This window comes from Chryseobacterium populi, from assembly GCF_000282115.1.
GTDB classification, from domain to species: Bacteria; Bacteroidota; Bacteroidia; order Flavobacteriales; family Weeksellaceae; genus Chryseobacterium; species Chryseobacterium populi.
Map to the genome: position 1 here is coordinate 115344 of NZ_AKJY01000002.1, position 57671 is coordinate 173014.

Sequence of the window (57671 nt, forward strand, 5' to 3'; positions counted from 1 at the left end):
CCACGTAGTAAAAAACCAGTCATTCATCATACCTAATTACACTTGGTGGGGCGGTATCTATTATAAAATAGGATTATCTATCTATGATTTTCTGGCAGGGAAGCTAAGTCTCGGAAGAACACAATATATCAGCAAATCCAAGACAATCGGTAAACTTCCCACGATAGAACAGAAAAACCTGATGAGTGGTGTAGTGTATCAGGACGGACAGTTTGATGACGCCCGCCTAGCGATCAACCTGGCACAAACAATTATTGAAAAAGGAGGTAGTGCCATTAATTATCTGAAAGTAATAAACCTGATTAAAAATGATTCAAATAAAATAACAGGCGTCATTGCTGAAGATCAGTTCACCCATAAGCAATACGAAATACATACGAAGGTAGTAATCAACGCAACCGGGGTTTTCACCAATGACATTCTGAATATGAATAATCCCAAGCATGGCAAATTCGTTGTTCCAAGCCAGGGGATCCACCTGGTACTAGATAAATCTTTTCTGAAAAGTGACGATGCCATCATGATTCCAAAAACGTCAGACGGAAGGGTTTTGTTTGTGGTTCCGTGGCATGACAGGGCTTTAGTGGGGACAACTGATACTTTATTGGAAAACGAAAGCTTTGAACCGAGGGCTTTAGAACAGGAAATTAATTTTGTTCTGAATACGGCAAGGCAATATCTCTCAAAAAAACCGACCCGGGAAGATGTAAAATCTGTATTTGCAGGGCTCAGGCCCCTCGCTGCACCAAAAGGAGAAGGTAAAAACACAAAAGAGGTTTCCAGAAGCCACAAAGTGATTACATCAGACACCGGGTTAGTTTCAATTATTGGCGGAAAATGGACAACCTACCGTAAAATGGCGGAGGACACCATCAATAAAGCCATGGAAATTCATAAAATGAAAACTGTACCGTCATCTACCGAACATCTGTCCATCCATGGTAATGTAAAAGCAGAACAGGTGGACAGAAGCAGTCATTTATATGTTTACGGATCTGATATTCCCGCTATACAGTCTTTACAAAACGAAAATCAAAAGTATGCAGAAAGAATTCACCCGGATCATCCGTTTACAGTAGCCGAAATCATATGGGCCGTACGGAACGAAATGGCTGAAACAATAGAAGATGTTTTGGCCAGAAGAGTCCGTATGCTGTTTCTGGATGCCAGAGCAGCAATAGACTGTGCTCATCATGTCGCAGCAATCATAGCTGAGGAAAGAGGGCTTAGTCCGGAATGGGCACATCAACAGGAAAAAGAATTCATTGAATTGGCAAAGGGTTATTTACTGACTCCATATTCTCCTAAAACAATCAATCTAAATTAATATGCACGATATGAGTGGAAAATTAATTCTTGCTTTAGATCAGGGCACGACTTCCTCTAGAGCTATTTTATTTAATCACAGCGGAGAAATAGAATATATTTCTCAAAAGAGTTTTGAACAGATATTTCCTACTCCGGGTTGGGTAGAGCATGACCCTAATGAAATATGGTCTTCCCAGATTTCCGTAGCGGCAGAGATTATTGCAAAAGCAGGCATTTCCGGATTGGAGGTTGCTGCAATCGGCATCACCAATCAACGGGAAACTACTGTAGTATGGGATAGAGAAACCGGAGAGCCCGTGTACAATGCAATAGTCTGGCAAGACAGAAGGACTGCCAAATATTGTGACTCATTGAAAGAAGAAGGCCATGCCGATATGATCAAAGAAAAAACAGGTCTCGTTTTGGATGCATATTTTTCAGCAACAAAACTGAAATGGATTCTTGATCATGTAGAAGGAGCAAGGGAAAAAGCAGAAGCAGGAAAATTATGTTTTGGCACCGTTGATACATGGTTGGTTTGGAAACTTACCCGCGGAAAAATGTTTATCACCGATGTTTCCAATGCCAGCAGAACCATGCTTCTGAATATTCATACTTTGGATTGGGATAATGATCTGTTACAGTTATTCAATATTCCGAGAGCAATCTTACCAGAAGTGAAACAAAGCAGTGAAATTTACGGAGAAACAGCCACGACCCTCTTTTCCACCAAAATTCCGATCGCCGGCATTGCAGGAGACCAGCAGGCAGCATTGTTCGGGCAGATGTGTACTACACCGGGAATGGTAAAAAACACATACGGAACGGGTTGCTTCCTGTTAATGAACACAGGAAAAGAAGCTGTAGCCTCTAAAAATAACCTGCTTACAACTGTTGCATGGAAAATCAACGGAGAAATTAATTACGCGTTAGAAGGAAGTGTATTTGTAGGCGGTGCCGCTATACAATGGCTGCGAGACGGCTTGAAATTAATTAATACTGCTGAAGAAATAAATGACCTCGCTCAAACTGTAGAAGATAATGGCGGAGTATATTTTGTTCCGGCTTTGACAGGTTTAGGAGCCCCTTATTGGGATCAGTATGCAAGAGGAACGATTGTAGGAGTTACCCGCGGAACTACAAATGGGCACATCGCCAGAGCTACTCTGGAAGGAATCGCATTTCAAGTATATGATATTGTAAAAGCCATGGAAGCAGATTCCGGGAGAGCCAGCCTTGAGCTGAGAGTTGATGGTGGAGCTTCCGCAAGTGATCTTTTAATGCAGATACAATCGGATCTATTCGGGTTTAAAATTACAAGACCGAAGACACTGGAAACAACTGCATTAGGAGCGGCGTATCTTGCTGGCCTTGCCGTAGGGTACTGGAAAAATATTGATGAGATCCAGTCCCAATGGATCATAGACAAAGATTTCCATCCTAAGCTGGAAAAAGAGAAGACAGACCGCATGATCCATTTATGGAAGAAAGCAGTTACACGTTCTCAAAACTGGATCGAAGATTAACCATTTTACACAAAATACATATGACTCCATTTATAGCAGAAATAATCGGCACAATGCTTATGATATTATTAGGCAACGGTGTTGTAGCCAATGTCGTTTTAAAAGGTACAAAAGGAAATAATTCCGGATGGATCGTGATTACCACAGCCTGGGCATTAGCCGTTTTCGTGGGCGTTACCGTTGCAGGGCCAATAAGCGGGGCCCATCTGAACCCCGCTGTGACACTCGGTCTGGCCATTGCAGGAAAATTTTCCTGGGAGCTCGTTCCATCATATATTGCCGCCCAAATGATCGGGGCTTTATCAGGGGCATTTTTAGTATGGCTGTTTAATAAAGATCATTTTGCCATTACAGAAGATGAAGGGGCAAAGTTAGCCTGCTTCAGTACCGGTCCGGCCATCAGAAAAACATCTTCCAACCTGATCAGTGAAATTATAGGAACTTTCGTTCTGGTATTCGTGATCTTTCATTTTGCAGATCCCAGTATTTCTTTACATACTGATTCTACAGCAAAAGTAGGCCTGGGTTCTGTGGGTGCACTTCCGGTAACCTTATTGGTTTGGGCAATCGGTTTATCCCTGGGAGGAACTACCGGATATGCAATTAACCCGGCACGTGATCTGGGACCGAGAATTATGCACGCCCTTCTTCCGGTAAAAGGAAGCAGCGACTGGAGCTATGCATGGATTCCTGTCGCAGGCCCTGTTCTTGGAGCAACTTTAGCAGCACTACTCTATGGTGTTTTAAATTAATCACAAAAAAAATCAATGAAAAAATTTTCGATAATAATATGCCTGGCAATGCTGGGCACAGGAGATCTTTTTGCCCAGGACAGCATAAAAACCAAAGAAGGGAGATTAGATTTTACCGCCAACATCCAGAATAATCACCTGTGGAGAGGATTGATTATTACAGACAAACCGGTGGTTATGGGAAACCTTTCTTATGCCCTTGATGCAGAAAAGAAATGGAAAGTCGGATTGTGGGGAGCCTCTTCCCTCACCGATGATAAAGACGGTACCCACTACAAAGAGATCAATTATTATGTTCAATATTCGGACGGGCGTTTGTATATCGGGTTATGGGATTTATTTAATTCCAGGAATATTAATACTGAAGTTGCTTCTGATGATATTTTCAACTATTCAAACAGAAAGACAGCCCATATTATTGATTTAAGAACCAACTATACTTTCGGGCCTTCATTTCCGGTCAATATCGAAGCTGATATTATGCTTTATGGCGGGGCAAATGCAGGAGAAGTGGTTTTAGAACCTGACGGAAGCTACAAAAAGAATAAATATTCAACTTATGTACAGGCCAGCTATCCTGTGATAAAAGATGAAAAAGTGAATTTAGATGCCTTTGTCGGCGGCGGGTTTGCATTGAATGACAGAAACTTCCTTTATGGCAGCGGGAAAAACAGTTTTGAAATTGTCAATGTAGGTCTGAAAGCCAGTAAAGCCATTAAATTTTCCGAACATTACAGCCTTCCTGTATTCATGACGGCCATGTGGAATCCGGCTAACAAATATGCCAGGATACAGCTTGGAGCGACTGTATTTTAAAAATATAATTTAAAAAAATTCAATTAACCATTCCGTTCCGGGATGGTTTTATTCTGTTGATGACCCAGGCTTAAGTTCTATCCTTTCCAAAAAGTTTCCTGAAAAAAAAACACCGGGTTTTTACGGTTTAATTTTTGCTGGGATATTTTTAATTTTGAATAAAAAATATGAAAAAGATTTTCAGCCTCCTTATTCTATGCATCAGTCTTTTGTCTTTTGCCCAGTCTAAAGCTCCTTTTACAGGAAAAAGAACTTTCAATATCATTGAAGGATACAGTGGTACCGGAACTCCGGCTTATTATCTTGAAGTAAAGAAAAACGATGATGTCTATTTCGGATTTGTACAGGTAAACCAGGCAAGCGGTGAGGAAACTTCTGAGGAAATCAATGCCGGAAAATACAATCCTAAAGTGATGAAAGTATATTTCAAAACCTATAATGAAACTCTCTACGTAAAATTCGATAAGGAAAAAATCTACCTTACCGACGAAAAAGGCAATATTCAAAAATCGGAAGACTGCTGTTCTGTTTCGGAGATGGATAAAGGAGACTGTACCTGTGAAAGTGCATTTTACCAATAATGAAAATCCTACGATTTTTATTTCTCTTCCTTTTGGTTATTTCATGTAAGAAAGAAGATCATCCGTACACATTTTATTACTGGAAAACCCATCTTGCCTTAAATCAGGAGGAGAAAAAAACCTTAGATCAGTCTACAACGCCTTATTTATATACCCGGTTTTTTGATGTGAGTAAAGCCGGTGGGAAATTTCAGCCGGTTGCAGTCATTACCAAAGATCAAAGCTTTACTACAGATAAAAAGATTGTTCCCACGGTTTTCATTACCAACCAGACTTTCCTCAATATTTCTGCTGATGAAATCAGGTTTCTGGCCGAAAGCATTGACCGTTTAATCCGGAAGAAAACAGCAGAATATCATCTGAAAACAAATAATGAAATTCAAATTGATTGTGACTGGACTGCCGGAACCCATCATGATTATTTTAAATTTTTAAAGGAACTGCAGAAAGTTTCGGGAAAAGAAATCACCTGCACTCTTCGTCTTCATCAGGTAAAGGATAAAAACCTTACCGGAATCCCACCCGTTAAAAAAGTATACCTGATGTGCTACTCCACTTCTTCACCTTTGGAAAGCTCTGATGAAAACTCAATTTTAGAAGTCAATACATTGAAAAGTTATCTTTCAAAGCTGGAAGAGTATCCTATTCAGCAAATCGAAGTCGCTTTACCAATTTACTCATGGGGAATTGTCACCAACCATCTGGGAAAGCATAAGCTGATCAATGCATTATCTGAAAAAGACCTGAAAAATCCTGATTTTAAAAGAATTTCTAAAAATGAAATTGAAATTCTGAAAGATGGATTCTATTTCGGGAATTATTTGAATAAAGGCTTTACCATAAAAGTTGAAGAGATTTCTGATCAGCAGCTGGAAGATATTGTTCATTTTTTAGAGAAAAAAATACCTCATTTTAATATCATTTATTACCAATTAGATAGTAAATTTGTTGTAGATCAGAAGTTTAATTTTTAATTGAAACACAAATAATATAAATTCCTATACGAATTACAATTCTACATATCTGTTGAATTTTGATTAATTATTAAAACTAAAAACTCAAATAAACACCAAAAATAATATGAAAAAGTATATTCTTTCATTAGCAGTGCTGTCACTTTTCTATACAAAGTCTGATGCATGTGCCTGGTCTGATCCGGATTATGAATACTTCAATTTATTTACCCAGAGCATCATAAAGGACAAATCTTACCTTCCCTTTCTTCACAGTTATTCGACAAGATTTTATACTGAATTCAAAGCAGGTCAGATTTCGGATGAAAATATTGAATCATGGCGAAAATTTTTCAATAATCAGCTCAGCTATTCAGAGACAGATTATCTCGTAAATAAAATGGGAATAAATGATCTTAATGAATTAAAAAAAGGAAATCCCAACAACCAGCTGCTAAAAAAACTGGGCTCCGGCTTTTATCAAAAATACCGCGAAGGAATTGATTATTTAATCGAAGCCAAATATCTCGAGCCTTATATGAGAATTAACTTCATTGAAAATGCAGATTCATTCTATTATGGCGGAACCGGAAATGATAAAAATGCAACCAACCTTGATTACCATAAGACCATTTCTGCTTTAACCTCACTTTACAATGCAGCAAAAAATCCTGAGATCAAACAGCGATACGGTTATCAGCTTGTCCGTTTCAATCATTACACCAGAAATTACGATACCGCGCTTCAATCCTTTAAAACTTATGTGGAGCCTATTAAATTAAAGGGAGCCGCTTATTTCATGGCTCTTGACCAGCTTGCTGGAGCACAGAGAGGCTTAAAAATGAACAGTGATGCCAACTGGAATTTTTTCCAGGTTTTTATGAACAGTAAAAGCCGTAAGGAATCTGCATTTGTTTCGATGAAGCTTTCAGATACTGCATCTTTTAATAATATCCTGAAACGGGCAGGGAACAATGATGAAAAAAACATGGCTTACTTTCTTTTAGGTTATGAAGATTTCACAAACCCGATTCCTATCATGGAAAAAATGTACGACATCAATCCTGATTCTGAGATTCTGAAGGTAATGGCAGTGAGAAGTATCAATGAGCTGGAGAGAAACTACCTTCCGATTTATTATTATAACTCTGATGATGGAACTCACACAGTAGTTCAAAAAGACGGGGCAAAAACAACTGCGGATAAAACCAAAACCGAAACCAAAGAAGTAAAGAAAAAGGAACTTTCTCTCTGGCAGAAAATTATAAGATTCTTTAAAAACCTTTTTGGAGGATCAAAATCAGATAAAAAAGGAAACGAAGATAAAACAGATCAGAGTGATGATGAATTACTGGAAAATCCGAACAGAATTCCTGTTTACACCAATAACAATTACTGGTATGATAACAAGTCAAAAGACTTCTTAGATGAGCTGGAAAAGTTCACGGAAAAAACCAAAGAGAAATCAAAAGACGAATACTGGCAGATTGCAGATGCTTATCTACAGTTCCTGAAAAAAGACTATAAGGCAAGTACTGAGATTTTAGAAGATATCAAAACCACCAATCCCGAATATCTTGAAGAGATCAAAAGAATGAAAGTATTGAATGATATTGTTTCCCAGCCAAAAATTACAGCAGAATATGAAGACCATCTGATGAAGGATTATTCAGAATATTTTGTTGAGCAGGAAGCCAAAAAGGACAGTGCCACTACAGATTATGATTATTATGGCCCCGTTCCGTCAACTGCATCTTTCCTTAAAGATGTTCTGGCCAACCGTTATTTCCTTCAGGGCGAAGATGGAAAATCTTTCTTAATGAGTAATAAGCTTTCCGACCTGCAGTATAACCCGAATTCAAGTTTGGTAAAAAGTGTTGAGGATTTTTACAGAAAACCTAACAAGACCCAGTTTGAGCAGCAGATCATTGCTAAAAACATGGATGATGTGGGAAATATTGATGCATTCTTCAGTGTAATCTATGGTGACAGGGCTATGAGACAGGCTGATTTTGAAAAAGCCAGGTCTTATTATCAGAAGGCACAGAATTTTGTAGGGATCCCAAGGATTAATTATGACTGGGTATCTACTGAGCTGCCAAAAGTTCCCCATCAATATGCAGCGAATGAATATAATGGTTTCAGAAATATTCCTGATTATATTTTCGGGCATAATGTTTGGGAAAGCTACGAAAGTGATGCACAAACAAGCATGGAAAATGAGGACTATACCCAGTTTCCTTTTATCAAACCGGAAATGAACAAACTGGAACTGGCCGATGCTTTGATCCAGCTTAAAAAGATTGGTTCAGGGAAAGATGAAAAAGCTGCCAGGGCAAATCAGCTGATAGGAAATCTACTGTACAACACTTCAATTCTGGGCTACTACAGACACATATTTGTAATGGATGTAGATAATACGAATGGCGGAAAATATGACTTCTGGAATACGGATAAGAAAACACCTTACCAGTATTATTACAAAAATTTCCTCGACACATCTTATATTGAACCGGACAACTTTGATTTAGCGATCAATTATTACAGAAAAGCGTTAGATGCCTCTACCAATAAAGAACAAAAGGCGAGAATCATTTTCCAGATGGCAAGTGCCGAACAAGGAAAATATTATCAGTATGAAGCAAAAAACCATGCTAACATCAGCTATTCAGATCCTAAATGGTCTGAAAAGACCGATGCTTATCAGAAACAGCTGGATCAGATTAAAAATCAGAAATACCGTACCTATTTTGCATTGCTGAAAACACAATATGCAGATACCGAAGCCGCGAAAGGCCTGATGGGAAGCTGTTCTTACTTCAGTTATTTCATGAAATAACTTTCAAATATCTATAACAAAAAAAGGAATCAGTTTGATTCCTTTTTTTGTTGTTTTTCCAGCCATTCTTCATGTTTCTTTTTGAAAAACTCGTGTTTATAATCCTGGTTTCTTTGTGCAGCATCGATAGAGTGTGAAGTATGAATGTCTGCATCTTCTTTGGCAAAGCTCGAAAGTTTTTCATAATAGCAATGAAGCTGGTCAAGTTCTTTTTCTGTCAGATCTTCTATATCTACGATTCTGTTACTTGCTTTTTCATTGGCAGCAAGAAGCTCATTAAGTTTGATCTGAATCGCTTTTGAGTCTTTATTCTGGGCTTTCTGAATCAGGAATACCATTAAAAAAGTAATGATTGTTGTTCCGGTATTGATCACCAGTTGCCAGGTTTCTGAGTAATCAAACAACGGCCCTGAAAATGCCCAACCCACGACAATAAGTGTCGCACCAATAAATGCATAAAAACTTCCTGTAAATTTCGTTGCCCAATCTGAAAACTTTTCAAATATACTTTTGTCCGGTTTACTCATTGTAATAGTTTTAAAGGGATCCAGCAAAAACTCCGCCGAAACCGGCGGAGCTTAAAAGGAAATGAATCGGTTAATATTTTATAGCTTTATCCCTTTCGATTGGATTGTTGATTTTCCTGAGTTTTTCCTGCAGTTTTTTAGTGAGGTCATTAAACTGCTCCAGGCTGGTAACTTTCGCTCCCATCACATACATTTCGCTATGTGAACCTTCATTGAAATCTTTTCTCATATCTGCCAAAGGATCATTAAACACTTCCTGTTTTTTCTTGATCCGCATTTTCTCCGAAATTTCCAATGGTTTTCTTCCGTAAAATGTTTCGATGAATCCTAAGGTATCATAAGTTTCCTTCAGATTTTTACTTTTAATTAAGGTAAATATAAAATTCGACTGAGCATCTTCCAGCTGAAAAATCATTCCGGGCAGTCCACGAAATTTATGGGGACCTTCTGAAATTGCCATATCTTTATTAAACCATGCAGTCCAGCTTCTTCCTCCAAACTGGGTTGTTGCTTTCTGAAGGGTGTAATCGCCCATTTTCTTTGTTTCATCTGTAAGCTTCCAGATCATTTTATCTTCAGTCGGAAAACTGAACATATCAAAGCCAATCAGCTCATAGTTCTGATTTTTAAATGAATTTCTTTCGTGCTTTATTGATTCAAAACGGCCACCATACTGATGTTCATAGTTCCCTTTTACACGATTGATAGAATCGGATTCGAGATAGTAGTATTCATAATATTTAACGTCTTTTGGATTAACATCCAGCACGAAATTCATTTTCTCAAAAACTTTACTTGTAGAATCACTTCTGTATTGCATTTCATAAATAAAGCGATGTGTCTGAGCATTTACTCCAAAGCTGATGAATAACAGCAACAATAAAACTCTTTTCATAGTATTTTTTTTACAAATATATAAAATAAATAGAACCTTGCAATGCATAATAGTGATAATTAAAAAAATGCTGAACAAATTCTCAGAAAATCAGATCAGCAACAACAGCATATTTTAAATAATTACAATTAATTTAAATTAAATCTCGATTATTTGATTTAATTTTAAACAAAACTCAATCATAAAAACAAAATATAATGAAAACCACAATTAAAGACGAAGAGTTTTACGCAGGTATAACAGAACTGCCGAGACCAAAGTACCCATTTCCTGATTTTATACACTCTGATTTTCAATTACAAAGACAGGAATATTATGACTGGATTGATAAAGAATATACTTTCCACAGCCATGCTGCCCGTGAGAAACATAAGCAACACAATCTTACTGATATTGCAGCGCGTGGCTGTCCATTTTTAAAGACCATTGCAGAACTTCGACCATTGGCTAATTATACGGGTAACGGAGCCATGCTGGATGATTATTTTGACCGTTGCACACGCAGCGAAATGTATGAAATAACTAATCGGATCAAAGCATTGTTAACCGGTGATGATCCCAATGAACCTGCAGACAATGGTATATTTCATCAATTCTGGGTATTGAGACAGGATGCTATTCAGTGCGGAATCCCTGAGAACTTATACAAAAGATTTATACAATCAATACACGAAGTATTGATCGGTTATTCGGAAGAAAAGGTTTATTACAGGGCAAATACCATTCCGCCACTCCCTGTTTACCTGATTATCCGGGAAGCAACAAGCGGAGTACAACCCTTCTGTAATTATGTGGCACTGCAAAAGAATTATCGTAATTTACCGGATGAGATTTTTGATCATCCTTATATAAAGCGTATTTATACGCTCTGCGCTCTGATGATCGGAATCCATAATGATATTATTTCTTTACCAAAAGAACTCCACCGCGAAGAAGACACTATGAATCTTGTAAAGGTATTCCGGCAAGAAAATAAGATTTCCCTGAAAAAGGCTTATATGAAAGCGCTGGAGCTTCATGACTGTTACCTGGAAGAATTTCTCTTATTGCAAAAACATCTTCCTCCCTTCGGCCATTTTGGGGAAACTGTTTATAATTATGTGGAAGATCTTGGAATTATGGTGGCCGGAGTTTATGCATGGCATGCCAATGATAGCACCCGTTATGTAAACGGCGGATATGTAGAAGGAGAATATATAAGTCCGGAAAAATCAGAATTCTGATTTAAATTTATCTTTAAAATATAAAAATCCGCTCCTTTAAAAGGAACGGATTTTAATTATAATCATTGCAAAGTATGCAATTATCACACTTTAATTTCAACGTCTACACCGCTTGGTAACTCCAATTTCATTAGAGCATCCACAGTTTTAGAAGAAGAAGAATAGATATCCATCAATCTCTTGTGAGCAGAAAGCTGGAACTGTTCTCTTGCTTTTTTGTTAACGTGCGGAGATCTCAACACAGTGAAGATTCTCTTATTTGTTGGTAATGGAATAGGACCGTTTACAACAGCACCAGTAGCCTTTACCGTTTTTACGATTTTCTCAGCAGACTTGTCTACTAAATTATAATCGTAAGATTTTAGTTTTATTCTGATTCTTTGTGACATTTTAATCTAATTTAAATATTAACCTTTAGCCTTAGCGATTACTTCTTCAGCAACGTTTGATGGTGCTGCTTCATATTTTTCAAACTCCATAGAAGATGTAGCTCTACCAGAAGACAATGTTCTAAGTGAAGTTACATAACCAAACATTTCAGAAAGTGGAACGAAAGCTTTGATTACTTTTGCATTATTTCTGTCATCCATACCGTTTACAGTACCTCTTCTTCTGTTAAGGTCACCTACGATATCCCCCATATATTCTTCCGGAGTTACAACTTCCAGTTTCATAATAGGTTCCATGATCACAGCTTTTGCAGCTCTACCAGCTTCTTTGAATCCCATTTTTGCAGCTAATTCGAAAGATAGCTGATCCGAGTCAACCTGGTGGTAAGATCCGTCTTTCAATACAATCTTCATAGCTTCAACTTCAAATCCGGCTAAAGGACCATTCTTCATAGATTCCTTGAAACCTTTTTCTACTGAAGGGATAAATTCTTTAGGAATGTTACCACCTTTGATTTCGTTGATGAATTCAAGACCGGTTTTACCTTCGTCAGCAGGTCCGATAGTAAATACGATATCCGCGAACTTACCTCTACCCCCAGATTGCTTTTTGTAAACTTCTCTGTGGTTAGCAGTTTGTGTAAGAGCTTCTTTGTATTCTACCTGAGGCTGCCCCTGGTTAACTTCAACTTTGAATTCTCTTCTCATACGATCTACAAGGATGTCAAGGTGAAGCTCACCCATCCCAGAGATAATCGTTTGTCCTGAAGCTTCATCAGTTTTAACCTGGAAAGTAGGATCTTCTTCAGCTAATTTAGCCAGAGCATTACCCATTTTATCCTGGTCAGCTTTAGTTTTAGGCTCAACAGCGATACCAATTACCGGATCAGGGAAAATCATCGATTCAAGAACGATTGGATTTTTCTCGTCTGATAAAGTATCTCCTGTTTTAATATCTTTAAATCCCACAGCTGCACCAATATCTCCTGCTTCAATATATTCTACAGGATTTTGCTTGTTAGCGTGCATCTGATAGATTCTTGAGATTCTTTCTTTGTTTCCGGATCTTGTGTTAAGAACATAAGAACCAGCATCAAGTCTTCCAGAGTAAGCTCTGAAGAATGCTAATCTTCCCACGAACGGGTCAGTAGCAATCTTAAATGCTAATGCAGAAAAAGGCTCTTTTACATCCGGCTTTCTTGTGATCTCAGCATCTGTATCAGGGTTTGTACCTGTAATATCATCTTTATCCATTGGAGAAGGAAGATATTTACAAACTGCATCAAGCATAAACTGTACTCCTTTGTTTTTGAAAGAAGAACCACAAGTCATTGGAATGATAGAAAGATCAATTGTAGCTTTTCTTAATGCTTCGTTGATTTCTTCTTCAGAAATTGAATCCGGATCTTCGAAGAATTTCTCCATCAAAGTCTCATCATAGTCAGCTACAGCTTCTACTAATTTCTCTCTGTATTCTAAAACTTCATCTTTCATGTCTTCAGGAATCGGCACTACTTCGAAAGTAGCTCCTTGTCCTGCTTCATCCCAGATGATAGCTCTGTTTTTAATTAAGTCTACAACACCTTTAAAATCTTCTTCAGCACCGATTGGTAAAACGATTGGAACTGCATTAGATCCTAACATTTCTTTAACCTGTTTTACCACGTTAAGGAAGTCAGCACCTTGTCTGTCCATTTTGTTTACGAATCCCATTCTCGCAACTTTATAGTTGTCAGCAAGCCTCCAGTTTGTTTCAGACTGAGGCTCTACTCCATCTACTGCAGAGAATAAGAATACCAAACCATCTAATACTCTTAAAGATCTGTTTACTTCTACTGTAAAGTCAACGTGTCCCGGTGTATCGATGATGTTGAAGTGGTAAGGTTTAGTTTCAGGAAGAGCTTTTCCCTGATCAGTAGGGAAATTCCAGCTACAAGTAGTGGCAGCAGAAGTAATGGTAATACCTCTTTCTGCTTCTTGCTCCATCCAGTCCATTGTAGCGGCACCTTCGTGAACCTCACCAATCTTGTGGGTTTTTCCTGTATAGAATAAAATTCTTTCTGTTGTGGTAGTTTTACCGGCATCAATGTGAGCAGCAATACCAATATTTCTTGTAAATTTAAGATCTCTTGCCATTTCAGATTAGAATTTAAAGTGTGAAAACGCTTTGTTAGCTTCCGCCATTTTGTGAGTATCACTCTTTTTCTTGTAAGCAGCACCTTCTTCTCTGGAAGCAGCTACCACTTCATTAGCTAATTTCAAAGCCATAGACTTATCATTTCTAGCTTTTGAATATTTGATTAACCATTTCATTGCCATAGAAATTTTTCTGTCAGCTCTGATTGGCATTGGGATCTGGAAGTTAGCTCCACCTACTCTTCTGGAACGTACTTCTACGTGAGGCATTACATTTGTTAATGCATCTTTCCAGATTTCAAGGGCTGTTTTCTCGTTATCTCCTTTTTTAGTTTCTACGATATCTAATGCATCATAGAAAATTTTGAATGCGATAGACTTTTTACCGTCAAGCATTAAGTTGTTTACGAATCTTGTTACCAACTGATCATTAAACTTTGGATCTGGTAACAACGGTCTTTTTTTCGCTTTTGTCTTTCTCATTGTTTCTGTACCTTATTTAATGATTATTTTTTCTTTCCTTTTGCTGGTGCAGCAGCTGCCTGACCTGGTTTAGGTCTCTTAGCTCCATACTTCGATCTTCTCTGTGTTCTTCCATTTACACCTGCAGTGTCTAAAGCACCTCTTACGATGTGGTAACGTACTCCCGGTAGGTCTTTCACCCTTCCGCCTCTCACCAATACTATCGAGTGCTCCTGAAGATTATGTCCTTCGCCCGGGATGTAGGCGTTAACTTCTTTTCCGTTAGAAAGTCTTACCCTTGCTACTTTTCTAAGTGCAGAGTTAGGTTTCTTAGGAGTGGTAGTATATACTCTCGTACATACACCTCGTCTTTGTGGACAAGAATCAAGGGCAGCCGATTTGCTCTTCTTGGCAAGCGTGGCTCTTCCTTTTCTTACTAATTGTTGAATAGTAGGCATTTAATTGCTTTTTATTTTAGGCTGCAAATTTAATAATAATTTTTTAATTGACAAGCTGTTATATATAAATTCTCTTTTTTATTAAAAATTAATTAACAGATACTTAGCCTTAATCAAAGATTGTCACCTTTACATTTTTATTCCAGTTAAAATTTCTGATGTTTTGTTTTAGCGCTTGAATATCCCGCCCACCTATAGAATAAACCGATACTTCATCTCTGGCAACCATCGTTTTATTCCGGATCTTTAAAACGGCCGCTTTCTTCCAGGTTTCCGGAACATACCCCTGAAGCCATTCTTCATAGACAATGGCAATTTTATAATGGTTAGTTCTGCCATATTGTGTCAGAAAATCTTCAAATCTTGTATCAAATACCCTTTTATTTTCGTTAAAAGGAATCATTTCTTTGGAACCAAGCCCTGCGATATCCAATAAATGTATATCCGTATAATAGGTAATGGCTCCAATATCATTGGCTACAACCTTTGAGGTATTATAATAGGTATGCAAAAACTTAGCAGACTGGATCTGCTGTTCATAAATGTTTTTTCCACCATTAATAATCATCCAGTGTGAAATCCAGCATTTATAGATGAGTAATAGCACATTCATCAAAATTAAGAAACTGACCAGTCTTTCTTTTTTAATATCGTTTTTAAAATCCGTAAAAAGCGAACTGACCTTTGGAATAAGCGCCATTGAAAAACCTGTGAGAATATATGCCTCATATCTGAACAGCCCTTTCAGGTCTGCAAACATGGAATGACAGATCATAAGCAATGAAAACACAATCAGAAGAAAATTCTTCCGGATTGTTTCTGTGAAACTATTTTTTTTCCCTTCCCTATATATAAGGATAGCTGACAGCACTACTGGAAAAAAGCCGATCTTATAAAAACTTGGGTTTAATAAAAGATTATCCAGGAAAATAGTTTTAAGCTGAAAAAGCATGTTGGGCCCGAAACTTAGCTTTGTACCTTTCACCACCACCGAATTCGGAAAAAGGTAACCGTCCTGGAGATAATTGAAATAACAAAAAATAATAACCGGGATAAAACCGGCCAGCAAAACCCCTAAAGCTTCTTTCCATTTTTTAATCAGCAAAAAAGCAAAAGCCAGGATTACAAAGTAAAACATACTTTCAAAACGAACCAGCCCCATTAATAATAAGCTCCCATAAAACCCCGCAACGGAATATTTATTTTTGCTCCATCTGGAGAAACAAAAAATATTGGTCACAAAAAGGAAAACCTGAAAAACATGCTCCATCCCTGATAAAACCTGGACATACACAACGGTAAAAAAAACGGTAAAAAGTACAGCAAGTACAATTTTTTTCCATTCTTTAAAGACAACTGAATAATATCTGCTGAGTAAAAAGACGATCCCGATTCCGAAAATGATATTAAAATAAAGTGGTAATTGATCATTATTCCCAAAAATCCGTATCAGGACACTGATGAGAAATGTAAAAAGCGGAGATGAAGAGGTCGAGGAAAATTCATACGGTGTAACTCCCCAGACGGAATGTAATGCAAAATTTTTAGCCATTGCCAGATGAATATAGGCATCATCCAGCATATATATATAATGTCCGTCAGTTTTAGAAACACTGGCAAGATAATAGTAAAAGCTTACAACACTTATTACCAGCAATGATATCCAAAAACCTGCTATTTTACTATTCCGGAAAAAACCCATGTTTACAATACATTATAAAAATACCAAAGATAAGTATCATCAATCACGATCCCAATGATTTCGGTACAATATTTCCTACATTTGTTACTATAAAAAATAAACGTATGAAAAATGCCAGTATTATCGGCCTTAAGGAAGCCGACTGCAAGAACATTTCGGAAAAATTAAATACACTTTTAGCCAACTATTCCATATTTTATCAGAATACAAGGGGCTCACACTGGAATATCAAAGGAGATCAGTTTTTCACCCTTCATCCAAAATTTGAAGAACTTTACAACAGCCTTGTTCTTAAAATTGATGAGATCGCTGAAAGAATATTGACGTTGGGTGCAACACCGGCTCATAATTATTCTGATTATCTGAAAGTAGCCACCATCAAAGAAAGCAAGGAAGTGACGGACGGCACAAAAAGTGTAGAAAATATCTTAAGTTCATTTAAAGTGGTGATAGACCTTCAAAGGGAGCTTTTAGACATCACAGATAAGGCAGGAGATGAAGGTACAAATTCCCAAATGAGCGATTATATCACAGAGCAGGAAAAAGAAGTCTGGATGTACAACTCTTATTTAGGGAAGTAAGCATAAAAAATCAATGAATTATTTCAAAAATCGTCTTACATTTAGACGATTTTTATTTTTAATCACTAAATTTGCGTTAAAATTACACATATGCACGACGTTCGATTGAATTCCATTATTGATAATGATTTCTATAAAATAACCATGCAAAACGCTGTGGTGAAGTTATTCCCCAGCTCCCTTGTAAAATACGAATTCATCAATAGAGGTAAGCATCATTTTCCGGAAGGTTTTGATGTTGCATTAAGAGAAGCTGTGACCAAAATGGCTGAACTCAAATTAACAAAAGATGAAAAAAAATTCTTAGCAAAAACATGTCCTTATCTTGATCTTCCTTACCTGGATTTCCTTGAAGGCTATCATTATGATCCTTCGGAAGTAAAAATCCACCAGGAAGGAGGTGACCTTTCTGTAATTGTTGAAGGGCTTTGGTACAGAACGATTCTATGGGAAGTGCCTCTGCTGTCTCTGATCAGCGAGCTTCATTATGAAATGAATCATATGGAAAGAGATTCTAATGAAGTCGTAATGAGTAAGACGGTGGAAAAAGCCGATTCATTAGGCAGGTTAGGTGTAAACTTTGCCGAGTTCGGGACAAGAAGAAGACATTCTTATAAAGTTCAGAATCTTGTAATGGAAGCCCTTACCCAAAAGAAAGACTCCACATTTATAGGAAGTTCAAACGTACATTTCGCAATGAAATATAATGTGAAACCTATCGGAACACATGCCCATGAATGGTTTATGTTTCACGCTGCTGAATATGGCTTCAAAATGGCCAACGAACTGGCCCTGGAACACTGGGTAGATGTGTACAGAGGTGACCTGGGAGTAGCGCTTTCCGATACTTATACCACAGATGTTTTCTTCCAGCAGTTTGATAAGAAATTTGCAAAACTTTTTGACGGTGTACGCCATGACAGCGGGGACCCTCTTGAATTTGCAGATAAAACCATCGCTCATTACCAGAGAAACGGAATCAATCCGTTGTTTAAATACATCATTTTTTCCGACGCGCTGAATCTTGAAAAAGTAGAGGAAATCACCAATTACTGCAGAGGAAAAATCGGGATCTCTTTCGGAATAGGAACCAACCTTACGAACGATGTAGGCTTAAAACCTATGAATATCGTGATGAAATTAATCGGGGTACAGGCACCTAACAAAGAATGGATCCCAACAGTAAAACTTTCAGACGAACACGGAAAATATACCGGAGATCCGAAAATGATCGAACTGGCTAAAGAATTTTTAAGAATTAAAGATTAAATACCATGAAACTAAAAATTTATGCCCTCCTTGCTCTTTTTACCGCAACCATTTATAGTGCCCAACAGAAAAAAACCGAAAAAGTAAAATTTAATCAGGAGCTCGCCACTTCATTGGGTGCAGATCAATATGGAATGAAAGCTTATACCATTGTAATGCTCACGACCGGATCGACAAAAATTGATGATAAGGCCAAGATGAGTGAGCTGATGAAAGGCCATATGTCTAATATTGGTAAACTGGCTGATGAAGGAAAAATTGTTGTAGCCGGTCCTTTCCTGGAACAAAATAAAGAAAACTATCGCGGAATGTTTATCTTCAATACAAAATCCAAAGAAGAAGCCGAACAATGGGTAAAAACAGATCCTGCCGTACAGGCCGGAGTTTTCAGCTATGAAATATTTCCTTGGTACGGATCTGCTGCGTTGCCTTTATATCTGAAGCATCACGAAGAAATTGCAAAAGAAAATCCATAGATATGGGTTTTTACAGCAACTTTTCAGAATAGGATCTGATGGAATCCTAGGGCTAAAAGCAAATATTGGCAGTAGCTTTACTGCACTGGAACTACTCTGTCTGTTAGAAAAATCAGGTCAGCAATAAAGATCTTAGTGAACATATCATCTTTTTTAATATCTTAACGTGCATAGCACAAAAGAATCAGAAAATAAAATTCCCAATATTGTATGTACTGCGGAAACTAAAATCAGCCTGTCTCAAAAAAGTTTTATGGTGTTTGAGTTGAAGGATACATTTTTATATCATCTAAAAGAAAATCTAACTTAAAGAACAACTCCAATGAACAATTATAAAATAAAGCTTATACTCATATTGTGCAGTACCATTCTTTTTTCATGCTCTATGATAAAGAAATCTGTCGTAAAGAAAGAAGATATCCCACAAAAAAGTTCAGATCCACTCTATCAGGAAATTCAAAAAGCTGGGTCAGAGGCTGCCAAAAAGAATCATGTTCCCGGATTAGCCGTTGCTGTAATCCGGAATGGAAAAATAGCATGGATACAGTGTATAGGCTATGCTGATGTCGCCAGCGGAAAACCAGTAACAGCACAGACTATTTTTAATATAGGCTCTATTTCAAAGTTAGTTTCTTCGTGGGGCTTCTTGCAATTGGTAGAAAAAAAATTGATAACGCTGGACGAACCCATTAATCAGTCCCTGACCCGTTGGAAAGTACCTCCATCCCCATACGATATATCTAAAGTTAACTTAAGGCGGATATTAAGTCATACAGCCGGGCTTTCCGTACATGGATACGGAGGCTCAGAGCAGGGCACTCCTCTGATGACCCTGGAAGAATCTCTTAACGGAAAAACTAAAAGAAATGGCGAAAGCGTACACCTTATAAACGAGCCGGGAACAAAATGGAAATATTCCGGCGGTGGCTATACCCTTGCACAGCTACTTCTTGAAGAAAAAACAAAAGAAAGCTTTGCAGGCTATATGAAGAAGAGCGTCTTTCAACCCTTAGGATTAAATCACACCAGCTATGAATGGACTGAGGAAATGAAGGCCAGCTCCGCAACAGCTTATGACACCTTAGGAAAGCCTATTAAAAATAGAATATTTACAGAACAGGCTGCTGCAGGGTTACAGACAACAATTTCAGATCTGGCCCATTTTGCAGAATTATCTATTACAACTGATTCCAAGGGATTAAATAGAGTTTTGAATCCGGAAACCATACACCTGATGGAGCAACCCGTCATTCCATTGTCTAACGATGGTGAAAGTGGTCTGGGATACAGGTTCATGAATTTTGAAGGTCTCCGAACTATAGGCCACACAGGTGAAAATATAGGCTGGAGCGCCGGAATGTTTTTGCATTTACCTACCAAAAGCGGTTTGGTCGTACTCTCTAACGGCTCTAGGGGAGACAATGTCTGGTACTCTGTCTATATGAGCTGGGTAAAAACAATAAAGGCAGTACAAACCCATCATGTGGATAATTAAAACAATATTTACTTTTAAACGTCTGCACCATACAAGTTCAAGTTCACCACTCTATTTTCGAAAAATAAGCTAACCATATGGTAAAAGCATTCTGTGAATCTGACAAAGAAAAAAATTATCTAAATTTCAAACAAATCATTATGTAACTTCATAGTGATTTATTTTTATTATATTAGTTATCCATTTTCAAACCAATACAATTTGCTAATAAAAAATTAATTCCATGAAAAAAACAAACCTAACAAGACTTTCAAGAAAAGAACTCAAAAATGTAATGGGTGGAGATCTGCATCCTGCCCTTGATTGCTATTCAGACAGAGAATGCAGCCGTTATGGCGAAGCTCTGATTATGTGCCCGGACGGAACATCTTCTATGACCGGCTATATGTGCATGGGTGGAACCTGTATGATCAATACCGGGTTTTGTCAACCTCCGTTAATTGAAGGTCCAATTGGCCCAATTGACATACAACCCTAAAGATCAAATATTTATGAATACATTACCTCGTTATGATAACGAGGTTTTTTATTATATTTAAACAAACTAAACACACCATGAAAACCATAGATGAAGTCTTAAAAAAGCTCGATGAGATCATCCTCTGGAGCAAAGAAAACCAAAGCCCCATAGGATATTTTGCTTGTATCTACAGGATCATGACCGCACAGGTTTTGAAAGGAATTCAACAGAAAAAATTTGAAGATAATCCACGAATGATACTTCTCGATATTGCTTTTGCCCAGAGATATCTTGAAGCATGGGACAGTTACAGCAAAGGTAAAAAGTGTACCAATTCCTGGTATCTTGCTTTTGAAGCAACAAAAAATAAAAACCTTCTGATCTTACAGCATATTTTCCTCGGAATGAATGCTCATATCAACTTAGATTTAGGGATTTCGGCGGCTACCATAATGCCATACCGAAAGATCAATCCGCTCAAAAAAGATTTTGGAAACATCAATAATGTTATTGCTTCCATTAATCAGAAAGTTCAGGATTCTTTAAATAAAATCTGCTATCCTGTTGATCTGATCGATAAAATTTCAAGCGGAAAAGACAATATAGTTTTAGATTTTGCAATATCTAAAGCAAGGGAAACATCCTGGGCAACAGCTGTTATTGCATCCAATACGCCTCTATTTCTGAGAAGCTCCGTTATTAATATTGTAGATTATGCCGCTGCAAAAGTAGCTTCACAAATTTTGAATCCAAGAATCCTCACTCCTACTCTAGCCAAAGAATTGAAAAAATGTGAGAGTAACGATGTGGTGAAAAATATTGAGATTTTATCGGGAACCAAGAATGTTTAAATGTTCTTGAATATTAAAATGTATCAGGATTTAATGGTTTCCCGTAAAGCAAAACCGTTTTTCTTTTTGTAATTTTGTAAGATGGAGATGACCTATTTAATTATCGGGTTTATTGCCGGAGGAATTCTCGGGGCAATAATTTTATATTTTGTTTTGAAATCATCGATGGTTTCAAGAAGTTCTTATGACGAACTGAATAATTTACATATCAGAAATAACTCAGACCTGGAAAATTCAAACCTGAAAATCCAGGAGCTGAATCAAAATATCAACAACGAAAAAGAGCTGAATCAGCAGCAATCAGACCTGCTAAATGATCTGAAAAATGAATTTGCAAAAATCTCGGCAGAACATTCATCGTTAAACACCCAGTTTCAGGAACAGAAAGAGATCAACACCAAACAGTCCACCCAGATTGAAACGCTTCTGACAGAAAAACAAAATATTTTTGCCAAGAACTCCGAATTGTCTGCCATCAATGAAAGTTTGCAGAAATCCCTTGAAACCCAGAAAGAAGAAATCACCAAAATTCAGGAAAGTGCAAAACTCCAGTTTGAAAATTTAGCCAATAAAATTTTGGAGGAAAAAACAGAGAAATTTACAACTCTTAATCAGAATAATCTTAAAACCATCCTAGAACCTTTCCAGGAGAAGATTTCAGATCTGAAAAACAGAGTTAATGAAGCTTATGAAAAGGAAAATAAAGAACGTTTCTCACTAGCTGAAAAAGTAAAGGAACTTGCAGAGCTCAACCAGCAGATCTCCGAGGATGCCAAAAAGCTGACCAGAGCTTTAAAAGGCGAAAGCAAAACGCAAGGAAACTGGGGTGAGATGATTCTTGAAAGTATCCTTGAAAAATCAGGCCTGGTAAAAGGCAGGGAATATTTTCTTGAACATGAGCTTCGTGATGAAGATAATAAAGCCTTATTTTCAGAGTTTTCAGGAAAGAAAATGCGCCCTGATGCCGTTGTAAAATATCCGGATGAAAGAAATGTGATCATCGATTCTAAGGTTTCATTAACTGCTTTTACAGAGCTGGTAGATGAAACAGATCAGGATATTTATATCATTAAAGTAAATCAGCATCTATCATCCATCAAAAACCACATCACCCAGCTTAGTCAGAAAGCCTACGACGATTATGGAAAGTCTCTGGATTTTGTCATGATGTTTATTCCAAGCGAACCGGCCTATATTGCAGCCATGCAGGCTGACCAGAATCTTTGGAATTATGCTTACGAACGAAGGGTTTTATTATTGAATCCAAGTAATTTAATCACTTCTTTAAAGCTCATCGCCGATCTCTGGAAACGTGAATATCAGAATAGAAACTCGATGGAGATTGCAGACAGAGGAGCCAAACTTTATGATAAATTTGTTGGTTTTGTGGAAAACCTGGAAAAGGTTGGAAAGAATCTTGACCAGGCGAAAAATGTTTATAATGACGCCTATAAACAATTATCTACAGGAAATGATAATCTCGTGACCCAGACTCAGAAACTGAAATCTCTGGGAATTAAAAATAAAAAAGACCTTCCGCAGAGCTTAATTGACAATTCACAGATCTCTCTGGATCTTTCAGAAGAATAAAATAATTCAAAAAGCTGCCCCGGCCATTGGCCGGGGCAGCTTTTTCGTAAAAGTAAAGAAACCTAATCATAATTTTGCATAATTTTGCGGAATGCTAATAGAAAGTTTTCAAAACGAAAAAATAAAGAATATTACCCGGCTTCTTACAGACAACAGATTCCGTAAAAAATCAAATGTTTTTGTAGTAGAAGGGTTGCAGGAAAATGAAAGGGCTCAGCAATATGATTTTGAACCTGTAGAATTTTATATCTGCGAAAGTATTTTCAGCGGAAATCTTCCAAAACAGGGTAAAATACACAATGTAAACCAAAAAGTATATGAAAAGATTGCTTACCGCGGAACTTCTGAAGGAATCATCGGCGTCTATAAAACGAAAGAAGCGGATCTTTCTTTATTCAAGCCAAAACCCAATTCAACGGTAATTATTGTTGAAGGCGTTGAAAAGCCCGGAAATCTGGGCGCTATTCTAAGGAGCTGTGAAGCATTTGGGATCGATGCTTTGATTGTAACTGATGCAAAAACTGATTTTTATAATCCCAATGTGATCCGTTCAAGTGTAGGCTGCCTTTTCGGAATGGAAGTATTTCAGGCCGAGAATCCGGAAACCTTGGATTTTTTACAGAAAAACCGGTTCGAGATTTATACTACCATTATGGATGTAGATGCCGAAGATCTTTATAAAAGGGACCTGACTCAGAAATCAGCCGTTTTATTCGGAACAGAACATTCGGGCTTAAGTGAGTTCTGGATTGGAGAAGGAAAGAATACCCTGATTCCTATGTCCGGAAGTATTGACTCATTAAATCTGAGCAATGCAGTAGCGATTACATGCTATGAGTCTTTAAGACAGAAGAAGTCTTAGAAATACTAACGAATAAAAAAACCGCTTCACTGGGTGAAACGGTTCTTTTATTTTTCAAGCTTAAGCTAAAATTATTTCTTAGCAGCTTCTTTAGTTGCATCTTTAGCAGCATCAGCAGCTCCTTTAGCAGCATCAGCAGCACCTTTAGCAGCGTCAGCAGCTCCTTCAGTTGCAGTTTTAGCTGCATCAGCTCCAGCAGCAGTAGTAGCAGCAGCAGCATCTTTAGTAGCATCAACAGCAGTAGTAGCAGCTGAATCGATTACTTTAGCAGCTGAATCAGTTACAGAAGCAGCAGAATCAGTAGTAGCAGCAGCAGCTGAATCAGCACCACCTTCAGTAGCAGTAGCTTCAGTTTTTTTACAAGCAACTAGAGAGATTGCAGCGATAGCAGCTACGAATAATGACTTTTTCATAATAAATTAAATTTAATTTTGTTAATATTGTTTTTTAAACTTTTCTTTTTGTTCTGTTATTTGAACAAGACAAAGGTAGAGCAGATAAGAAATTTGTTTATGAAAAATAATTGTAATACCTTTGTAAAACAGTTTTACAAATAAACGCAACTGTAAATCAACAATTTAACCACTTAATTAAAAATTGACAGATTTAGATCTATTACATTTTGAGCAGCTAAAAAAGGACGTACAGGCTCAATATTTAAAAGAATACACCCCTTCCTATGATGAAATTTCAAAATGGAAGGGTATAGATATTATATATTTTCAGGAAGACCTTCGAAAAAAGGCTAAAGGAAACATCAGCGAAAAATCATTTTATACTTATTTCAAAAACTCACCGGTCACCAAATTACCAAGAATTGATATGCTCAATTTATTGAGTATCTATGCAGGTTACGATTCATGGTACGAATTCAAAAAACAACATCTTTTTGCCGGAGAATTGTTATTGGATGAGAAAGACCTGAGCGAAGATGAACTGAAAGAATTAGAAGAAACTGTTGCTTTTTCTCCCGAATTACCAAAATCAGAGCCCGAACCTCAAAAAACAGATTTAAAAGCACACAAAAATACTGATTTACAAAAATCAAGTACTGAAAATCAAATAATTACACAAAAAACCACTCAAGATCAAAATTCAGAAAATAACCTGTCATCTTCTAAGAAAAAATTCATTCAAAAGAATGCCTGGGCTATTGTTACTTTCATTTTAGTGGTGATTACAGTCGTGCTGGGTTTTAAAGATGAAATTTTTCTAAAAAAATATAAATATTGTTTTACGGATGCCGACAGAGGTGTTTCAGTGATCAATACTCTGGAAATTAAGGTGATTAAAGAAAATGAATCTCCGCTGTTATATAAAATAAAACCGGGTGAGTGCTTTTATTATTCCACAAAAGATAAAAACCTGAAAATGCAGATCAGTGGTCCGTTCTATGAATATCTTGAAGTAAACAGAAGCCTTGAGAATGCACCGGAAGAGGAAATGATAGAACTGAAGCCTGATGATTATAAAATGGCGGCTTATTACTTCTCCATTAAAGATGTAAAAGGGGCTCCAAAAGAAGAACAGGTAAACCTTATCAAGCAGAAGAGGAAGCAGCTGGAAAACTTAATCAGCAATAATGCAGTTATCTATCAGGTGTATGACAATAATACCTATGGAATAGAAACTTTAGACAAACAAAAATATATTACACTGGTAACCACTCCAACGACTTCTTTGAAAAATCTAAGTGTAATAGAAATGAAAAAAGATAATAAAGGTAAAATCATATCGATCAAATTTAAAATTGCAAGTACTGATGAAAATAATAAATAGTTTATTAATTGTCGCAATATTCTTTATTGCTATTGTTTCCTGCAATAATAAAAAGACAGAAGTAAGCGATCTGGATAAATTAAGAAACAGCAACAATACAAAATCCTATCCTGCGGTACAGATGGACAGCATGCAGGCCATCAATTCCATTACCCGTCAAAAAGTACAGGAATTGCTGGATTTATCAACCCTGTATTTATCAGGAAACAGAAATACGGAAATTGATACTGTTATCTTTTCTCAGATGGAAAGCTATTTTCATAAGCCCGACAGTCTTACTTTCAGAAAACTATTCCGGGAACTTGACAGCCTAAAAGTAAAAAGTGTAAAGGTAAATAACCTTCAGGTATATAAAGATTCTTACAAACAGGATACCCTGGATTTTGCGAAATTCAATGTGGAATATTTTGACGACAAAAATAAGTCTATAGGAAGTTTTGAAAAAAATGCACAGTATACCCTTGTTTCAAAGCCTATAAAATTTAAAAAGGAATTCAAATTTTATTTTGTGAATTTCTATTCAACTCCCGTGAAAAAAGACAGTACTTCAACAGGGGTCACCAGATAATCAAGCGGGATATCATTTTCCCAGATATCATCAATTATTTCATCAGGACCAAAATAATTGATCCCGATTTTCCTGGAATCTGAAGAGATGCTTTCAAAAAAAGCATCATAAAAACCTTTTCCATACCCTATCCGATTTCCTTTTTTATCACAATAGAGTAAAGGGGTGATCACATAATCAAAATGGAACTCTCCGGAATCATCATCAGATAAAGGCTCGGATATTCCCCAGGTACTTGTTTTGAATATTGTGTTTTCAAAAATCTCTACGGAGATCAGCCTGTCAATGACCTTCGGTACAAAAACCCGGATATTATGCTTAAAAAAATATCGGATAAAAATTCGGGTATCTATTTCATTAAACTTATCAATAGGAATAAAGATATGCACCTTCTGGCCAGCTACAGGTTTGAAATAACTGATAAAATGATCCGAAATCTTCTCCGATAACAAGAAAACCTCATCATGGGACAAGGTTTTTCTTTTTTGTATATATTTTTTTCTCAGCTCAGCTTTTAGCATTTGATTATATCATTTTAGAGAAATAATTCTAACGTTTACTTATCATTTTCAGCCTGCGTAATTTTATATAATTTGTCAGACAGACGAACTCTGAAAGGCAGTTCAAACGTAATTTGATCTCCTTTTTTTGCAGTTTCACAAGGCCCTCCGTTTACATAAATCTCAGTAATTATAAGTTTCTGCTCACCGGTTGTCGGACCCGAAATCAATACTTTATCACCTACTGAAAGCTCTTTGTTTTCAATTAAAAACTGGGCAATCTTTGATTTTGAATAATAATGTTCTGCTTTTCCAATCAAAACTTTTTTTATATTTATTTTTTGGCGGATACTTTTTGTTTCAGCCTTCGCCAAAGGTTTATTGGGTAAATCACCGGAGCTTTTAAATTTCAGGGCATCTGATTTTCCTTTCCTGAAAACTTTATTTCCGACCTGTAATCCTTTTCTTAATTTTACCTGCTCCTCCCAAGGCAAATGAATCGTTTCCAGGCATTCTGCAGAACAACAGTTTTCCATCGCAGCTTTGCATTCGTCACATTGAATAAACAATAAATGACAGGCATCATTAGCACAGTTGGTATGGTTATCACAAGGCTTGCCACACTGATGGCACTGCGAAATAATATCATCTGTAATCCGTTCCCCTAACCGGTGATCAAATACAAAGTTTTTACCGATAAATTTACTTTTTATACCTTCTTCTTTTATCTGACGTGTATATTCAATAATTCCGCCTTCTAATTGATAAACGTTCTTAAAACCCTGGTGCTTGAAGTAAGCACTGGCTTTTTCACAACGGATTCCACCTGTACAGTACATCAAAAGGTTTTTATCTTCTTTGAAATCCTGTAATTGTTCGTTGATAATAGGTAAGCTTTCCCTGAAGTTTTCTACATCCGGAGTAATGGCACCTTCAAAATGTCCTACTTCACTTTCATAGTGATTTCTGAAATCGACTACGATCGTATTCGGGTCTTCGAGTAAATTATTAAATTCCTGAGCCTTTAAGTGAATTCCTTTATTGGTCACATCAAAAGTGTCATCACTTAAACCGTCAGCGACAATTTTATGTCTTACTTTTATGGTCAGCTTTAAAAAAGAATGATTGTCTTGCTCAACAGCTATATTCAACCGAATTCCTTTCATAAAATCATAGGCTTCCAGCGTATTGCGAAAAGCCTCAAATTGATCCGCAGGAACACTCATCTGAGCATTAATCCCTTCATGGGCAACATAGATACGGCCGAGGGCATCGAGTGCGTTCCAGGCTATAAATAATTCGTCGCGAAATTTTTTTGGGTCTTCAATTTTGGCATACGCATAGAAAGACAATGTAAGGCGTTCCTTACCGGCTTCATCAATAAGTTGAGCTCTTTCTTCTGCGCTTAAGGTGTTATACAGTTGCATGCTATAAACGTTTTAAGTGAGAAAAATATTTTTGCAAAGATAATCATTTTCCTATTAATTATATTTATCCGTCCAATAACAGGCTTTAGTTTTTATTTGATCTATAATTAATTTAACTTTTCACTACATAAATTCATCTTACATTTTGTCACATTGTTTTTAATATTTTTTTAAGTTTTGTTAACTTCGTTCTTAACAATTATGACATAATTTATAAAATGATCTAATTCCCGTTAAATTTTAGTTAAAATTGAAACACAGCATATAAATTGCATACTCATTAAGTATTAAATTTGTGTACTGTAAAACAAAAAATCATAAATAATAAAGAAAGATATACAATGAAGAGTACTTTAAAAAAACTATTACCCTTTGCTGTAGTAGGAGTTATCTCAGGAGCTACTACTGTAGGTACAATACAATATTTCGGTCATAACTCCGATAATGCAGACCAATCTTATTTTACGAAATCGTCCAACGCTTCTTTTGTTGGGATGAATGCTGCCACAACCGGAGATGACTTTGTAAAGGCTGCCAAAACAACAGTTCCGGCAGTAGTTACCATCAAAAATTACCAGTCCAAGAGCTCAAGCAGGGCATCAGAGCAGGATTTATTTGACTTTTTCTTCGGAGACCCGTTTGGCGGAGGCAGAGGCCAGCAAAGGCAGAAGCAACAGCAGATGCCTGACAATATGCCTTCAGGAATGGGTTCGGGTGTAATCATTTCTCCTGACGGATATATTATCTCTAATAATCACGTAGTGGCAGGTGCCAATAAACTTGAAGTTGTATTAAGTAACAAAAAAGCTTATATCGCAACTTTAATCGGGACCGACCCTAATACAGATATTTCGTTATTAAAAATCGAAGAAAAAGGGCTACCTTATCTGAACTTTGCCAATTCCGACAATATTGAAGTGGGACAATGGGTTCTTGCGGTAGGAAATCCGCTGGGATTAAACTCAACTGTTACGGCAGGTATTGTTTCTGCTAAAGGAAGAGGAATCGGTATTTTAGGATCTCAGGGTAAAGCAGCCAACCCTATTGAAAGCTTTATTCAGACGGATGCTGCCATTAATCCCGGAAACTCAGGAGGAGCGCTTGTAAATACCAACGGAGACCTTATCGGTATCAACTCTGCCATTCAGTCGACTACCGGATATTATCAGGGGTACGGATTTGCCGTTCCCGCTAACCTGGCAAGAAAAATTGTTGAAGACATCAAGAAATTCGGAATAGTGCAGAGAGGATTCTTAGGGGTAACTTCTTTAGACCTTTCAGATGATCAACAGGTTGCTGCGTACAATATGCAGAAAAAAACGAGCATTAAAGCCGGTTCCGGAATATATATCACAGGATTTGGAGAGAAAAGCGGAGCCGAAGAATCCGGCCTTAAAGCAGGTGATATCATCACTAAAATAGATAATGTTGCTGTAACAGATTTCGCTGATTTATCCATGTCTATCGGAAGCAAGCGCCCTGGTGATAAAGTACAGGTTACCTATTCCAGAAATGGCAAAGAAAATATGACTACCGTAACATTAAAAGACCAGAAAGGAGGAACTTCTACAAGAACAAAAGATGACCTTAGCGTATCTGAAAAAATTGGTGCTGACTTTGATCCCCTGAATGAATCGTTTAAAACGAGCTATGGCCTTAACAGCGGTGTCATTGCAAAGAATGTATCTGAAGGAAGCGAGATGGCAAAAATAGGTATTGTAGACAATTATATTATTATAGAAATCAACGGAAAGCCTGTCAATTCACAAAAAGATGTTGAAAAAATCCTGGATAAATACCAGGGAAATGTACAGGTGAAGTTTATAGATGAATACGGAAGAATGTATACGAAAGGTTTCAAAATGCCTTAATCAATTTGATTAAACTTTATATCAACAAAAAACGCTGCAGGATTTGCAGCGTTTTTGTTATTTTTATTTATGGCTTATTCATTTTTTCAGCGATTCTTTTTTTCTTGTTCCGTTCATAAATTATCTCTACAATCTTACCGCCGATCCAGGAAAAAGGGAAAAAGGTGAGAAATATAGATATTTTGTAGAACGTGGGATGATAAGGAAAAACAATAACATCCAGCATTGCGATAAACAGCATTATAAAGCCGATAAGGATAGCATAAGCCACTTTAGCATACTTTACTATAATTGCTGTAGCTACACCTCCTACAGTAGTTCCTAAACCTGAAATAAATAATAAGAATCCAAAGAAAGCATCGTCATCTTTCATGCTGTAAAGGAATCTCTGCCAGTGCTCAAAGGGAGCAAAAGCTTCAAAAGTAACCCACTGCGGAAAAACCCTTATCCCAAGAGTAATAATAAGCCCTGCAATGACAAGGCCCACCAACACCGCTAATGTATTTCTTATAAAACTCATTAATCCTGATGTGCAATCATCGAAATTTCAATATCAACATTCTTAGGCAGACAAGAAACCTGTACCGTTTCACGGGCCGGATAGCTTTCAGCATCCAGATATGATGCGTAGATATCGTTCATCACAGCAAAATCATCCATACTTTTAAGGAAGATCGTTGCTTTCACCACATTTTTAAAAGTCATTCCCGCTTCTGTAAGAATAGCTTCAAGGTTTTTCATAACCTGATGGGTTTCTTTTTCAATTCCTTCTACCAATTTACCAGTTGCAGGATCTACAGGAATCTGACCGGAGATGTATAAAACACCATTTGCAAGGTTTGCTTGTGAATAAGGTCCGATTGCTGCAGGAGCATTCACTGTGTTGATTATTTTTTTCATTAGAATTTATTTTGGGTGCAAATATAAAATTTATATTCACAAATATCAATCTTACTTAGAAAGGAGCATTCGGTTGTGTGAAACTTCTGTCTTTATATTTCAGCGCATCACTTAAAATATTAGCTTTTATCCCAATAAAAAAGTCGTACACTTTATACTGCCCAAAAGGAACCCAGTTAAAATTGATCGTAAAACTTCGCTGATCCCTCGCAAAACCGATTCTTGTATAAGCAAGCTGCTTTGTGATCATATCATAGTGGGTACTTCCGTTGATATTCCAGAAAGGACTGAGCTTAAGACTTCCGTCTAATCCTACAGAAGCAATTTTATTGCCGAAACGTGAAAGGCTTTTTGAGTAGGCATAGTTTGCATTCACATTTAATGTCCATGCCTGGTCGAAGTGGGCATAATTATCATCGTCAAAATAATAATTTTCATTCCTTATTTCCCCCTTCGCTTTATATTTCTTGGCGTAATCTGTTTTTTCTCCAAAAATCTCACTGCTTAAAGGATAAGAAACCTGGATGTTGAAACCTTGTACACTGAAATGTCCGAAATTCTCAGTCCTGATCCCTGTATCAGATCCCGGAATAAATAAAATCCTGTACGGATCTAAGGATAAACTTGTATTGACGCTTAATTTATTTTCAAAGAAAGAAGACTGCCCGTTAAGGGTAATAATAGACCATGGGTGATCTTTCGCTGCGAAGTTGTAACTTCCGGAAAGATTCAGGGATTCGAATATTTTGATCTTTTTCACTCCGGTAGAATCTTTTTTAGATTTCACCTTCATTTCAATATTGTTTCCGATATTGAAACCTAAAGCCCCTACCATACCGCTTGTCGGCGAACCTACAATTCCCTTATCAAAAATAGAATACGGGGTTAATGCACCATTGGCATCATAGTAATTTTTATAGTACCCGAACTGGGAACCGCCGAAATCCGGTGAATAGGTAAACCCGATACTTGGCGTCATCATATGCCTGATCGCTTCTACCGCAGCACCTTTTTTGAAGTTAAGCATTCCGTACAATGTAGTCTGCAAACTCGCTGTTGTTGAAAAGGTAGAATACCCTGCGATCTGCTTGTTGGTCTGATCAACTACTTTATTGCTCACAGGGTCATAAAATCTTGTCAGTGTTTTTGTCGTTAAAGCATTATCGATCGTCGCCCCTAGACTGAATGTAAAATATTTAGCTACCGTAGTATTCGTTCCTAAAGCAATATTATTTTTAAGACCTGTCTGTAGCTTATCCCACATGGCAGCTGTAAATAGTTCTCCCTCATCAGTCGTTACAAAGTTTGTTAAATTCAATCCCGTGTTTACTGTAATATTTTCAAGCAATCCCTGTCTTACCCCTGTTTTTGATTTTAATAAATAAAACTGGTTGATAGCAACATTCATCTGGGGCAAGCGTAAATCAGACAGGCCTGTCGCAAAATTCTGGGAATACGATGCAGTAGCCGTAATCGTAGCCGGTAGTTTCAGAAACCTTTTGGTAACGGTTACGGTAGAGTTCTGCTGGGTATTTAGTACATTCTGGTTGAATATATAATTATTGTTGATTGTATTGTTATAAAACTTATTACTTACAATATCAACCGAAGCAGAGAATGTAAGGAAGGGATTTGATTTTGCATCCTGTGTATGTCTCCAGGCGATCCGGTAAGTGCTGCTTTTGGAATAATCATCGAGTCCTTTGATTCCCCTTATAGTAGTTCCGATATCTGCAGAAAAATTCCCTGAATAGCGGTACTTTTTTACATAGTTCATTTCAGGCCTTAAGTTCCAGCTTCCTTTCGTATAAATATCGGCAAGAACTTTCATATCAAAATGCTCCCCTATCGGCTGATAATACCCTATCCCGTTAAGGAAAAACCCCACATCCTGTCTTTCCCCGAAACTCGGGATTAAAATACCAGCTGATCTTTTATCGGAAAAAGGCAAAATAGCAAACGGCATAATCAGAGGGGTCGGAACCTGCTCTATATACATCTGTATCGGCCCGGTAATGATCTGTGATTTGTTTTTTGTTTTTACCAGTTTAATATTCGATGCCAGTAAATGATAATCGGCTACCGTATCTTTTTTCTTCAGAAAATATTCATCGGTAGTATATAAGGCATGTCTCATTGCAAAGACAGAGTCATTATATTTTTTGGTTTTATTGGCGATGATTACCCCTTCACTTTCCTCAGTGCGTGCATTATAGGCAATAGCCTGCTTTGTTTTATAATTATAGTTAAACTGGTCGGTTTCATATTTCTTTCCTGCCTGTGTTGTCATAACAGGTTCTATGATCTTCTTTCCCAGGGAATCCTGCTTTCCTCTTGCGTAGATTAAATTTTTCTGCTCATCAATGGAGATATAATCTGCATCAATCTGCATATCCTGGTATTTTACCTGAGCATTCTGGTTCAGGTAGATCATTTTTTTAGGAAAGTCTCTGCGGATATTGTCAGCTTTTGTCTGAAGAATATCATCCAGGGCTTCTTTTTTCGCAACTATGGTATCCTTTTTGGGAATAGTATCATTGATTACCTTATTTTCAGGCAATTTTTCAGGCGTTTTCTGTGCTAAAAAATTGTTAAAAATTAGGATAATTAAAATTTGTAATATATTTTTGATGACGGTTTTGGCCAATTTTTATTCTATATAATTAAGGCTCAAAATTAATATAATTTTTAAAACTGTAAGATGTACAAACAAAATTTTAAAATAATTTTATCATTTCTCCTTATTCTTCTAAGCAACTTTATTTTTTCCCAAAAGAAATTCACAGTCGTTTTAGATGCCGGACACGGGGGGGGTGACCATGGAGCCAATAGAACTTATAGCGATATTGGAAGAATAGCAGAGAAGGATGTGACGCTTGCTGTTGTGTTAAGAATTGGTAATATGCTTGAAAAAAATAAAGATTTCAAAGTAATATATACCCGTAAATATGACGAATACCCTTCTCTTTCAGACCGAACCAATCTTGCGAACAGAAGTAAAGCAGACCTTTTTGTCTCTGTGCACTGCAATTCTGCAGTAAGATCCAGCGCATACGGAACTGAAACCTATGTGCAGGGGCCGAACCAAAATGATGAAAACCTGGAGGTGGCCAAAAGAGAAAATGATGTAATTTTTCTGGATGAAAAAGATAAACAAACCTTTGGATCTTATAACCCAAATTCACCGGAATCTTTAATTGCCCTAAAACTTCAGCAAAGTAAATATCTTGAATCAAGCCTTCTTATGGGCGGACTGGTAGAAGACAATTTTGTAAACAAGGATAAAAGATTTTCAAGGGGTGTTTTTCAAAAAAACTTACACGTTCTCCGTATGAATGCAATGCCTTCAGTACTTATAGAGACAGGATTCATCAACCATCCCGAAGAAAGCCATTACCTCGCTTCCGAGAAAGGACAGCAGGAAATTGCAGAAAGCATCTACAATGCTATTATTGATTATAAAAAAGCAGTCGACAGGAAATCCGGCGGCGTAATTGCCACCATTAAAAAGCCTGAGCCTGAAAAACCGGCAGAAGTTCCTTTAAAGAATGATTTCAGAATCTTGCTGATGAGCTCACCTACTAAATTTAATGACGGAGATCCTGCTTTAAAAGGCTTAAACTATATTCTTCCGATCAAAGAAAACGGGCAGTACAAATATTATTATGGTGTGACAAATATGGCTTCTGTAAAAGATATCAACCTTAAAACGGCTAAGGATGCAGGATTTAGAAATGCATTTGCGGTAGGGTTTATGCCCAATCAGAAATTAAGCTCCGGAGGGTTTTATACCATTGAAGTTGCTGTCGGTGATAAGCTTACTGCCAATTCATTTATTTTACAGACTCTGAAAGATGTTGAAAGGAATAAGGACAGTGGAGTTTTCTATTATACCTATGGAAAAGTTTACACATTGGAAGATGCTGTAAAGTTACAGAAAAGCATTGAGGCTAAAGGCATTAAGAATACGGTCATTCAAAAAGTTTACAAATAACTCAAAAAATAATTTTGAAGTTCAGAAGTTAATCATTACTTTTGCAACCTCAAAATTTGGCCTATTCGTCTAGTGGTTAGGACTCAAGGTTTTCATCCTTGCAACAGGAGTTCGATTCTCCTATAGGCTACCAAATTTATATCATGCCGGATTTAAAAATACAAGAAGCGACATTGCTTTTTAAGAAAATCCACTCTAACCCAAAAAGTTACGATTTAAAAATCAATGAAGATGGGATAACAGGCAGAGATGAAAAAATAAGTTTCAGGCTTTACAGGACCGGAGAAAGGGTAGCTTTTGAAGTAACAATTGACGGACTTACCTTCACCAATACCACTGGAGAATGGAACAATGCGATGATAATGTTGAAAAATATTATCAGGAAAATAGATAAAGAACAAGAAAATTTAAAAATAGAACAAGCAATAGATAAACTCAGGAAATATTTATCTGAAGAAAATTAAAATTTTTGAAAATAAATTTTGCAGATAAGAAAAAAGTTTTTACTTTTGCACTCACATTTGAACGATATGGCAAATCATAAATCAGCACTAAAAAGAATTAGACAAAACGAAGCTAGAAAACTTCGTAACAGATACTACCACAAGACTGCAAGAACAGCAATGAAAGTATTGAGAAATGAAGAGGATAAGACTGCTGCTGCTGAGCAGTTGCCAAAGGTAATCTCTTTGTTGGATAAGTTAGCTAAGAAAAATATTATCCACAAAAACAAAGCGGCTAACTTGAAAAGTAAATTAACTAAGCACGTTAATAAATTAGCGTAATAGTATAGTCGGCCCGTTCGTCTATCGGTTAGGACCTCAGATTTTCATTCTGGTAAGAGGGGTTCGATTCCCCTACGGGCTACACACTTTAAACTATTTAACCGGATAGTTTAAATAAGAGTTGTAAACTTATAAAACAAAACACTAACCCTGTAATGCATTTTACAGTTTGGTAGATGGCCCGTTCGTCTATCGGTTAGGACCTCAGATTTTCATTCTGGTAAGAGGGGTTCGATTCCCCTACGGGCTACTTAATAACTTGCTATTTCTAGTAGGTTATTTTTTATTTAAAACTGTTTAAAATTAATTTTATCTCTCCTGCAGCTTATAATTTTCATTACTGCAATAATTATTAATTCCTCAAATGAAATTCAAATCCCATCCCGCGGATGGTTTCTATTTCGATCCTCGGATCTGCATTCAAATATTTCCGTAGCCTGCTTACAAAAACATCAAGGCTTCTGCCTGAAAAATAATCATCGCTCTTCCAAATCTGTAACAAAACTTCTTCACGCTTTATGATCCTGTTGGGGTTTTGTGTAAGATACAGCAAAAGCATGGCTTCCTTTTCGGTTAACCTTATATACGTATCTTTGTGTCTGAGCAGAAGATTATTATAATCAAAAATATATGATCCTACCGGTATTATTTCCGGGGTAGCCTTGGAAACTGAAGGCTCATTGCGTTTCAGAATGTTCCGGATTCTCAGGACAAGCTCATCAGCCTCAAACGGTTTTACCACATAATCATCAGCTCCAAGCTTCAATCCTTTCAGCTTATCTTCTTTTTGATTACGGGCTGTCAGAAAAATAAAAGGCATTTCCGGAAATACCTGGATAATTTCCGAGGCCAGTGTAAAACCATCCATCACCGGCATCATCACATCGAGAATACACAGATCTGCTTTTGTGGATCTTAAGAAGTTTAATGCTTCAAGGCCATCCGGGCTCCAGCTTACTTTAAATCCTGCAAGTTCCAGATACTGTTTTAGAATATCTGCAAAATCATAGTCGTCTTCAGCTAAAAGAATGTGTTTCATGACAGCGGCAAATAAATGGTGAATATACTTCCTTTTGATGAAAGGGATGAAACGGTAATTTCACCCTCATGGGCAGAAATAATTTCCTTAGTGTAGTAAAGCCCGAGCCCAAGACCTTTGGTGTTGTGTATATCTCCTTTCTCTATCCTGTAAAATTTATCAAAAATCTTTTCCTGATCTTTTCCGGCTATACCTATCCCGTTATCCTCAATGGTTAAGATATATTTATTCTCCATAACTTTATCTGAAATATTAATTTGCCGGGCTCCATATTTAACTGCATTATCCAGCATATTATTAATCGCAGTAGTCAGGTGAAACGGGTCAATATACAATTCGGCTTTTCTCTCCCCTACTGTAATATCCAATGGTATTGAAGGATAAACCGTCTGAAAGTCTGTAACAATCTGTGAAAGAAATGCGGGCATTTCTGTTTTCTCCTTTTTTAGTACAATATCTTCCGGCCCCGAAGCATGAATGATCACCTGATCAATAAGTTTTTTAAGACGGCGATGCTGGCGGTGAGCAATATGTACTGCATGATCAACCGCGATATTTTCGTCAGGCCCGGCCTGCTCCTGAATCGTTCTGATAGCAACACCCAACGTAGCTAATGGGGTATTAAACTCATGGGTGATATTATTAATAAAATCAGTCTGGATATCTGCAATTTTCTTCTGTTTAATTAAACTCCTTATGGAAAAGTAGAAGAGAAAAATCAACAGGCAGAATACGAATACAGAAAATAAAAGCAACCCAAGCATCTGTCCAAAAATCTTCCGTTGCCAATCGTTGATACTGAAATTGGATTGTGTGGTAAATTCTTTTACAAAAGCACTCGTTTCACCATCTACATGGGAAGTCATGTCATGAATAATTTGTGGATTTTCCAGCTCTTTCCCATTTCCAAACCAGGTTTTACCTTTTATAATCAAAGGTGGAGCGGAAGCTGACGAGGTCAGTTTTGCATACTTTACCGTCACGCAATAGGCAGTATTATATTCTGATAACACTGGATTATGGCTGATATAGTCTTTTATTCTTTTTGAAATTTCAGCAGTTTTAAGCAAAACAGCATCATTGATCTTCTCGCGTTGATCTGTTTTTGTAAGCTGATCCATATGCCTGATCAATTCACTTCGCAGAGCATTGATATTGATCTTATCCTCCATTTTAATGAGTTCAACCCGCACAGAAGCCTGGGCTTGCTTTTGTTTCAGCATAAAAGTGTTGTAAATAAAATACCCCTGCATAACAGTCATTGCCAATATGACAAGCACACAGTTCCAGATCAGATATTTTATTTTTGATTTCACAGGCTAAAGATACTAAGATCAATGCTTGATATTTTAGTTTTGAATTGCTTTAACACTTCATTAACCGGACATTAACCCAAATGAGAGAGCCAATCATCTACTTTTGCTGTAAATAAACATCCTGTGAAAACAATCCTCTCTCTATTATTCAGCATTGCCCTGTTGGCATCAAATCTTTCTTTTGCCCAAACCAAGCCGGATACCGTCAAAACAACCGAGCTAAAAGAGTTGGCCCTTGAATATAAAAAACCAAAAATCATCCGTAAAGCAGACCGTATTGAATTCAATGTGGAAAACACTATTTTATCAAGCAGCAATGCCTGGGAAATTGTAAAACGGTCCCCAAATGTACAAACCTCGGCTGATCAATTATCTGTCCGGGGCAGCCAGTCCATCATCGTAACCATTAATGATAAAAGAGTTTCCCTTACTGGAGAAGAGCTTAAATCCTTATTGCAAAATATGAATGGTTCTGACATTAAATCCGTCGAAGTGATTACCAGCCCACCGGCCAAATATGAAGCTTCCGGCAGTGCGGTGATCAATATTAAAATGAAAATGAATAGGACCAAAGGATATAAAGGTTCTGTAAACATCGGTTACGAACAGGGAATATATGCCCGTGAAAACATAGGGATCAGCCAGTATTACAAAGCAGGAAAGTTTGCTTTATCCGGAAGCTATCAATTCGGAACAGGTATTTATTATAATGAAATTAAAGAAGTCATCAATTACCCTGAACAACACCAGCAATGGGAAAATATTCTTCACAGAAAGAACAAACGTGATGCTGAACACACTTACCGGTTTAATGCAGATTATGCAATTGACAGCCTGAATACTTTAAGCCTTGGGGCAGATGGGTATATTGCCCAAAAGAACCATGCGCTTTATAATGTTCCTACTTATATTTATACTGCTGACAAGAATCTTCAGTCTTATTTTGTCACTCAAAACAATCGGCAGACTCCAAATTCTACCATTAATTATAATGTACAATATGAACATCGTTCTTCTTCCAGAGAAAAGCTTACCACTTCAGCTGCCTACACCGACTATCATTATGAAACCAGCCAGGACGTAAAAACAGATTATTTTATGATAGATCCCCGGTCCCAAAGGTTTCTGACAGGCAATGAACAGCATATCCGGATTTTTACCGCCCAGATGGATTATAGTACCAATAAGCAATGGGCCAATTTTGAAACAGGATTAAAATACAGCCTGGTAAAAGCAGTAAACAACCTGGACTTTTTAAGGGATATTAACGGAGAACTGAATAACGATCCACTTTTAAGCAATATATTCAGATATGATGAAAAAGTGCTGGCAGGCTATGTAAGTGCAGGAAAAGACTGGAAATCCTGGAGCATCAAGACCGGGCTCAGAGCAGAATTAACCTCTGTTGGCGGTAGTTCTATTCACCCTGAGCAGAAAAATGTGCAACGATATTTTAACATTTTTCCTACTTTGTTTATACAGGACAAATTATCGGAAAATCATCAGTTAAGTTTCTCGTATGGAAGGAGAATCACCCGCCCTGTCTATAATTATCTTAACCCTTCCAAATCTTATTTCAGTCCCAATTCTTACCTCATTGGTGATGTTGAATTAAAACCTGCAATCTCTAATCAATTGAGCATGACGTATTCTTATAAAAATAAATATGCTGCCGAGCTTTATTATATCCACGAGAAGAATCCGACCTCACAGCTTACGATCCAGGATAATGTAAACAACATCCTGATTCAGAAAATAACCAATATTCCGGGTAATGATTATTCCGGACTCAGTCTTAGTGCTTCTTTTGATCCTGCCCCGTGGTGGTCTGTCAATCTTCAGGGCGGGCCTGTCCTTCAATTGAATGATTTTATTTTCAGCGACGGCAGTCGGCTTAAAAAACAGAAATGGGGAGCCAATGGCAGTGCAGATATGCAGTTTACACTCAGTAAAAAATCCGGGCTTACCGCTGATATTAATTTTATGTTCAACACCTCAAGGTTACAAGGCCCGGCAGTAGCAGGAAGTACAAGCAACTTGAGTTTAGGAATGAGAAAGAAACTTTTTGCAGACCGGGCAGAAATCACTTTAAGTCTGCAGGATATTTACAGAGGGGAGAAATTTAAAGTGACTTCCTTCTATAAAGACCAGAATAATTACTATACCTATTATGGAGATACCCAGCGGTTCAGGTTGAGTTTTAAATATAACTTTGGAAAGAATACCATAAAAGCCAGAGAAACAAAGCAGAAAACGGATGAACAGCAACGTTTGTAAACAGATATTTATGACTGAAATTTCTGACAAGAAGTATTAAATTTATCCGTTATATTGAATTTTTTTTTCAATTAAAGTGAATAAATGATAAAACACCCCAATTCAGAAAATCAGGATTCAGAAAAAACGGATGAATTGTTTCATCATTTTAAATATTTCAAATGAGACTTGTAAAACAGGGTGTAATACCCTATCTTTGCATTCATCAGATGATAAGATGTATATGACACAGATCCAAAGAAAAACATTGGCCCAGGAAGTAGCCGAAAGGCTGGCTGAAGGGATCATCAATGATGAATATGCCATCGGAGGAAAACTTCCTACCGAACCAGAGCTCATGAAAATGTATGGTGTCGGGCGTTCCAGCATTCGTGAAGCCATAAAAATACTATCGATCAAAGGAATACTGAGCGTTCAACAAGGAGTGGGAACATTTGTGGTTTCTAAAAATATTCAGGAATCACTGGAGACCCGGATGAACAGAGCCCAGATTGAAGAAGTATTTGAAGTACGGTCTCTTCTTGAAGCAAAAATTGCAGCAAGGGCAGCCATTCATCATACAAAGAAAGAATTAAAGATCATCAAATCTTATCTGGATTTAAGGGCTAAACTGGCTGAAGAAAACCAGGCATTGGAGTGCTACCAGACCGACATTAATTTTCACGTTGCCATCGCAGAAGCCTGTGGGAATCCCCTTTTGAAAGAAATCTATAAAATAGCAAGCAAACATGTACTGAGAACTTATGAAAGCAGCCATAACAACAGTACAGATTCTTTCAAAGCTTCCCAGAAAATTCATACCGACCTTTATCAGTATATCGCAGACAAAGATCCTGACAATGCTGCATTGACGGCACAAAAAATTGTTGAAAAGCAATATTAGAAATCAAAAAATTTTAATAAAATTCATCTGATGACATGATGAATCACAACTGTAATTTTATGGAAAATATAAAGACCGCAACTATTGACACGACTAAAATTGTGTATCCGATTTTATTTATGATCAGTTTTTCCCATTTTTTAAATGACCTGATCCAATCAACCATTCCCTCATTGTATCCTATTCTGAAAGGCGAGTTTAAGTTATCGTTTGCCCAGATCGGGATCATCACATTAGTATTTCAGCTTACTGCCTCAATTCTGCAGCCATTTGTTGGTATTTATACCGATAAAAAACCAAACCCAAGATCTCTCGCTATAGGAATGACTCTTTCAATGGCCGGCTTATTGCTTCTGGCAGCAGCTCATCAATACTATGTAATCCTTATTGCAGTGGGGCTGATCGGGATGGGCTCTTCAGTTTTTCATCCTGAGGCTTCCAGGGTTGCTCAGATGGCTTCCGGCGGGCAGAAAGGATTGGCCCAATCTATTTTCCAGGTAGGTGGTAATTCAGGAAGCGCTATTGGCCCTTTACTGGTTGCCCTGATTGTTCTTCCGTTAGGCCAGGGATATGTAGGTTTATTTGCCATTGCCGCATTTATTGGGATCATTCTGCTGTGGAGAATCGGGAACTGGTATGCAGAAAGATTGGCTTTCAGAAAAACAGCAAAGCACAAAGACCTGGTTGTTCATATACCGTTATCACGAAAAAAAGTTTTATTTTCTATTACGATTTTATTGGCTCTGGTATTTTCAAAGTACATTTATCTGGCATCCATGACGAATTATTTTACTTTTTTCCTGATTGATAAGTTCCATATTTCGGTAAAAGATTCCCAGCTGTATTTATTCATGTTTCTTGCAGCAGTTGCAGTGGGAACTATTTTAGGAGGAAAATTGGGTGATAAATACGGCCGGAAGAAAATTATCTGGGTCTCCATTCTGGGAGCGGCTCCATTTACCCTTTGCCTTCCTTATCTTCCTTTGATGTGGACCATTATATTTGCTGTTATCATCGGATTGATCATTGCATCAGCATTTTCTGCCATTTTAGTCTATGCAACAGACCTTATGCCTGATAAAATAGGCTTGGTAGCCGGATTATTTTTCGGTTTCATGTTTGGAATGGGCGGTATCGGTTCTGCTGTATTGGGAGCCGTTGCCGATGACACCAGCATTGAATATGTCTTTAAAATCTGTGCATTCCTTCCATTGATGGGAATCATCACAGCATTTTTACCCAATATTAAAGGACAGAAGACTAATAAACAGGATTAATTGAACACAGTTATTCAGATCTACAAAAACCCCTTTACTATTGAAAGCAAAGGGGTTTTATCATCTCATTATTTAAAGAACAAATTCTTTCTGAAATATCCTTAGTGTTTAATAAACTTCTGCTGATACACTGCCTTGTCGGTTACCGCTCTCAAAATATATACTCCTTTCGGAAGCATGCTTACATTGATTTGCCCATTGCTGAACGGAGCATTTACTAATTTGCCGGAAGCATCATAAATTGTAATACCTGAAACTTTATCCTGAGTCTTGATATTAATAGTTTCTGACGCAGGGTTCGGATAAATACTGAATTCCAGTTTTTTCACCTCAACCGTACTTAATGTGGAAACACTTGCATTAACGGCAAGGGATTTTTCAACTAATTTCCCGTTTGAATTAAAGCTTATCGTTACGGTTGCAGTTCCTGTAGCCTGTGGAGTTAAAACCAATTCGTCATTGGCATTGATCACTGCTGAAATAATAGAAGCATTGCTATTTGATTCCACAGCTTTTACAATGGCTGAAGATAAATTATCTGCATCGGAAACCACTGTTTTCAAATCAATCACCGTTACATTGTTCACCATAACCTGTGATGGGAATGTATTGCTGATGACAGGAGCACTGCTATCCGGGAATACTGCAAGAGCAGGGAACCAGTAATAATCAGTCAGGGTTTTAGTATTGAGTAGAGCTCCGGTATTGCTGAAAGTATGAATCCAGTTTTTCTGATAATGTGCAGCGAAACCACTTTCTGTAGTATTTACAATTAACTCATCTGTAACCGGGTTTACACGTAATGCCGCTCCATAAGGAATCTGCTTGTAAGTACCTGTCTGCCCCGGAAGTACAGCAAAGTTTTCATTGATCGTTTTTGTTGTCACATCAAATTTTATAATCTGTGCCCCGGAAACGAAACTGTTAACAGAATTGAGCCAATACAATGCATTTTGTTGACTACTGTAGGTAAAACTTCCTGCATTCCAGGCACCCCATGAACCTAGATATTTGGTAACAGGAATAGGATATTCCGTTGTCACAAAAGTAACAGGATTAATATTCACCAGCTTCTGGTCTTGAATCGCCCAGATACTTCCGTCTTTAGCCTGTGTAATAGAATGGAAACTTCCTGAAATGGTATGGGTAACCGTGTGGGTATTCGGATTGATAACCAATATTCCGGCTGATTGTTTTACAGCAAAAACATACTGTGAGGTACGGATCATATTTCCGATCTGTCCTGCATACTGGCTTCCGCCTCCTGTAGTAGGAATCAGGTTCCCAACCTGTAAATTATCTATATCAAATAAATAAATTCCATTGGAAGTTCCGATGTAACCTTTATGAGCATTTACTCCCACAAAAGATCTTCCGTCTCCACCACCGATTGAATTGAATGTTGCAATCTTTTGCATCGTTGCAGCATTTGCCACAACCAGTCTTCCACCCGGCGTATATTGGGTATCTCCACCGTCCGCAGCCTGTTTTGAAACAAAATAAAATTTATCTCCATAGATCGTTCCGTATTGTGTTGTCGCTCCAAATGCATGATTGTTATTGACATTGCTATACACCCGGTAATCAATCTGTCCGTTATTGCCGATAAAATTGACGGAACCGTTGGTATGCCCGAACCATTCTTCGTTTACCATAAAATAACCGTCTGTAAAATTGGTTAATGAAGAAAGTGAAGGAGAAGTTGCCGGTGTCAGGGTAGAAGCGATCGGTACAGAATTCATTCCAGGATTAAAATTCCATGCATCCCAGGAACCGTTCTGTAAAACACGGCTGCTCGCTCCCACCCCTGAATATCCGAAATCAGCATTTGTAGGATCTTTCACCCAGTAAGACCAGTATCCTGTAGTCCATCCGGATTGCCAATGATCATTGATGTCTGCTGATGTATAGCTGTCAAAGTCATAAGCTGTCGTATTCACGATGCCATCTACCGGATACAGTGGAGAAGAGGTATTCCCGTTTTTATAAAGCGCGTTGGTTCCCTGCCCGTTTAAATCATATCCCAAACCTCCGATGGCAGTTCCGAACTGGGTTCCCTGGTATAGTAATGTAAACAGTCTGTGATCCGCTTTTGCAATAGCTTTCATCATATCTTCTCCGGTAGCGGTTCCGTTCCATTTGAAACCCCAGACCAGAGCATCCGGATTTTTGCTGTCATTCCATTGTACGACAAAGGCAGCCTGGTTGGTTCCGGTACCTACCCAATACTGGATATCGGAAAAGTTGGTTACCGTTGCAGCATTTTTAAGCTGTAATTTTTTTGCAGGATTTTCCTTGATGTCATTTCGAGGTACTCCCTGCACTGTAACCTGTGCATTTGTAAAAAATGCAAACAGCAACAGTAGCGTTAAAAGGTAAATCTTTTTCATTGTAAATAATTTTTAAAGAAATTTATATTAAGGTTTTGTTTTTAATGCAGATGTAAATCATAAGCTCCGCCCACTTCTGTAGAAACTTCGCCCAGCCAGCCGGCTTCCTGATTGATTCCGGTATATACTTTCACAAAATCAATACCCGGCAGTTTTACATAACTTCCGCTCTTATCAACCGCCCAGGAAATATCGATATCAGAAGCTCCATCATTATTCGGGGCATTATCGGCATATCCGAACTCATAGGATTTCCCTACCCAATAGGAACCATTCCCGCTCTGATCGTAAAAATTGTTTTTTATTTTCGTTCCCGTAAGAACATAAGAAGTCTCAGAAAGCCATAATGGGTAATAGCTTTGGGCATGAAAAGCATTTTTAGTTTTAAAGCCGTTATTCCCCAGGTTATCCTGCCATTTGATATATTCTACATCTGCCTGCCACGGATCAGCTCCCGGAACAGCCGGTTTGTTTTCATCCGGTTTGAAATAGGTGATGCTGTAGTTTTTAACCGTTGTATTTTTAAAATATTCGCTTCCGGCAATCTCGTACCATTCGTTATCATCAGGTTTCCCATTTTTATTTTTATCATAAGCTACCATAATAATTCCCGGTTCACAGGATCCGGAACGGGGATCATTCGCATCATTTCCCCAGAATGCATTTCCCAGGATTTTAAAATCTCTTCCATCCATATTCGGGATCGTATGGTCAAAACCAAAGACAACGTAACCTCCGAAACCGCCTAATGTGACCATTGTAGAATTGGATCCCACCAAAGATTCTTTAGCCTTCTGAAGCAACTGGCTGAAGGTATTTCCTGCTGCATATTCAGGAACTTCATTGGTAAACTGCCCTACTGCAGGCCGAAAATCAAATACATTGGAAATATACCTGCTGTAAGTTCCCGTTTCCTGCTTTACTATAATAGTGGATTTATAGGTTTTCACCATACCATTATTCTCAATCTTTAGAGTGAGTGGATAGGTATCACTGTAAGGACTGATAAAATCCAGCTCAGCATCTTCAGAAATGACAGCGTCGTTGATACTCCAGGTAAGCTTACCGGTAACATTCGGTGCGATATTCAAAACTTTGAAACGGTCGACGGTATAGGAATCTTTGAGGCCATCAAAAGATATGTTTCCGTTATTGATATCGTCGTCATCGCTTTTACAGGCTGCCGGTCCTATTAAAAGAAAAGCCAGGGCAGCAATTTTCAGAATTTTTACTCTATTTTTTTCCATGTCTTGGATTCAATTTTATTTATACAAAAAGGTGAAGTGAGCCGGGATATTTCCGCCTTCGGTTTTCCATTTGAAGTGGCCGTCTTTATCAAAACAATATACAAACCCGGTGGATACGTAGTTCCGGGCATCGGTGAGGTAAATGTCTTCGGTGATCGGGTTTACGGCAATTCCGTAAGGTGTTTTTATAGCATCGGCATATTCCTGATCAACAATTTTATTAGAAATGACCTGTTCGGTTTTCACATCAATAATCCCGAAGGATTTGGTGTAAGAGTGAGTGTTGTAATTGAATTCGTTCCCGTAATAATAGAGTTTATCATTCACGATCGTTATTTCACTGACAGCAATATTAAAGTTCTTTTTTATAGTTCCTGTAGCAGCATCCACCAGATATAAACTGGACGGAACGGTATAATAATCTCCCCTTGAAGTTACATACAGGTCTCCGTAATTATCCTTTTTAATATGATGAAGGTTGATCGCAACATCGATCTTTTTTGTTTCCGTGAAAGTACTCAGGTCCACCACAGAAACCGTCCTGTCATAATTGGGAAATTTATATCCGCCCGAGTTGGCTACGAAAAGCCTGTTCCCTACAATCTCCATTTCTTCAGGCTGATATCCCACTGTGGCCTCCCGTTCAATGGAAAGGGAAACGGTATCAATCTCCACCACTTTTCCGATCGGTGCATTCGGATCCAAAACTACCGGGCCTGCATAGCTGCTGGCATATACTTTTCCGTTTTTGAAAGTAATATACCTGCAGTTTTGTAACGGAATGGTTTTAATCCGTTTCGCCGTTCTGGCATCCATCACCTCTATTTTGTTGGAAACATTGACTACAGCATAAAGTTTGCTTCCGTAAATCCGGATATCATTCCCTACATCGCCCAGTTCTTTTACCACATTAGGATTGATTTCTGCATAGATATTCCGGTGATAGGTACCGGTGGTGTAATCAAAGAAATCCAGAGTACATTTATTACTTCCCATATTCCCTTCATTCAAAAGATAAAAACCTTTGATTGCTGTGTTTTCAGGTTGGGCAAGACCTTCTTCCTTTTCTTCCCGGGTAATGTATTCATCTGTTCTGCAGGAATACAGAAGCATAAAGAGGCAGGCAAGGAGGATGATATTTACTGTTTTCATAGGGTAAAGTTTACAATGAGTTTAAAGGTTCTGCCAGGCATTGGATAGTTCAGAACCACATCATAATATTGATTGAAAATATTATTGACTTCAAGACTGGCTTTAAATTCATGGGTATTCCATTTGATTTTTTTCTGAACCGATAAATCATGGGTATACCAGGGCTGGATATAATTGTACTGAATATTGTTCTGCTGCCCGTCATACCGTTCCCCGATATACACGAAGCTATAATTGAAGCTCCAGTCTTTATAATCTGTCATCATTGTGAAATTTCCACTATGCCACGGTGTATAGGGAATCTGATCTCCGAAATAGGATTCACTTCTGTCTGAAAAATCTCTCGCACGCTGATAGGTGTAATTCAATTGTGGCCTCAGGATTACGTCTCCAAAATCCAGCTGGGTCTGTACATGAATGTCTGTTCCTAGAATTTCTACACTTCCAAGATTCAGCATCATCCAACGGAACAGGTTTCCGGTAGGGGCAGCAATGATTTTGTTTTCCACCTTATTGAAATAGCCGTCTATTTTGGCATAAATCCCTTTAAAAACCGGATTTTTAAATGTTTTCTCATAAGTAAATCCCAGGTTATACTGATTGGTAAATTCAGGTTTAAGAGCTACATTTCCAATCACAGTATAATACAGGTCATTGAAAGTAGGCATCCTGAATATTCTTTTGTAAAAAGCCCTTATTGTAAGATCTTTGGAGCCCAATGGCTGATACGACAAAAATGCAGACGGAGTCCATTCTGTTTTATCAGGAGATTTTGAATTTTTCTCTACATTTTCATGAACAAAAGTTCCCAGAACACTTCCTAAAAATTTGAACCGCCCCCATTGATAAGTGGTCGCAAAGGCTGCAAGCGAAGTATAGCGGGTGGGATAAGAGAAATTAACCAGGTCTGCATCAAGGTTATTGTACTGAAAATCTATACTGCCACTTACATCCCAATTGGAAGTAATGGAATACAGATTGGATGAGGAAATATAAACTTCTCTCTGGATGTATGTATTCCGGACCGGATAAGTAGTTTCTGTAGAGAGCGTATCCGCATAGAAGGTATAGTCGTAAGCAAATTTAGCTTTAAGCTGGGTCTCGAATTTCGGGAAAAGTTTTTTCCTGATACTTCCCTGAACAAAATAAGAATTATCCCTCAGCCGCTGCCCTCTTCCTCCAAAACGGTTATTGACAATCGCTGCGGGAATTCCACGGTCAGACAGATATCCGTATCCCCTCACTGTCCAGCTTCCGTCTTTGATATCACTATGAAGGCTGGTTTCAAAACGTTTTGAAGTAATATCCGAGTCAAACCTTCTGGCAATCGTATCATTGGCTATTTCGCCATCAGGGTATTTCTTTTTATACCTGAATTTATAAATTCCGTCACTCTGCAAAAATTCAGAGCTGAAGCTTGCCGATATTTTCCCAGATATTTTCTGTTCCAAACGAAATGAAGGGTTAAATAAATCGATCGAAGAATTTTTAAATTTCAGTACCAGATTGGTTTTCCTGTTTCCTTTAAAACCTGGAGTTTTAGGTTGTAAATAAATGGACCCTGAAGACCCGAAATCTTTAGCAGGCTGGAAAATTTCACTTTTCTGCCCGTTGTATAAAGAAATTTCCTCAAGATCATCAAGAGAGTATCTTCCCAGATCGACCACTCCGTTTTGTGCATTTCCGATCTGGATTCCGTCATAAAAAACACCTACATGCTGACTTCCCATGCTCCGGATATTCACTGTTTTCAAACCACCGATTCCGCCGTAATCCTTGATCTGAATTCCGGCAAAATAACGCAGTGCATCTGCTACAGACTGGCTGTTGAGTCTTTCCAGCTGTTCACCTGATAACATCTGAGCCGGGAGAATCTCTTTAAAATTCTTTTTCTGAATGCTTACAGGAATGATCATATGCTCTTTGATCGTATCCTTCGACTGACAAAAAAAGAGCTGGGCCATTACCACAAACATTGTGATAAAAGCTTTATTGTATCGTAAAGTGTAGTTTGTCACCATTAGCTCATTGGGGATAATGATGACGCTAATGGATATGAGAAAAACAATGACATGGCACAGCTGTAACTGCACAGAATCATTATTGTCCTAAGCTTTATTCCACGAAAGCGTCAAACGTTAAATCTTCTGGCAGGTCTTCTGACTTACTCCGTTTCTGAAATCCTTCCCATTAAAAAACAGTGGATATATATTCTTCAAAAACTTTAGTGTGGAGCTTACAGCAGCGGGTCTGTTCCGGATTTTCACCGGATTCCCTTTTAAGCGCTTTTTATGGCTCACCAGATTGCGACAAAGATAGAAAATTCCGGAGATAAACAATACACCATATAAAAATTTGATTTTCAATGAAATAAATATCGAAATTTGCAACAACTCGTGTAATTTATTAACGCAAAGTTTTATTTTCTTCTCCAATATTTAAGGAGAGCAAAGAATAAATCAATTAAAAATTGATTTAATGAAGTGTTTTTTCCATAAGCTTAATCAAAAACATAGCCTCTTAAATCAGTCGTCTTCCAAATAAAACTTTGCGTTACTTCAATTTCAGATTTTTTTAAATATTAAATTCCAAAATTGATAAAAACAGAAAACCGGGATCTTGCTTCGATACCTCCGCCGGCCAATTGGGTATAAAGCGGAAGCATTATTTCACTTCCCATACTCCATTTTCTGTAAGCCGCCTCAAAACCCAGCTTTCCATAAAGGCTACTGCCCGCTGTATCCGGCAAGGTTTCATCAAATTGTTTATTCCGGTCATAAACTTCTCCCTGCAATCCTGTCTTTCCTGAAAAAATAATATCATCCGTTTTGTACAGCTGATAAAATCCGGTCACAGCATAATTCCATTGATTTCCAAACCTGTAATTTTTCTTATTTTCTGTTTTAATGGTATATTCCGTATTGAAAAGCAGAGCCGTCTTATTTTTCTGGTATTTATAATTCAAAACCATCTGATAATCCCAACTTCCGGTTCCCAATTGGAAGCTAGGATTGGTTCCGGAGATTCCTTTTTCATCAAACTTTCCTAGCGGGACTTTGAGTCCGAAACCACCATTTAGCTGATGAAATGAATCTTTGGAATTCAACAGCTGATAAATTCCCATCAGACTTAAATCCCCGATTCCGTTGATCCTGATATTGCCCTGCATTGTTTTTTTCTCATGAAAATGAAACGGCAGGCTTGTATAAACACTCAGCTTTTGAGTGACCGGAATTTTTCCCCACAACTGAATGGTATTGAAATACTGATCCTGCGTTAAATCTTTTACAAACAGGTTTTCTTTAGCTTTATAATGCTGGGCAAAATATTTGATCCCTATAAACTGAGGGTTCAGTAAGGATTCAAATCCCGATGAACCATTTCCTGCAGCGCAACCGCACGCATCACAGTCATCATTAAATAATATAACGGGATTGAAATCATGATTCTGAATTTCAATACTGTCTTTGATCATATTGGCTTTAGCTGTATTGAACAACAGAGCAAATAGCGTGAAAATTAGATTTTTCATGTTCAGTACAATTTATTCTGAGAATTTTGGATTGGTGATAAAACTTTTATCCGATAATATTTTCAGGAAAGCAATGATCAATTGTTTTTCCTGGCTGTTCATCGGAATTCCTATATGCCCGTTCTGTTTAAGGAGCGGATCGAGATTCGCATGATCTTCTACATTATCCGAATAAAAGTTGAGCACTGCCTCCAGGCTGTAAAATCTGCCGTCATGCATATATGGTGCTGTATATTCCACATTTCTCAGGCTTGGCACCCTGAACTTCATCCAGTCATTCTGATCAAGGGTCACTCTATAACGTCCGGCATCTTTAAACTGGATATTGTAGTACATCCCCGTATTCCTGAAGCTTTCATCGGTGAATAATTCTCCGCTGTGGCAGGAAGCACATTTCTGCCGGAATAAGGCCATTCCCTGGGATTCCTGTGAAGTCAGCGCCTCTTTTCCCTGTCTGTAGTGATCATATTTGGAACCGGCTGAGATCATGGTAATCATAAACTGTGATAAAGCTTTTAAAACTCTTTCACCCGTTATATTTTCATCTCCATAAGCAGATTTGAAGAGCTTTTTATATTGACTATCTGAGCTTAATTTGGAAATAACTTCCGGCATCGAACCGTCCATTTCATTTACATCCGTAATCGGAATAATCGGCTGCTCATTCAGATTATGAATAACACCATCCCACATATACCGTTTTAAAAATGCCATATTCTGGATTGGTGGAGCATTTCTGATTCCTATCCTGTCATCTACTCCATGACTCACGGTATGCCCGTGATGGGTAAACGCATTTTCCTGAATGTGGCAGAAGCCGCATGAAATGGTATTATTCCGGGAAAGCCTGCCTTCATAAAATAATTTCCGCCCCAGCTCTACACCATTTTTTGTGACCGGATTTCCAGCCTGATCAATACTCATCTCAGGAAAATAAGATGGAAACTGAAGTTGATATACTTCATCTTTTCCCAGAGGTTCAATCACTTCATCCGAACATGATACCGAAATCAGAAACACGGTAACAACCAATATTAAATTCAATACTATCCTGATTTTAATCATTGTGAACGTGATCTACTTTAAACATTTTAGTAAGGTTATTGGTCACATTGACCAGATGCGGGCCTGATCCCATCATCATATCGTTTGCAGCAGACAATGTAAGTGAAGTATCTCCGCTTAAATACTGGTTTAAATCTGCCAGAATATGAATCGAAGGTGTAATAGTCTCCGTTACTCTTGCTGTTATAGGCAGATCCAATGTAATTTCCCTGTACAGGTCGGGGGTATTATTCGCTGAAACATTTCCCATATTTCCGGTATGATTCATGAATTCTGTATCGGCTGATGGTGTTCCGTATTTTCCTTCGAGCTTTACGAAAACATAGCCGGCAGCCCATGACCACGACATTCCTTTGGCCTTGGCTTTGTTCCAGAATTCAGCCTGCCCGTTCTGCCCGAGCAAATAAGCGTTCTGACTGATTCCCAATCCGAATTTTATTTTTTTGTAATTGCTTTTAGGAATTTCATTTAAATTCAGGTATACAATTCCTGCTACGGCATCTGCCTGGTCTACAATAAAAGCTCCTTTATCCGGATTATTATCATTGTATTTAAATTCGTTTCCTTTTTCATCAATCAGGCTGATATTGCTGATCATATATTTTAATGCTGAAAACTGATGTTTCTGGCCATTGGAAGAAGTTTGTGTCGTCTGGTTTAAGACAATATCCCCAAGGTTATTAAAGCCGTTTTCAAATTTTATCTGAAGGTTTCCCGAAGAAACATTCTGCAGATCTTCATCATCGTTATTCCGGCATGATAAAAGGGGTAATAAAGTAATGGTAATAAGGAATAGTGATAAAAATTTATAAATTTTCATTGTTGATTTTTTAAATTAAATACGTGTTGAGTCTGTGCAATAGAAATGCTTTTTGAATATTGAAATACTCAATTTTTTAAAGACACAAGAGTTTTTTGTGATTAAAATATAAGGTAACTTAAAAAACCGGGGGCCTGAAAATGTGTTTCAGGAACAGAAATGAGTAATCTGTTTTGTAGATAAAAATGAAATTTAAAAACAAAAGGTCTTTTGCATTCTGAATTTCTGTGATTTCAGGAAGGATGTAAATATCAAGAATTTTCTGCCCTGAATTTTTTGTTTTGTTTAAAGGCGAAGATCCGGTATCATTGGTTTTTGCCAGCTCTTTGCCCAGGTAACATTTCCCGTTACAATGAAGCTCGGGCCTGCTTTTATTGATACACAGAACGTTTGCGATATAATCATAATCTGCAACATACTCCATCATAGGGATCAGGGGCCTGACCACCATATAAAAAGTGAGGAATATGCTGCAAATTAAATTCATGAAATTATTTTTTGCTTAAAGCATCTTCATATCTCTGACTTACTGATTTCCAGTTCAGCACATTCCAGACTGCCGCAAGATAGTCGGCTCTTTTATTCTGATATTTCAGATAATAAGCATGCTCCCAGACATCGATTCCTAAAACCGGAGTTCCTTTTTCTTCAACAACATCCATCAGAGGATTATCCTGGTTTGGAGTAGAAGAGACAAATAATTTCCCGTTTTTGTCTACAGACAGCCATGCCCATCCAGAACCAAAACGGTCTGCCCCGGCTTTGCTCATTTTCTCTTTAAAAGCCTCCAAGCTTCCGAAAGTTTCATTAATCGCTTTCAATAGTTTTGCTGATGGCCGGGTATTTTTTTCAGGTGTAAGCATCGTCCAGAAAAGTTCGTGATTGTAGTGCCCGCCGGCATTATTCCTGATGACACGGCTTAATGTAGAAACTTTGGAAAGAATCTGAAATAAGCTTTCTTTTTCCTGTGGAGTTCCGGCAATGGCTTTATTCAGATTGGTTACATAGCCTGCGGCATGTTTCGTATAATGAATTTCCATTGTCTGGGCATCAATAGAACCTTCTAAAGCATTATATGCATAAGGCAGCGGGGTCTGTTTAAATTGTGCAAAAGCAAACTGCGCTGCAAAAACTGCGGTTAATGCAGCTATTTTCATAATCTTCATAATGTTTTGTATTTATGGTTTAACACTTTTTCTGAAAGGAAACCGGAAATCAGAATGTAATCTTTATATCCTGTTTCATTTTTTTATTTCAATAATTTCTTAATATCTTCAATCAGCTTTTCCCGGTCCGGATGGTATTTTCCGGTAAGATTTGTTGTTTTGCCTTCAGGGTCTTCATAGTTTAATCCTGAATAATACAGAATCGGCATATTGTCTTTATTATACCTGCAGCGGATATTCCCTTCCTGATCTACCAATGCAATCATTCCACTGTGATTCAGGCTTTCACCTTCATCGTTTTCATCACCTACATAGATATTGAAACGGTCTGCCAGATTTCCAATATAATCCCTGTCACCCGTTAGGAAATGCCAGTTCGGAGATTTTACACCTATTCTTTTAGCATGCTGCTTTAAAACTTCAGGAGTATCATTCAAAGGATCAATACTTATTGAGATGATTCCAAATTCAGGATTATTGATCTCATCTTCAATCGCTCTCATATTGCTGTTCATAATCGGGCAGATTGTAGGGCATTTGCTGAAAAAAAACTCCACCAGATATACTTTCCCAAGCATATCTTTATTCGTGACCTTTTTATTATTCTGATCCGTAAGTTTAAAATCAGGGACCTTCATTACCGTATAAAGGCTCTTTTTAAAATAGCTCATCCCGAACCCAACTCCTAAAAAGATCAATGCAATCACAGCAATCGGAATGATTATCCTGCTTTTTACGCTTTTATTTTCTTTTTTATTTCCTGGCATATTTTTCAGGGGTTTTGTTGAATTCATTCTTACAGGAAGCACTGCAAAAACCATACGTTTTATTTTTATAGGTTGCCGTAAATTTTAAATAATCGGCGGTTTTCATATGACATATAGGGTCTTCTGCATTCACCACTTTTATGTTCTTAAGATTCTCCTTTGGAGCATCCATGCTCTTTTTATGCTTTACTTTAGGTGTTTCCTGAGCACAGGAAAGCAATGATACTGACAGGAAAGCTGTCAAGATAATTTTAGATTTCATTTTAAATATAAATTGAAATTAATAATGATTTGAATAGAACCTATTGATTTAGACTCAATTATTTCCACGCAAAGCCAAACAAGGGTTTTTAATGTACTAAATGATTTTAGGGGCACAAAGGCGTTAACACTTAGCAAAGAAATACAATGCTGCTTCAAGGCGTGAAATAACCAGTATTAAGAATTAAGCTAAAGGCGGATGGAATATCCGGGTGGAATATTCTGAAAGATGAAAATTAAAATATCCGATATTGAGTGTTTTAATTAAAATATCAGATTCATGTTTATGTGAGAATGAAAGAATTTCGTTGGAAAGAAAGACATCCAGTACGGAAATTTTGATCGTCCGGGAATTATTCGATTGCTTTTCTGTTTTAGCCAGCTCCTTTGCAACATAGCATTTCCCTTTACATGTTGATTGGGGAATATTCCTGTTTTCGCACAGGTTTTTGACTATATAATCATAGTTTACCGCATAATTCACCAATGGCAATACCGGGCGTACTGCAATAGCAAAAATGAGGAATATGGACATGAAAAACTTCAATGATTAATTCTGTACTACAAATATACTATTCAAAATGATTGTAAGCCTGATTTATGATGAAAGTCATTGATCTTTTCGGTTGAGCGTTGAGAGAAAACAAAAGCCCCACTGGGATTCCAGGGAGCTTTTGCAAATATCATGGTTGGTAAATCTTTTTGTTAAACGCAAAGACGCAGAGTTGATAATGAAATGCTGTTTAAGGCGCCAGGATTTTATCTGCGATAAAATTGTTTGTGATTATTTTTGCCCGCAGATGAAGCATATTTTTTCTTTTTAGCATTTTAGCCAAAATTAAAAAATCCCTCTTATCAAAACCTCATCTGCTGTATTCTTACTGCATTTAAAATGGCCAGCAAAGCTACTCCCACGTCTGCAAATACAGCTTCCCACATGGTTGCGAGACCGCCTGCTCCGAGAACTAAAACCACTGCTTTTACAGCGAAAGCAAGGATAATATTCTGCCAGACAATTTTTTTGGTCTGTTTACCGATATTAATAGCCATAGGAATTTTACCTGGCATATCATCCTGAATGACAACATCGGCGGTTTCAATGGTGGCATCACTTCCTAATCCGCCCATGGCAATTCCCACATCACTTAAAGCAACTACCGGAGCATCATTGACTCCATCACCGACAAATGCGACGGTTTCATTTTTTGCTTTGATCTCTTGTACTTTATTCACCTTATCTTCCGGAAGTAAATCTCCGTAGGCATTCTGAATTCCCAAGGTATCTGCAACATATTTTACAACTGAAGTTTTATCTCCGCTCAACATGGTCGTTTTTACATTGAGTGCCTTTAATTTATTAATGGCTAATTGAGCATCGGCTTTGATGCTGTCTGCAATCGTAAGGCAGCCTACAAATTTTTTATCGTACGCCACAGCGATCAGAGTGTAAACAATATTTTCAGGCTTTATATCATAGGTGATATTCAATTTATCCAGCAGCTTAAAATTCCCAACCAATAATTCTTTTCCGTTGATCATTGCTTTCAACCCGTGTCCGGCCACTTCTTCTACATTTTCCAACGGGATTGAATGGTTGATTTCTCCGGCATAATGATGAATGGCAGTGGCCACGGGATGTGTACTTTTACTTTCCAGGGCATTAACCAGACCGAGGATTTCATTTTTATCAAATTCAGGTTTAAAATCTACTTCCTGAACTTTGAAAACACCTTCCGTCATGGTTCCTGTTTTATCCATTACTACATTCTGGATTCCTGCAAGGGTATCGAGGAAATTGCTTCCTTTAAATAAGATCCCGTTCCGGCTTCCGGCACCGATTCCTCCAAAATATCCTAAAGGAATGGAAATCACCAACGCACACGGACATGAAATCACCAGGAATATCAACGCCCTGTACAGCCAGTCTCTGAACTGATAATCGGCTACAAAAAAATAAGGCAGGAAAGTGATTCCTATCGCTAAAAATACGACAATCGGGGTATATACTTTTGCAAATTTCCTGATGAATAATTCGGTCGGTGCTTTTTGTGCCGTTGCATTCTGAACCAATTCCAGGATCTTGCTCAGCTTGCTGTCTTTGTAGGCGGTGGTTACTTTCACCTGGCTCACAGTATTCAGGTTGATCATCCCCGCCAGAACAGCTTCTCCTTTTATTTTTGTATCGGGCTTACTCTCACCTGTTAATGCGGCCGTATTGAATGATGCTTTTTCGGAGAGTAATTCACCATCTAAACCTAGTTTTTCTCCGGATTTCAATTGAATAATCTCTCCGATATTTACTTTTTCAGCTTTTACGGTTTGAGGCTGCCCGTCTTTTAAAACTGTCACCTCATCCGGACGCTGGTCGAGCAGAGATTTAATATTACTTTTTGCTCTTGTAACCGCCATGGCCTGAAAAACTTCTCCCACGGAATAAAACAACATTACGGCAACACCTTCCGGATATTCTCCGATAGCAAACGCTCCTACTGTAGCAATTCCCA

53 protein-coding genes, 3 tRNA genes and 1 riboswitch (2 of these 57 cut by a window edge) are annotated in these 57671 nt (G+C 37.7%); of the genes, 28 read left to right on the forward strand and 28 right to left on the reverse strand.

Going from position 1 to position 57671, the window contains the following annotated elements:
- The 7 genes from PMI13_RS00615 to PMI13_RS00645 all read left to right on the forward strand — a co-directional run.
- A protein-coding gene (locus PMI13_RS00615) for a glycerol-3-phosphate dehydrogenase/oxidase (protein WP_007839522.1) crosses the window boundary here: on the forward strand, positions 1–1327 show its 3' portion. It extends 272 nt beyond the left edge of the window; only the last 1327 of its 1599 coding nucleotides appear in the window; its start codon lies off the left edge, out of view; it ends in the stop codon at positions 1325–1327.
- 10 nt (positions 1328–1337) lie between these two features.
- The gene (gene glpK, locus PMI13_RS00620; protein ID WP_034669478.1) at positions 1338–2834 is read left to right on the forward strand and encodes a glycerol kinase GlpK; all 1497 of its coding nucleotides are present in this window, start codon (positions 1338–1340) and stop codon (positions 2832–2834) included.
- A 20-nt stretch (positions 2835–2854) separates the two neighbouring features.
- Positions 2855–3586: an MIP/aquaporin family protein gene (locus tag PMI13_RS00625; protein ID WP_007839524.1), complete on the forward strand. Its 732-nt coding sequence runs from the start codon at positions 2855–2857 to the stop codon at positions 3584–3586.
- Between the two features lie 15 nt (positions 3587–3601).
- Complete coding sequence (locus tag PMI13_RS00630; RefSeq protein ID WP_034669458.1) at positions 3602–4402, forward strand: hypothetical protein; 801 nt, start codon at positions 3602–3604, stop codon at positions 4400–4402.
- 167 nt (positions 4403–4569) lie between these two features.
- Positions 4570–4983, forward strand: coding sequence for a hypothetical protein (locus PMI13_RS00635; protein WP_007839527.1), 414 nt, complete (start codon positions 4570–4572; stop codon positions 4981–4983).
- Positions 4983–5957: a hypothetical protein gene (locus PMI13_RS00640; RefSeq protein ID WP_007839529.1), complete on the forward strand. Its 975-nt coding sequence runs from the start codon at positions 4983–4985 to the stop codon at positions 5955–5957. Before PMI13_RS00635 ends, PMI13_RS00640 begins: the two co-directional genes overlap by 1 nt.
- Positions 5958–6063: 106 nt before the next feature.
- Positions 6064–8775, forward strand: a complete 2712-nt coding sequence (locus PMI13_RS00645) for a hypothetical protein (protein ID WP_007839531.1) — start codon at positions 6064–6066, stop codon at positions 8773–8775.
- Between the two features lie 29 nt (positions 8776–8804).
- Here PMI13_RS00645 and PMI13_RS00650 read toward each other — a convergent pair whose 3' ends face one another.
- Positions 8805–9302: a low affinity iron permease family protein gene (locus tag PMI13_RS00650; RefSeq protein WP_007839533.1), complete on the reverse strand. Its 498-nt coding sequence runs from the start codon at positions 9300–9302 to the stop codon at positions 8805–8807.
- 70 nt (positions 9303–9372) lie between these two features.
- Positions 9373–10197, reverse strand: a complete 825-nt coding sequence (locus PMI13_RS00655) for a GLPGLI family protein (RefSeq protein ID WP_007839535.1) — start codon at positions 10195–10197, stop codon at positions 9373–9375.
- 197 nt (positions 10198–10394) lie between these two features.
- On the opposite strand from PMI13_RS00655, the gene PMI13_RS00660 reads away from it, so the two are divergent.
- A complete protein-coding gene (locus tag PMI13_RS00660; RefSeq protein ID WP_007839537.1) occupies positions 10395–11420 on the forward strand; it encodes a terpene synthase family protein in 1026 nt (341 codons plus the stop codon).
- 83 nt (positions 11421–11503) lie between these two features.
- Here PMI13_RS00660 and rpsJ read toward each other — a convergent pair whose 3' ends face one another.
- From rpsJ to PMI13_RS00685, 5 genes are all read right to left on the reverse strand, one after another.
- Positions 11504–11809 (reverse strand): 30S ribosomal protein S10, encoded by a 306-nt coding sequence (rpsJ, locus tag PMI13_RS00665; RefSeq protein WP_002661363.1) that lies wholly within the window; start codon positions 11807–11809, stop codon positions 11504–11506.
- An 18-nt stretch (positions 11810–11827) separates the two neighbouring features.
- Complete coding sequence (gene fusA / locus PMI13_RS00670) at positions 11828–13945, reverse strand: elongation factor G (RefSeq protein ID WP_007839547.1); 2118 nt, start codon at positions 13943–13945, stop codon at positions 11828–11830.
- 6 nt (positions 13946–13951) lie between these two features.
- Positions 13952–14428 (reverse strand): 30S ribosomal protein S7, encoded by a 477-nt coding sequence (gene rpsG / locus PMI13_RS00675; RefSeq protein ID WP_007839548.1) that lies wholly within the window; start codon positions 14426–14428, stop codon positions 13952–13954.
- A 23-nt stretch (positions 14429–14451) separates the two neighbouring features.
- Complete coding sequence (gene rpsL, locus PMI13_RS00680) at positions 14452–14865, reverse strand: 30S ribosomal protein S12 (RefSeq protein WP_002983146.1); 414 nt, start codon at positions 14863–14865, stop codon at positions 14452–14454.
- Positions 14866–14974: 109 nt separating this feature from the next.
- Positions 14975–16567 carry a hypothetical protein gene (locus PMI13_RS00685; protein WP_007839550.1) on the reverse strand — a complete coding sequence of 531 codons (1593 nt, stop codon included), beginning with the start codon at positions 16565–16567 and terminating at the stop codon, positions 14975–14977.
- 104 nt (positions 16568–16671) lie between these two features.
- Between PMI13_RS00685 and PMI13_RS00690 the strand changes: the two genes are divergently transcribed.
- The 8 genes from PMI13_RS00690 (at position 16672) to PMI13_RS00725 (ending at position 24151) form a co-directional block, all read left to right on the forward strand.
- Positions 16672–17148 (forward strand): Dps family protein, encoded by a 477-nt coding sequence (locus tag PMI13_RS00690; protein WP_007839552.1) that lies wholly within the window; start codon positions 16672–16674, stop codon positions 17146–17148.
- 90 nt (positions 17149–17238) lie between these two features.
- Positions 17239–18417 (forward strand): nicotinate phosphoribosyltransferase, encoded by a 1179-nt coding sequence (pncB, locus tag PMI13_RS00695; RefSeq protein ID WP_007839555.1) that lies wholly within the window; start codon positions 17239–17241, stop codon positions 18415–18417.
- Between the two features lie 5 nt (positions 18418–18422).
- A complete protein-coding gene (locus tag PMI13_RS00700) occupies positions 18423–18893 on the forward strand; it encodes a YciI family protein (protein WP_007839563.1) in 471 nt (156 codons plus the stop codon).
- Positions 18894–19278: 385 nt separating this feature from the next.
- Positions 19279–20388, forward strand: coding sequence for a serine hydrolase domain-containing protein (locus PMI13_RS00705; RefSeq protein ID WP_051957027.1), 1110 nt, complete (start codon positions 19279–19281; stop codon positions 20386–20388).
- 223 nt (positions 20389–20611) lie between these two features.
- Entirely contained in the window at positions 20612–20866 is a 255-nt protein-coding gene (locus PMI13_RS00710) for a hypothetical protein (RefSeq protein ID WP_007839573.1), read from the forward strand.
- Between the two features lie 77 nt (positions 20867–20943).
- Positions 20944–21699 carry a DUF5995 family protein gene (locus tag PMI13_RS00715; protein WP_007839575.1) on the forward strand — a complete coding sequence of 252 codons (756 nt, stop codon included), beginning with the start codon at positions 20944–20946 and terminating at the stop codon, positions 21697–21699.
- 81 nt (positions 21700–21780) lie between these two features.
- On the forward strand, positions 21781–23289 hold the full coding sequence (gene rmuC / locus PMI13_RS00720) for a DNA recombination protein RmuC (protein WP_394330325.1): 1509 nt from the start codon (positions 21781–21783) through the stop codon (positions 23287–23289).
- A 91-nt stretch (positions 23290–23380) separates the two neighbouring features.
- On the forward strand, positions 23381–24151 hold the full coding sequence (locus PMI13_RS00725) for a TrmH family RNA methyltransferase (protein WP_007839580.1): 771 nt from the start codon (positions 23381–23383) through the stop codon (positions 24149–24151).
- Between the two features lie 71 nt (positions 24152–24222).
- Here PMI13_RS00725 and PMI13_RS00730 read toward each other — a convergent pair whose 3' ends face one another.
- Positions 24223–24564: a hypothetical protein gene (locus PMI13_RS00730; RefSeq protein WP_007839582.1), complete on the reverse strand. Its 342-nt coding sequence runs from the start codon at positions 24562–24564 to the stop codon at positions 24223–24225.
- Between the two features lie 184 nt (positions 24565–24748).
- Between PMI13_RS00730 and PMI13_RS00735 the strand changes: the two genes are divergently transcribed.
- Complete coding sequence (locus tag PMI13_RS00735) at positions 24749–25930, forward strand: hypothetical protein (protein ID WP_007839585.1); 1182 nt, start codon at positions 24749–24751, stop codon at positions 25928–25930.
- Positions 25914–26498, forward strand: coding sequence for a hypothetical protein (locus tag PMI13_RS00740; protein ID WP_007839587.1), 585 nt, complete (start codon positions 25914–25916; stop codon positions 26496–26498). Before PMI13_RS00735 ends, PMI13_RS00740 begins: the two co-directional genes overlap by 17 nt.
- On the opposite strand, the gene PMI13_RS00745 is transcribed toward PMI13_RS00740, so the two are convergent.
- Entirely contained in the window at positions 26447–27019 is a 573-nt protein-coding gene (locus PMI13_RS00745; protein WP_007839589.1) for a 5-formyltetrahydrofolate cyclo-ligase, read from the reverse strand. The two genes, PMI13_RS00740 and PMI13_RS00745, sit on opposite strands and share 52 nt — an antisense overlap.
- A gap of 35 nt (positions 27020–27054) precedes the next feature.
- Positions 27055–28425 carry an oxygen-dependent tRNA uridine(34) hydroxylase TrhO gene (gene trhO / locus PMI13_RS00750; protein ID WP_007839592.1) on the reverse strand — a complete coding sequence of 457 codons (1371 nt, stop codon included), beginning with the start codon at positions 28423–28425 and terminating at the stop codon, positions 27055–27057.
- Between the two features lie 341 nt (positions 28426–28766).
- Here trhO and PMI13_RS00755 point away from each other — a divergent pair, with 341 nt between their 5' ends.
- A complete protein-coding gene (locus tag PMI13_RS00755; RefSeq protein WP_007839602.1) occupies positions 28767–30296 on the forward strand; it encodes a trypsin-like peptidase domain-containing protein in 1530 nt (509 codons plus the stop codon).
- Between the two features lie 67 nt (positions 30297–30363).
- Here PMI13_RS00755 and PMI13_RS00760 read toward each other — a convergent pair whose 3' ends face one another.
- From PMI13_RS00760 to PMI13_RS00770, 3 genes are read right to left on the reverse strand one after another with little or no spacing between them, the layout of a single operon-like run.
- On the reverse strand, positions 30364–30816 hold the full coding sequence (locus PMI13_RS00760; RefSeq protein WP_007839609.1) for a hypothetical protein: 453 nt from the start codon (positions 30814–30816) through the stop codon (positions 30364–30366).
- On the reverse strand, positions 30816–31196 hold the full coding sequence (locus PMI13_RS00765; RefSeq protein WP_007839611.1) for a RidA family protein: 381 nt from the start codon (positions 31194–31196) through the stop codon (positions 30816–30818). The genes PMI13_RS00760 and PMI13_RS00765 overlap by 1 nt, the downstream gene beginning before the upstream one ends.
- 55 nt (positions 31197–31251) lie before the next feature.
- Complete coding sequence (locus PMI13_RS00770; protein ID WP_007839614.1) at positions 31252–33843, reverse strand: putative LPS assembly protein LptD; 2592 nt, start codon at positions 33841–33843, stop codon at positions 31252–31254.
- Between the two features lie 54 nt (positions 33844–33897).
- Here PMI13_RS00770 and PMI13_RS00775 point away from each other — a divergent pair, with 54 nt between their 5' ends.
- The 6 genes from PMI13_RS00775 (at position 33898) to PMI13_RS00800 (ending at position 36225) form a co-directional block, all read left to right on the forward strand.
- Positions 33898–35190 carry an N-acetylmuramoyl-L-alanine amidase family protein gene (locus PMI13_RS00775; protein ID WP_007839616.1) on the forward strand — a complete coding sequence of 431 codons (1293 nt, stop codon included), beginning with the start codon at positions 33898–33900 and terminating at the stop codon, positions 35188–35190.
- A gap of 58 nt (positions 35191–35248) precedes the next feature.
- A tRNA-Glu gene (locus PMI13_RS00780) sits at positions 35249–35323 on the forward strand.
- 10 nt (positions 35324–35333) lie between these two features.
- Positions 35334–35654, forward strand: a complete 321-nt coding sequence (locus PMI13_RS00785) for a hypothetical protein (RefSeq protein ID WP_007839618.1) — start codon at positions 35334–35336, stop codon at positions 35652–35654.
- A gap of 66 nt (positions 35655–35720) precedes the next feature.
- Positions 35721–35975 carry a 30S ribosomal protein S20 gene (gene rpsT / locus PMI13_RS00790; protein ID WP_034669460.1) on the forward strand — a complete coding sequence of 85 codons (255 nt, stop codon included), beginning with the start codon at positions 35721–35723 and terminating at the stop codon, positions 35973–35975.
- A 10-nt stretch (positions 35976–35985) separates the two neighbouring features.
- Positions 35986–36057: transfer RNA gene (locus PMI13_RS00795), tRNA-Glu, on the forward strand.
- 96 nt (positions 36058–36153) lie between these two features.
- Positions 36154–36225 (forward strand) — tRNA-Glu (locus PMI13_RS00800).
- Between the two features lie 102 nt (positions 36226–36327).
- Here PMI13_RS00800 and PMI13_RS00805 read toward each other — a convergent pair.
- Positions 36328–37014: a response regulator transcription factor gene (locus PMI13_RS00805; RefSeq protein ID WP_007839628.1), complete on the reverse strand. Its 687-nt coding sequence runs from the start codon at positions 37012–37014 to the stop codon at positions 36328–36330.
- Positions 37011–38330, reverse strand: coding sequence for a sensor histidine kinase (locus PMI13_RS20445; RefSeq protein ID WP_156104406.1), 1320 nt, complete (start codon positions 38328–38330; stop codon positions 37011–37013). The genes PMI13_RS00805 and PMI13_RS20445 overlap by 4 nt, the downstream gene beginning before the upstream one ends.
- Positions 38331–38453: 123 nt before the next feature.
- Here PMI13_RS20445 and PMI13_RS00815 point away from each other — a divergent pair, with 123 nt between their 5' ends.
- The 3 genes from PMI13_RS00815 (at position 38454) to PMI13_RS00825 (ending at position 42767) form a co-directional block, all read left to right on the forward strand.
- Entirely contained in the window at positions 38454–40607 is a 2154-nt protein-coding gene (locus PMI13_RS00815) for an outer membrane beta-barrel protein (RefSeq protein WP_007839632.1), read from the forward strand.
- Between the two features lie 223 nt (positions 40608–40830).
- Complete coding sequence (locus PMI13_RS00820; protein ID WP_007839634.1) at positions 40831–41490, forward strand: FadR/GntR family transcriptional regulator; 660 nt, start codon at positions 40831–40833, stop codon at positions 41488–41490.
- Positions 41491–41549: 59 nt separating this feature from the next.
- On the forward strand, positions 41550–42767 hold the full coding sequence (locus PMI13_RS00825; RefSeq protein WP_034669484.1) for an MFS transporter: 1218 nt from the start codon (positions 41550–41552) through the stop codon (positions 42765–42767).
- Positions 42768–42868: 101 nt separating this feature from the next.
- Here the strand turns inward: PMI13_RS00825 and PMI13_RS00830 are convergent, their stop codons facing one another.
- The 13 genes from PMI13_RS00830 to PMI13_RS00895 form a co-directional block, all read right to left on the reverse strand.
- Positions 42869–45157, reverse strand: coding sequence for a T9SS type A sorting domain-containing protein (locus tag PMI13_RS00830; RefSeq protein WP_007839638.1), 2289 nt, complete (start codon positions 45155–45157; stop codon positions 42869–42871).
- Positions 45158–45198: 41 nt separating this feature from the next.
- The gene (locus tag PMI13_RS00835; protein WP_007839645.1) at positions 45199–46404 is read right to left on the reverse strand and encodes a hypothetical protein; all 1206 of its coding nucleotides are present in this window, start codon (positions 46402–46404) and stop codon (positions 45199–45201) included.
- Positions 46405–46419: 15 nt separating this feature from the next.
- Complete coding sequence (locus PMI13_RS00840) at positions 46420–47556, reverse strand: YncE family protein (RefSeq protein WP_007839647.1); 1137 nt, start codon at positions 47554–47556, stop codon at positions 46420–46422.
- Positions 47553–49649 (reverse strand): TonB-dependent receptor plug domain-containing protein, encoded by a 2097-nt coding sequence (locus PMI13_RS00845; RefSeq protein WP_316928687.1) that lies wholly within the window; start codon positions 49647–49649, stop codon positions 47553–47555. Before PMI13_RS00845 ends, PMI13_RS00840 begins: the two co-directional genes overlap by 4 nt.
- Positions 49650–49688: 39 nt before the next feature.
- Positions 49689–49875, reverse strand: a riboswitch (cobalamin riboswitch).
- A gap of 262 nt (positions 49876–50137) precedes the next feature.
- Positions 50138–51088: a transporter gene (locus PMI13_RS00855; RefSeq protein WP_007839651.1), complete on the reverse strand. Its 951-nt coding sequence runs from the start codon at positions 51086–51088 to the stop codon at positions 50138–50140.
- A 12-nt stretch (positions 51089–51100) separates the two neighbouring features.
- Positions 51101–52153, reverse strand: coding sequence for a cytochrome-c peroxidase (locus tag PMI13_RS00860; RefSeq protein ID WP_007839652.1), 1053 nt, complete (start codon positions 52151–52153; stop codon positions 51101–51103).
- Positions 52146–52973, reverse strand: a complete 828-nt coding sequence (locus PMI13_RS00865; protein WP_007839653.1) for an MbnP family protein — start codon at positions 52971–52973, stop codon at positions 52146–52148. Before PMI13_RS00865 ends, PMI13_RS00860 begins: the two co-directional genes overlap by 8 nt.
- A gap of 118 nt (positions 52974–53091) precedes the next feature.
- Positions 53092–53460: a hypothetical protein gene (locus PMI13_RS00870; RefSeq protein WP_007839655.1), complete on the reverse strand. Its 369-nt coding sequence runs from the start codon at positions 53458–53460 to the stop codon at positions 53092–53094.
- Between the two features lie 4 nt (positions 53461–53464).
- Entirely contained in the window at positions 53465–54139 is a 675-nt protein-coding gene (locus PMI13_RS00875) for a superoxide dismutase (protein WP_007839656.1), read from the reverse strand.
- 83 nt (positions 54140–54222) lie between these two features.
- Entirely contained in the window at positions 54223–54906 is a 684-nt protein-coding gene (locus PMI13_RS00880; protein WP_034669487.1) for an SCO family protein, read from the reverse strand.
- Positions 54893–55168 (reverse strand): YHS domain-containing protein, encoded by a 276-nt coding sequence (locus tag PMI13_RS00885; protein ID WP_034669466.1) that lies wholly within the window; start codon positions 55166–55168, stop codon positions 54893–54895. Before PMI13_RS00885 ends, PMI13_RS00880 begins: the two co-directional genes overlap by 14 nt.
- A 183-nt stretch (positions 55169–55351) precedes the next feature.
- The gene (locus PMI13_RS00890) at positions 55352–55702 is read right to left on the reverse strand and encodes a hypothetical protein (RefSeq protein WP_007839658.1); all 351 of its coding nucleotides are present in this window, start codon (positions 55700–55702) and stop codon (positions 55352–55354) included.
- 320 nt (positions 55703–56022) lie between these two features.
- On the reverse strand, positions 56023–57671 hold the 3' portion of the coding sequence (locus PMI13_RS00895) for a heavy metal translocating P-type ATPase (protein WP_007839661.1). Its footprint extends 313 nt past the window's final position; only the last 1649 of its 1962 coding nucleotides appear in the window; its start codon lies off the right edge, out of view — the gene reads right to left on this strand; it ends in the stop codon at positions 56023–56025.

What these genes read in the sequence shown, in the direction of transcription:
- glpK (WP_034669478.1), top strand. Translation starts at nt 1,338, where the DNA reads ATGAGTGGAAAATTAATTCTTGCTTTAGATCAGGGCACGACTTCCTCT.
- PMI13_RS00625 (WP_007839524.1), top strand. Translation starts at nt 2,855, where the DNA reads ATGACTCCATTTATAGCAGAAATAATCGGCACAATGCTTATGATATTA.
- PMI13_RS00630 (WP_034669458.1), top strand. Translation starts at nt 3,602, where the DNA reads ATGAAAAAATTTTCGATAATAATATGCCTGGCAATGCTGGGCACAGGA.
- PMI13_RS00635 (WP_007839527.1), top strand. Translation starts at nt 4,570, where the DNA reads ATGAAAAAGATTTTCAGCCTCCTTATTCTATGCATCAGTCTTTTGTCT.
- PMI13_RS00640 (WP_007839529.1), top strand. Translation starts at nt 4,983, where the DNA reads ATGAAAATCCTACGATTTTTATTTCTCTTCCTTTTGGTTATTTCATGT.
- PMI13_RS00645 (WP_007839531.1), top strand. Translation starts at nt 6,064, where the DNA reads ATGAAAAAGTATATTCTTTCATTAGCAGTGCTGTCACTTTTCTATACA.
- PMI13_RS00650 (WP_007839533.1), bottom strand. Translation starts at nt 9,302, where the DNA reads ATGAGTAAACCGGACAAAAGTATATTTGAAAAGTTTTCAGATTGGGCA.
- PMI13_RS00655 (WP_007839535.1), bottom strand. Translation starts at nt 10,197, where the DNA reads ATGAAAAGAGTTTTATTGTTGCTGTTATTCATCAGCTTTGGAGTAAAT.
- PMI13_RS00660 (WP_007839537.1), top strand. Translation starts at nt 10,395, where the DNA reads ATGAAAACCACAATTAAAGACGAAGAGTTTTACGCAGGTATAACAGAA.
- rpsJ (WP_002661363.1), bottom strand. Translation starts at nt 11,809, where the DNA reads ATGTCACAAAGAATCAGAATAAAACTAAAATCTTACGATTATAATTTA.
- fusA (WP_007839547.1), bottom strand. Translation starts at nt 13,945, where the DNA reads ATGGCAAGAGATCTTAAATTTACAAGAAATATTGGTATTGCTGCTCAC.
- rpsG (WP_007839548.1), bottom strand. Translation starts at nt 14,428, where the DNA reads ATGAGAAAGACAAAAGCGAAAAAAAGACCGTTGTTACCAGATCCAAAG.
- rpsL (WP_002983146.1), bottom strand. Translation starts at nt 14,865, where the DNA reads ATGCCTACTATTCAACAATTAGTAAGAAAAGGAAGAGCCACGCTTGCC.
- PMI13_RS00685 (WP_007839550.1), bottom strand. Translation starts at nt 16,567, where the DNA reads ATGGGTTTTTTCCGGAATAGTAAAATAGCAGGTTTTTGGATATCATTG.
- PMI13_RS00690 (WP_007839552.1), top strand. Translation starts at nt 16,672, where the DNA reads ATGAAAAATGCCAGTATTATCGGCCTTAAGGAAGCCGACTGCAAGAAC.
- pncB (WP_007839555.1), top strand. Translation starts at nt 17,239, where the DNA reads ATGCACGACGTTCGATTGAATTCCATTATTGATAATGATTTCTATAAA.
- PMI13_RS00700 (WP_007839563.1), top strand. Translation starts at nt 18,423, where the DNA reads ATGAAACTAAAAATTTATGCCCTCCTTGCTCTTTTTACCGCAACCATT.
- PMI13_RS00705 (WP_051957027.1), top strand. Translation starts at nt 19,279, where the DNA reads ATGATAAAGAAATCTGTCGTAAAGAAAGAAGATATCCCACAAAAAAGT.
- PMI13_RS00710 (WP_007839573.1), top strand. Translation starts at nt 20,612, where the DNA reads ATGAAAAAAACAAACCTAACAAGACTTTCAAGAAAAGAACTCAAAAAT.
- PMI13_RS00715 (WP_007839575.1), top strand. Translation starts at nt 20,944, where the DNA reads ATGAAAACCATAGATGAAGTCTTAAAAAAGCTCGATGAGATCATCCTC.
- rmuC (WP_394330325.1), top strand. Translation starts at nt 21,781, where the DNA reads ATGGAGATGACCTATTTAATTATCGGGTTTATTGCCGGAGGAATTCTC.
- PMI13_RS00725 (WP_007839580.1), top strand. Translation starts at nt 23,381, where the DNA reads ATGCTAATAGAAAGTTTTCAAAACGAAAAAATAAAGAATATTACCCGG.
- PMI13_RS00730 (WP_007839582.1), bottom strand. Translation starts at nt 24,564, where the DNA reads ATGAAAAAGTCATTATTCGTAGCTGCTATCGCTGCAATCTCTCTAGTT.
- PMI13_RS00740 (WP_007839587.1), top strand. Translation starts at nt 25,914, where the DNA reads ATGAAAATAATAAATAGTTTATTAATTGTCGCAATATTCTTTATTGCT.
- PMI13_RS00745 (WP_007839589.1), bottom strand. Translation starts at nt 27,019, where the DNA reads ATGCTAAAAGCTGAGCTGAGAAAAAAATATATACAAAAAAGAAAAACC.
- trhO (WP_007839592.1), bottom strand. Translation starts at nt 28,425, where the DNA reads ATGCAACTGTATAACACCTTAAGCGCAGAAGAAAGAGCTCAACTTATT.
- PMI13_RS00755 (WP_007839602.1), top strand. Translation starts at nt 28,767, where the DNA reads ATGAAGAGTACTTTAAAAAAACTATTACCCTTTGCTGTAGTAGGAGTT.
- PMI13_RS00760 (WP_007839609.1), bottom strand. Translation starts at nt 30,816, where the DNA reads ATGAGTTTTATAAGAAATACATTAGCGGTGTTGGTGGGCCTTGTCATT.
- PMI13_RS00765 (WP_007839611.1), bottom strand. Translation starts at nt 31,196, where the DNA reads ATGAAAAAAATAATCAACACAGTGAATGCTCCTGCAGCAATCGGACCT.
- PMI13_RS00775 (WP_007839616.1), top strand. Translation starts at nt 33,898, where the DNA reads ATGTACAAACAAAATTTTAAAATAATTTTATCATTTCTCCTTATTCTT.
- PMI13_RS00785 (WP_007839618.1), top strand. Translation starts at nt 35,334, where the DNA reads ATGCCGGATTTAAAAATACAAGAAGCGACATTGCTTTTTAAGAAAATC.
- rpsT (WP_034669460.1), top strand. Translation starts at nt 35,721, where the DNA reads ATGGCAAATCATAAATCAGCACTAAAAAGAATTAGACAAAACGAAGCT.
- PMI13_RS00805 (WP_007839628.1), bottom strand. Translation starts at nt 37,014, where the DNA reads ATGAAACACATTCTTTTAGCTGAAGACGACTATGATTTTGCAGATATT.
- PMI13_RS00820 (WP_007839634.1), top strand. Translation starts at nt 40,831, where the DNA reads ATGACACAGATCCAAAGAAAAACATTGGCCCAGGAAGTAGCCGAAAGG.
- PMI13_RS00825 (WP_034669484.1), top strand. Translation starts at nt 41,550, where the DNA reads ATGGAAAATATAAAGACCGCAACTATTGACACGACTAAAATTGTGTAT.
- PMI13_RS00830 (WP_007839638.1), bottom strand. Translation starts at nt 45,157, where the DNA reads ATGAAAAAGATTTACCTTTTAACGCTACTGTTGCTGTTTGCATTTTTT.
- PMI13_RS00835 (WP_007839645.1), bottom strand. Translation starts at nt 46,404, where the DNA reads ATGGAAAAAAATAGAGTAAAAATTCTGAAAATTGCTGCCCTGGCTTTT.
- PMI13_RS00840 (WP_007839647.1), bottom strand. Translation starts at nt 47,556, where the DNA reads ATGAAAACAGTAAATATCATCCTCCTTGCCTGCCTCTTTATGCTTCTG.
- PMI13_RS00855 (WP_007839651.1), bottom strand. Translation starts at nt 51,088, where the DNA reads ATGAAAAATCTAATTTTCACGCTATTTGCTCTGTTGTTCAATACAGCT.
- PMI13_RS00860 (WP_007839652.1), bottom strand. Translation starts at nt 52,153, where the DNA reads ATGATTAAAATCAGGATAGTATTGAATTTAATATTGGTTGTTACCGTG.
- PMI13_RS00865 (WP_007839653.1), bottom strand. Translation starts at nt 52,973, where the DNA reads ATGAAAATTTATAAATTTTTATCACTATTCCTTATTACCATTACTTTA.
- PMI13_RS00870 (WP_007839655.1), bottom strand. Translation starts at nt 53,460, where the DNA reads ATGAATTTAATTTGCAGCATATTCCTCACTTTTTATATGGTGGTCAGG.
- PMI13_RS00875 (WP_007839656.1), bottom strand. Translation starts at nt 54,139, where the DNA reads ATGAAGATTATGAAAATAGCTGCATTAACCGCAGTTTTTGCAGCGCAG.
- PMI13_RS00880 (WP_034669487.1), bottom strand. Translation starts at nt 54,906, where the DNA reads ATGCCAGGAAATAAAAAAGAAAATAAAAGCGTAAAAAGCAGGATAATC.
- PMI13_RS00885 (WP_034669466.1), bottom strand. Translation starts at nt 55,168, where the DNA reads ATGAAATCTAAAATTATCTTGACAGCTTTCCTGTCAGTATCATTGCTT.
- PMI13_RS00890 (WP_007839658.1), bottom strand. Translation starts at nt 55,702, where the DNA reads ATGTCCATATTCCTCATTTTTGCTATTGCAGTACGCCCGGTATTGCCA.